At 67.2% G+C, this 54,450-nt stretch carries 63 protein-coding genes and 1 pseudogene; 14 read left to right on the top strand and 50 right to left on the bottom strand.

The genetic code is table 11. The annotated features are described in order from the left end of the window. Window positions 1-100 precede the first annotated feature (100 nt). The 4 genes from ACIPSE_RS01400 to ACIPSE_RS01385 form a co-directional block, all read right to left on the bottom strand. Window positions 101-949, bottom strand: a complete 849-nt coding sequence (locus ACIPSE_RS01400) for a helix-turn-helix domain-containing protein (protein WP_401656151.1) — start codon at window positions 947-949, stop codon at window positions 101-103. A gap of 7 nt (window positions 950-956) precedes the next feature. Continuing rightward, complete coding sequence (locus ACIPSE_RS01395) at window positions 957-1,481, bottom strand: DUF6879 family protein (protein ID WP_401656149.1); 525 nt, start codon at window positions 1,479-1,481, stop codon at window positions 957-959. Beyond that, complete coding sequence (locus tag ACIPSE_RS01390) at window positions 1,453-1,695, bottom strand: hypothetical protein (RefSeq protein WP_401656147.1); 243 nt, start codon at window positions 1,693-1,695, stop codon at window positions 1,453-1,455. Before ACIPSE_RS01390 ends, ACIPSE_RS01395 begins: the two co-directional genes overlap by 29 nt. 234 nt (window positions 1,696-1,929) lie before the next feature. Continuing rightward, window positions 1,930-2,430 carry a hypothetical protein gene (locus tag ACIPSE_RS01385; RefSeq protein ID WP_401656145.1) on the bottom strand — a complete coding sequence of 167 codons (501 nt, stop codon included), beginning with the start codon at window positions 2,428-2,430 and terminating at the stop codon, window positions 1,930-1,932. An 89-nt stretch (window positions 2,431-2,519) separates the two neighbouring features. Between ACIPSE_RS01385 and ACIPSE_RS01380 the strand changes: the two genes are divergently transcribed. Then, window positions 2,520-2,777: a hypothetical protein gene (locus ACIPSE_RS01380; RefSeq protein ID WP_401656143.1), complete on the top strand. Its 258-nt coding sequence runs from the start codon at window positions 2,520-2,522 to the stop codon at window positions 2,775-2,777. An 82-nt stretch (window positions 2,778-2,859) separates the two neighbouring features. On the opposite strand, the gene ACIPSE_RS01375 is transcribed toward ACIPSE_RS01380, so the two are convergent. The 26 genes from ACIPSE_RS01375 to ACIPSE_RS01250 all read right to left on the bottom strand — a co-directional run bounded on the left by ACIPSE_RS01375 (window position 2,860) and on the right by ACIPSE_RS01250 (window position 25,952). After that, window positions 2,860-3,738, bottom strand: coding sequence for a peptidoglycan-binding protein (locus ACIPSE_RS01375; protein ID WP_401656141.1), 879 nt, complete (start codon window positions 3,736-3,738; stop codon window positions 2,860-2,862). An 88-nt stretch (window positions 3,739-3,826) separates the two neighbouring features. Further along, the gene (locus tag ACIPSE_RS01370) at window positions 3,827-4,141 is read right to left on the bottom strand and encodes a hypothetical protein (RefSeq protein ID WP_401656139.1); all 315 of its coding nucleotides are present in this window, start codon (window positions 4,139-4,141) and stop codon (window positions 3,827-3,829) included. Between the two features lie 11 nt (window positions 4,142-4,152). Further along, window positions 4,153-4,374, bottom strand: coding sequence for a hypothetical protein (locus tag ACIPSE_RS01365; RefSeq protein ID WP_401656137.1), 222 nt, complete (start codon window positions 4,372-4,374; stop codon window positions 4,153-4,155). Between the two features lies 1 nt (window position 4,375). Then, window positions 4,376-4,714, bottom strand: a complete 339-nt coding sequence (locus ACIPSE_RS01360; protein ID WP_401656135.1) for a hypothetical protein — start codon at window positions 4,712-4,714, stop codon at window positions 4,376-4,378. A 101-nt stretch (window positions 4,715-4,815) separates the two neighbouring features. Further along, a complete protein-coding gene (locus tag ACIPSE_RS01355; protein WP_401656133.1) occupies window positions 4,816-5,736 on the bottom strand; it encodes a hypothetical protein in 921 nt (306 codons plus the stop codon). Between the two features lie 77 nt (window positions 5,737-5,813). Continuing rightward, window positions 5,814-6,590, bottom strand: coding sequence for a hypothetical protein (locus tag ACIPSE_RS01350; protein WP_401656131.1), 777 nt, complete (start codon window positions 6,588-6,590; stop codon window positions 5,814-5,816). A 103-nt stretch (window positions 6,591-6,693) separates the two neighbouring features. Then, window positions 6,694-7,926: a hypothetical protein gene (locus ACIPSE_RS01345; protein ID WP_401656129.1), complete on the bottom strand. Its 1,233-nt coding sequence runs from the start codon at window positions 7,924-7,926 to the stop codon at window positions 6,694-6,696. A 29-nt stretch (window positions 7,927-7,955) separates the two neighbouring features. Next, entirely contained in the window at window positions 7,956-8,987 is a 1,032-nt protein-coding gene (locus ACIPSE_RS01340; RefSeq protein ID WP_401656126.1) for a hypothetical protein, read from the bottom strand. 15 nt (window positions 8,988-9,002) lie between these two features. After that, window positions 9,003-10,181 carry a siphovirus ReqiPepy6 Gp37-like family protein gene (locus tag ACIPSE_RS01335; protein WP_401656124.1) on the bottom strand — a complete coding sequence of 393 codons (1,179 nt, stop codon included), beginning with the start codon at window positions 10,179-10,181 and terminating at the stop codon, window positions 9,003-9,005. A gap of 6 nt (window positions 10,182-10,187) precedes the next feature. Continuing rightward, the gene (locus ACIPSE_RS01330) at window positions 10,188-11,123 is read right to left on the bottom strand and encodes a phage distal tail protein (protein ID WP_401656122.1); all 936 of its coding nucleotides are present in this window, start codon (window positions 11,121-11,123) and stop codon (window positions 10,188-10,190) included. Window positions 11,124-11,144: 21 nt separating this feature from the next. After that, window positions 11,145-15,215 carry a peptidoglycan DD-metalloendopeptidase family protein gene (locus ACIPSE_RS01325; protein WP_401656120.1) on the bottom strand — a complete coding sequence of 1,357 codons (4,071 nt, stop codon included), beginning with the start codon at window positions 15,213-15,215 and terminating at the stop codon, window positions 11,145-11,147. An 8-nt stretch (window positions 15,216-15,223) separates the two neighbouring features. Then, window positions 15,224-15,631 (bottom strand): hypothetical protein, encoded by a 408-nt coding sequence (locus tag ACIPSE_RS01320; RefSeq protein ID WP_401656118.1) that lies wholly within the window; start codon window positions 15,629-15,631, stop codon window positions 15,224-15,226. A 98-nt stretch (window positions 15,632-15,729) separates the two neighbouring features. After that, window positions 15,730-16,059, bottom strand: coding sequence for a hypothetical protein (locus ACIPSE_RS01315; protein ID WP_401656116.1), 330 nt, complete (start codon window positions 16,057-16,059; stop codon window positions 15,730-15,732). Window positions 16,060-16,194: 135 nt separating this feature from the next. Next, the gene (locus ACIPSE_RS01310) at window positions 16,195-16,767 is read right to left on the bottom strand and encodes a hypothetical protein (RefSeq protein ID WP_401656114.1); all 573 of its coding nucleotides are present in this window, start codon (window positions 16,765-16,767) and stop codon (window positions 16,195-16,197) included. 100 nt (window positions 16,768-16,867) lie between these two features. Next, the gene (locus ACIPSE_RS01305; RefSeq protein ID WP_401656112.1) at window positions 16,868-17,293 is read right to left on the bottom strand and encodes a hypothetical protein; all 426 of its coding nucleotides are present in this window, start codon (window positions 17,291-17,293) and stop codon (window positions 16,868-16,870) included. A gap of 9 nt (window positions 17,294-17,302) precedes the next feature. Continuing rightward, complete coding sequence (locus ACIPSE_RS01300) at window positions 17,303-17,536, bottom strand: hypothetical protein (RefSeq protein ID WP_401656110.1); 234 nt, start codon at window positions 17,534-17,536, stop codon at window positions 17,303-17,305. Between the two features lie 2 nt (window positions 17,537-17,538). Next, a complete protein-coding gene (locus ACIPSE_RS01295) occupies window positions 17,539-17,829 on the bottom strand; it encodes an HK97 gp10 family phage protein (RefSeq protein WP_401656108.1) in 291 nt (96 codons plus the stop codon). Further along, window positions 17,829-18,170, bottom strand: a complete 342-nt coding sequence (locus ACIPSE_RS01290) for a hypothetical protein (RefSeq protein WP_401656106.1) — start codon at window positions 18,168-18,170, stop codon at window positions 17,829-17,831. The genes ACIPSE_RS01295 and ACIPSE_RS01290 overlap by 1 nt, the downstream gene beginning before the upstream one ends. Before the next feature lie 3 nt (window positions 18,171-18,173). Next, window positions 18,174-18,563 carry a hypothetical protein gene (locus ACIPSE_RS01285; RefSeq protein WP_401656104.1) on the bottom strand — a complete coding sequence of 130 codons (390 nt, stop codon included), beginning with the start codon at window positions 18,561-18,563 and terminating at the stop codon, window positions 18,174-18,176. A 15-nt stretch (window positions 18,564-18,578) separates the two neighbouring features. Continuing rightward, on the bottom strand, window positions 18,579-18,914 hold the full coding sequence (locus tag ACIPSE_RS01280) for a hypothetical protein (protein ID WP_401656102.1): 336 nt from the start codon (window positions 18,912-18,914) through the stop codon (window positions 18,579-18,581). 32 nt (window positions 18,915-18,946) lie between these two features. Beyond that, window positions 18,947-20,269 (bottom strand): major capsid protein, encoded by a 1,323-nt coding sequence (locus tag ACIPSE_RS01275; RefSeq protein ID WP_401656100.1) that lies wholly within the window; start codon window positions 20,267-20,269, stop codon window positions 18,947-18,949. Window positions 20,270-20,284: 15 nt separating this feature from the next. Beyond that, the gene (locus ACIPSE_RS01270; RefSeq protein ID WP_401656098.1) at window positions 20,285-20,905 is read right to left on the bottom strand and encodes a hypothetical protein; all 621 of its coding nucleotides are present in this window, start codon (window positions 20,903-20,905) and stop codon (window positions 20,285-20,287) included. Between the two features lie 458 nt (window positions 20,906-21,363). Further along, a complete protein-coding gene (locus ACIPSE_RS01265) occupies window positions 21,364-22,893 on the bottom strand; it encodes a phage portal protein (protein ID WP_401656096.1) in 1,530 nt (509 codons plus the stop codon). An 11-nt stretch (window positions 22,894-22,904) separates the two neighbouring features. Continuing rightward, window positions 22,905-24,194: a PBSX family phage terminase large subunit gene (locus ACIPSE_RS01260; protein WP_401656094.1), complete on the bottom strand. Its 1,290-nt coding sequence runs from the start codon at window positions 24,192-24,194 to the stop codon at window positions 22,905-22,907. Beyond that, complete coding sequence (locus ACIPSE_RS01255) at window positions 24,155-25,363, bottom strand: HNH endonuclease (RefSeq protein ID WP_401656092.1); 1,209 nt, start codon at window positions 25,361-25,363, stop codon at window positions 24,155-24,157. Before ACIPSE_RS01255 ends, ACIPSE_RS01260 begins: the two co-directional genes overlap by 40 nt. Before the next feature lie 76 nt (window positions 25,364-25,439). Continuing rightward, on the bottom strand, window positions 25,440-25,952 hold the full coding sequence (locus tag ACIPSE_RS01250) for a hypothetical protein (protein WP_401656090.1): 513 nt from the start codon (window positions 25,950-25,952) through the stop codon (window positions 25,440-25,442). Between the two features lie 131 nt (window positions 25,953-26,083). Between ACIPSE_RS01250 and ACIPSE_RS01245 the strand changes: the two genes are divergently transcribed. Further along, window positions 26,084-26,758 (top strand): hypothetical protein, encoded by a 675-nt coding sequence (locus ACIPSE_RS01245; protein WP_401656088.1) that lies wholly within the window; start codon window positions 26,084-26,086, stop codon window positions 26,756-26,758. 2 nt (window positions 26,759-26,760) lie between these two features. Here the strand turns inward: ACIPSE_RS01245 and ACIPSE_RS01240 are convergent, their stop codons facing one another. The 16 genes from ACIPSE_RS01240 to ACIPSE_RS01165 form a co-directional block, all read right to left on the bottom strand. Beyond that, window positions 26,761-26,970 (bottom strand): helix-turn-helix domain-containing protein, encoded by a 210-nt coding sequence (locus ACIPSE_RS01240; RefSeq protein ID WP_401656086.1) that lies wholly within the window; start codon window positions 26,968-26,970, stop codon window positions 26,761-26,763. Between the two features lie 145 nt (window positions 26,971-27,115). Further along, entirely contained in the window at window positions 27,116-27,628 is a 513-nt protein-coding gene (locus ACIPSE_RS01235; RefSeq protein ID WP_401656084.1) for a hypothetical protein, read from the bottom strand. A 71-nt stretch (window positions 27,629-27,699) separates the two neighbouring features. Then, window positions 27,700-28,317, bottom strand: a complete 618-nt coding sequence (locus ACIPSE_RS01230) for a hypothetical protein (protein WP_401656082.1) — start codon at window positions 28,315-28,317, stop codon at window positions 27,700-27,702. Between the two features lie 52 nt (window positions 28,318-28,369). Beyond that, the gene (locus tag ACIPSE_RS01225) at window positions 28,370-28,588 is read right to left on the bottom strand and encodes a hypothetical protein (RefSeq protein WP_401656080.1); all 219 of its coding nucleotides are present in this window, start codon (window positions 28,586-28,588) and stop codon (window positions 28,370-28,372) included. Window positions 28,589-28,673: 85 nt separating this feature from the next. Next, entirely contained in the window at window positions 28,674-28,835 is a 162-nt protein-coding gene (locus tag ACIPSE_RS01220) for a hypothetical protein (RefSeq protein WP_401656078.1), read from the bottom strand. Between the two features lie 12 nt (window positions 28,836-28,847). Then, window positions 28,848-29,531 carry a hypothetical protein gene (locus ACIPSE_RS01215; RefSeq protein ID WP_401656076.1) on the bottom strand — a complete coding sequence of 228 codons (684 nt, stop codon included), beginning with the start codon at window positions 29,529-29,531 and terminating at the stop codon, window positions 28,848-28,850. Continuing rightward, window positions 29,528-30,079, bottom strand: coding sequence for a hypothetical protein (locus ACIPSE_RS01210; protein ID WP_401656074.1), 552 nt, complete (start codon window positions 30,077-30,079; stop codon window positions 29,528-29,530). The genes ACIPSE_RS01215 and ACIPSE_RS01210 overlap by 4 nt, the downstream gene beginning before the upstream one ends. After that, complete coding sequence (locus ACIPSE_RS01205; RefSeq protein ID WP_401656072.1) at window positions 30,076-30,465, bottom strand: hypothetical protein; 390 nt, start codon at window positions 30,463-30,465, stop codon at window positions 30,076-30,078. Before ACIPSE_RS01205 ends, ACIPSE_RS01210 begins: the two co-directional genes overlap by 4 nt. A gap of 80 nt (window positions 30,466-30,545) precedes the next feature. Further along, the gene (locus ACIPSE_RS01200) at window positions 30,546-31,349 is read right to left on the bottom strand and encodes a DUF2637 domain-containing protein (RefSeq protein ID WP_401656070.1); all 804 of its coding nucleotides are present in this window, start codon (window positions 31,347-31,349) and stop codon (window positions 30,546-30,548) included. A 170-nt stretch (window positions 31,350-31,519) separates the two neighbouring features. Further along, window positions 31,520-32,182, bottom strand: coding sequence for a hypothetical protein (locus tag ACIPSE_RS01195; protein ID WP_401656068.1), 663 nt, complete (start codon window positions 32,180-32,182; stop codon window positions 31,520-31,522). After that, window positions 32,179-32,370, bottom strand: coding sequence for a hypothetical protein (locus ACIPSE_RS01190; protein WP_401656066.1), 192 nt, complete (start codon window positions 32,368-32,370; stop codon window positions 32,179-32,181). The genes ACIPSE_RS01195 and ACIPSE_RS01190 overlap by 4 nt, the downstream gene beginning before the upstream one ends. Then, window positions 32,358-33,782: a DNA cytosine methyltransferase gene (locus ACIPSE_RS01185; protein ID WP_401656064.1), complete on the bottom strand. Its 1,425-nt coding sequence runs from the start codon at window positions 33,780-33,782 to the stop codon at window positions 32,358-32,360. Before ACIPSE_RS01185 ends, ACIPSE_RS01190 begins: the two co-directional genes overlap by 13 nt. A 106-nt stretch (window positions 33,783-33,888) precedes the next feature. Further along, window positions 33,889-34,266, bottom strand: a complete 378-nt coding sequence (locus ACIPSE_RS01180) for a hypothetical protein (RefSeq protein WP_401656062.1) — start codon at window positions 34,264-34,266, stop codon at window positions 33,889-33,891. Beyond that, window positions 34,263-34,493 carry a hypothetical protein gene (locus ACIPSE_RS01175; protein WP_401656060.1) on the bottom strand — a complete coding sequence of 77 codons (231 nt, stop codon included), beginning with the start codon at window positions 34,491-34,493 and terminating at the stop codon, window positions 34,263-34,265. The genes ACIPSE_RS01180 and ACIPSE_RS01175 overlap by 4 nt, the downstream gene beginning before the upstream one ends. Window positions 34,494-34,498: 5 nt before the next feature. After that, on the bottom strand, window positions 34,499-34,750 hold the full coding sequence (locus ACIPSE_RS01170) for a hypothetical protein (protein WP_401656057.1): 252 nt from the start codon (window positions 34,748-34,750) through the stop codon (window positions 34,499-34,501). Beyond that, on the bottom strand, window positions 34,750-35,649 hold the full coding sequence (locus ACIPSE_RS01165) for a phage antirepressor KilAC domain-containing protein (RefSeq protein ID WP_401656055.1): 900 nt from the start codon (window positions 35,647-35,649) through the stop codon (window positions 34,750-34,752). The genes ACIPSE_RS01170 and ACIPSE_RS01165 overlap by 1 nt, the downstream gene beginning before the upstream one ends. 347 nt (window positions 35,650-35,996) lie before the next feature. Here ACIPSE_RS01165 and ACIPSE_RS01160 point away from each other — a divergent pair, with 347 nt between their 5' ends. The 6 genes from ACIPSE_RS01160 to ACIPSE_RS01135 all read left to right on the top strand — a co-directional run bounded on the left by ACIPSE_RS01160 (window position 35,997) and on the right by ACIPSE_RS01135 (window position 41,096). Then, on the top strand, window positions 35,997-37,337 hold the full coding sequence (locus tag ACIPSE_RS01160; RefSeq protein ID WP_401656053.1) for a hypothetical protein: 1,341 nt from the start codon (window positions 35,997-35,999) through the stop codon (window positions 37,335-37,337). A gap of 46 nt (window positions 37,338-37,383) precedes the next feature. Continuing rightward, window positions 37,384-38,259 carry a type II toxin-antitoxin system Phd/YefM family antitoxin gene (locus ACIPSE_RS01155; RefSeq protein WP_401656051.1) on the top strand — a complete coding sequence of 292 codons (876 nt, stop codon included), beginning with the start codon at window positions 37,384-37,386 and terminating at the stop codon, window positions 38,257-38,259. 408 nt (window positions 38,260-38,667) lie between these two features. Continuing rightward, window positions 38,668-38,907 (top strand): hypothetical protein, encoded by a 240-nt coding sequence (locus ACIPSE_RS01150; RefSeq protein ID WP_401656049.1) that lies wholly within the window; start codon window positions 38,668-38,670, stop codon window positions 38,905-38,907. Window position 38,908: 1 nt separating this feature from the next. Then, entirely contained in the window at window positions 38,909-39,082 is a 174-nt protein-coding gene (locus ACIPSE_RS01145) for a hypothetical protein (RefSeq protein WP_401656047.1), read from the top strand. Window positions 39,083-39,610: 528 nt separating this feature from the next. After that, complete coding sequence (locus ACIPSE_RS01140) at window positions 39,611-39,925, top strand: trypco2 family protein (protein ID WP_401656045.1); 315 nt, start codon at window positions 39,611-39,613, stop codon at window positions 39,923-39,925. 133 nt (window positions 39,926-40,058) lie between these two features. Then, a complete protein-coding gene (locus ACIPSE_RS01135) occupies window positions 40,059-41,096 on the top strand; it encodes a DUF4238 domain-containing protein (RefSeq protein WP_401656043.1) in 1,038 nt (345 codons plus the stop codon). A 614-nt stretch (window positions 41,097-41,710) separates the two neighbouring features. Here ACIPSE_RS01135 and ACIPSE_RS01130 read toward each other — a convergent pair. Continuing rightward, window positions 41,711-43,213, bottom strand: a complete 1,503-nt coding sequence (locus tag ACIPSE_RS01130; RefSeq protein ID WP_401656041.1) for a recombinase family protein — start codon at window positions 43,211-43,213, stop codon at window positions 41,711-41,713. Window positions 43,214-43,248: 35 nt separating this feature from the next. On the opposite strand from ACIPSE_RS01130, the pseudogene ACIPSE_RS01125 reads away from it, so the two are divergent. From ACIPSE_RS01125 to holA, 4 genes and pseudogenes are all read left to right on the top strand, one after another. After that, window positions 43,249-43,473 (top strand): annotated as a pseudogene (locus ACIPSE_RS01125) (ComEC/Rec2 family competence protein); the annotation flags it as partial. A gap of 135 nt (window positions 43,474-43,608) precedes the next feature. After that, window positions 43,609-44,448 carry an arylamine N-acetyltransferase gene (locus ACIPSE_RS01120; RefSeq protein ID WP_401656039.1) on the top strand — a complete coding sequence of 280 codons (840 nt, stop codon included), beginning with the start codon at window positions 43,609-43,611 and terminating at the stop codon, window positions 44,446-44,448. Window positions 44,449-44,578: 130 nt separating this feature from the next. Then, window positions 44,579-44,824, top strand: a complete 246-nt coding sequence (locus ACIPSE_RS01115) for a hypothetical protein (protein ID WP_401656037.1) — start codon at window positions 44,579-44,581, stop codon at window positions 44,822-44,824. A gap of 36 nt (window positions 44,825-44,860) precedes the next feature. After that, a complete protein-coding gene (gene holA / locus ACIPSE_RS01110) occupies window positions 44,861-45,847 on the top strand; it encodes a DNA polymerase III subunit delta (protein ID WP_401656033.1) in 987 nt (328 codons plus the stop codon). Between the two features lie 355 nt (window positions 45,848-46,202). On the opposite strand, the gene rpsT is transcribed toward holA, so the two are convergent. Continuing rightward, window positions 46,203-46,469, bottom strand: coding sequence for a 30S ribosomal protein S20 (rpsT, locus tag ACIPSE_RS01105; protein WP_401656031.1), 267 nt, complete (start codon window positions 46,467-46,469; stop codon window positions 46,203-46,205). A 222-nt stretch (window positions 46,470-46,691) separates the two neighbouring features. Here rpsT and lepA point away from each other — a divergent pair, with 222 nt between their 5' ends. Both lepA and ACIPSE_RS01095 read left to right on the top strand, forming a co-directional pair. After that, the gene (gene lepA, locus ACIPSE_RS01100; RefSeq protein ID WP_401656029.1) at window positions 46,692-48,560 is read left to right on the top strand and encodes a translation elongation factor 4; all 1,869 of its coding nucleotides are present in this window, start codon (window positions 46,692-46,694) and stop codon (window positions 48,558-48,560) included. A gap of 213 nt (window positions 48,561-48,773) precedes the next feature. After that, window positions 48,774-50,648 (top strand): AMP-dependent synthetase/ligase, encoded by a 1,875-nt coding sequence (locus ACIPSE_RS01095; RefSeq protein WP_401656027.1) that lies wholly within the window; start codon window positions 48,774-48,776, stop codon window positions 50,646-50,648. Window positions 50,649-50,693: 45 nt separating this feature from the next. Here the strand turns inward: ACIPSE_RS01095 and ACIPSE_RS01090 are convergent, their stop codons facing one another. Together ACIPSE_RS01090 and ACIPSE_RS01085 are read right to left on the bottom strand one after the other, a co-directional pair. Beyond that, window positions 50,694-51,266 (bottom strand): two-component system response regulator, encoded by a 573-nt coding sequence (locus ACIPSE_RS01090; RefSeq protein ID WP_401656025.1) that lies wholly within the window; start codon window positions 51,264-51,266, stop codon window positions 50,694-50,696. Between the two features lie 12 nt (window positions 51,267-51,278). After that, on the bottom strand, window positions 51,279-54,450 hold a 3,172-nt coding region (locus ACIPSE_RS01085), incomplete at its 5' end, for a HAMP domain-containing protein (protein WP_401656023.1).

The following is a 54,450-nucleotide window of genomic DNA, read 5'->3' as shown; positions in this document are numbered from 1 at the left end:
GTTCAAGAGGTGCGAGATGACCCGACAGCAAGCGGTGTGCTGCGACGGTAGGGAAGGCGCGAACGATGCCTCCACGCTTTTCTATGGTTTTCTACGAGTCCTACCCCAGATGGGCAATGGCAGCCGTGATCAAGTCCCGTGCCGCGCTGCCGTATACGGCCATGTCCGCCATCTCCTTGGAGGCCCGGACGTACTGCTCGACCTCGCCGGGAGCGGTGATTTTCACGGCCGCTGACAGCAGTTCGACGTGGACCCGGGCATCGTCGAAGACGTTGAAGGTCTCCAGGGTCCAGAGCGGGCGTGAGGCGGAGAAGGGGATCACGCCGAGGCTGACCGAGGGCAGGGACATCAGCGTGAGCAGATAGCCCAGTTGGCCCGCCATGGTCTCGGCATCGCCTACCTGGTACCGGAGGACGGACTCCTCGATCAGCACGGAGAATCGGTTGCCGTTGATGAAGAGCACCCGGGACCGACGCATCCGGGCCTCCACCGCCTCCTCCACGTCGTTCGGCGTCCGGTGGAAACGGGAGATCGAGTTGAGGAGCGCCGTGGCGTACGAGGGCGTCTGGAGGAGTCCGGGGACCACGGTGGAGCAGTAGATCCGGAACAGCCGGGTGCGCTCGTACAGCTCGACCCGGGACTCCTGGAGGTGCCGCAGGCCGGTGCGCTGCACCCGGCGCCACTCCATGTACATCGAATCGGCGGACTGTGCGGAGGCCACCAGGTCGTTCGCCGCGCTCTCAGCTCCGCAGGCCGCGCACCAGACCCGGATGTCGGCTATCGACGGAGGAGTCCGGGCGTGCTCGATGCGGGAGACCTTGGACGGGTACCAGTCCAGCCGCCCTGCAAGCTCTGTGGCCGTCAGACCTGCCTCCTTGCGGATCTCCCGCAGGCGGGCGGCGAGCTGGCGCCGGGCAGCTTGTACGGCGGCTGTCGGTGACTCGGTCATTCCTCGCTCAGGTGCTGTAGCTGTCGTGCGGGAGGGCTCTGTTCCAGATGCTCTCGAACGCCTCGGAGACGCTCTTGATCAGGGTGCGGTCGTCGCTGAGGGTATGGCCCACGAAGGTCCCGTCACCGGAGAAGAGACCGAAGCGGATCAGGTCGGTGTCGAAGAGCCAGAGGTCGTTGCCCGGGATCAGCAGGTCCGAGGCGAACCGACGCGGAAGCCACCGGACCTCCTCCCCGGCCAGGACGTTCTGGAAGGTGGACGCGTGCTCGTACTTCACGTACTCCGAGAGGGGTTCAGAGACGACTCGGGCCCGGCGGACCCTCACGCCCCGCTCCACGGCCTCGGCCACGGAGGTGTGGAAGTCGTTCCACCACTCGTCCCGGTTCTCCGGGGTGTGCCGATGGCCGGCTCGCCAGGCGGCGAAGTCCTCGTCCTCGTTCTCGACCCCGTAAACGTCCCTGGTCTCCAGGTGGACGGCGCTGTGACGGCAGTTCGCCAGGAGGTCAGCGAACGGCGGAACCGGCTGCGACATCACACGCCTCCCTGATCGCCTCCACCATGCGCGCCGGGAGTCGGACGACCGCCTCGGTGTCGGGGATGCCGCCCGTCTCCAGGCACTCCCGCTCCGTCTCCGCATCCGCCTTCCAACCCTGGACGACGAAGTCCCCGCTCTTCTCGTCGACCCAGACGGTCGGGCAGTTGTCCCCGTTGGTCTCCGGGTCTTTCGCGATGAACCGTAGCGTCATGGCTCTCCCCAAGTCCTTTAGCTTCTACAGACTTCTATGACCGTCACCCATGAGGGCCTCACGGTCAAGACCGCCTGAACGCAAAGAAGGCCCCCTCACGGCCGAAGCCGGAGGGGGCGATCTGAGATCGGGCGATCAGCCCTTCGGGACACACGGAGCGTCCCAGGTGGTCTTGTTCGAGGGCGACCGTGGTGGACTTCGTTATCGACTTGGAGGACTGATCAGGACGGCTTCCTACGGAACATTGCCGTCCTCTTCCAGAGCGGCGCGGGCCGCTTCGATGAAGTCTCGCAGCCGCTCTGCCACTTCAAGCCCGTGCATGGCCGGGACGGGTACCTCTTCGGTGCGAATCTTGTGGCTCAGGCGGCTTGCTGCCGCACAGACGTCACGCGCCGTCGCAGCAACACTCTCAGGACCCCAGATCACGATCGGGTGTAGCAGATCATCCAAGGCCCTGGCCTGCGAATGGACGTCTGATGTGCCTTGCATGTGTGCTTGCCCGAGCGCTTTGACGAACCGCTGTCCTCCGGCCATGAAGTCCGTATAGCACTTGGCGCGTGGCTCCCGCCGTTCACGGATGCTCTCAGACCGGCGCTGACGCATTGCCTCGTACTGCTGTGCCGTGAGTTGCTGACGGGTCGTTTTGAGGTTGAACCAACTCGTGCCTATGGCCGTCAGTCCGGCCAACCCACCGCCGATGGCCGCACCCAAGACGGCCGCAACTCCAGCATCCACGACAAGATTCTTACCAGGTTGCCGACGCCAGTCAGCGGGACGGAGGTACGTTGAGCGCTCTGTCGAGCCTGTATGACCCGGAGGTCTGTATGGCTGATCAGCCGCTCAAAGCGCACTTCGTTGCCGATCCGATCGAGCTTCCCGATGGTCGAAGAGTCCGAGTCAGCGCGTACCCGGACGGCAGCATCCGGTTCCGGGTGGACGGCCTGCCGTACGTCCTCACCGAGGCGTACCTCAGCGGGAACCCTGAGAAGGATAAGGCGATCGTGAAGCTTTCGCCTGGCAAGCAGGGCAGCAACGCCGCGTACAACTACGTCGAAGAGCTGGAGAAGAGGAACCAGCGCTAGACGCACGAAAGCGCCCCCGACCTCCACGAGGAGATCGGGGGCGCTTGGCGTATTGCGCCAGAGGTGCGAGGTAGGTACCAGATTAGACGTTCGGGACCTTGAGAGCGGCCCACGAGGTCGGCCCCGGCGGCCACTTGGCGGCCGGGCCGGTGAAGCCCAACTTGCGCTGGAACTTCTCGTACGAGTCGACGTCGGCTTGGCCGAGCTTGGGGCCGGGGCCCTCCTTGTACAGGCCGCAGCCCTCGGCCACGAGGCTCTTGCCCATGGCCGTGAAGATGGGGGTGGACTTGCCCAGGGCGGGCTTCGAGCCGCTCATGAAGAAGGACTGGCCCGGGAAGGGCTCGTACTTCGCGGTGCTGGTGGAGGGCTTGACCGTCAGAAAGTCGGGCCAGAAGCCCGGGTCCGTGTGGTCATTCTCCGGGACCTGGGCGTGGGCGTACCAGCCGCTCCTGATCCGCCAGATCCGCTCGTCACGCTTCGGCGTGAAGCCGTCGGGCTTCCCCATCGGCCAGGAGTCCGCCACGCCCCAGGAGGCCACCCAGGCATGCAGCTCGTCCCACCCCTTGCACGGGGTGTCGGTGAGCTTCTCGTACGTCTTCCCGCCGACCCGGCACCAAGGGAAGAAGAGCGCCTCCACCTGGATGACAACCGAGCCGGCCCGGTTGGTCCGGGTCCCTCCGGCCAGATCCCGCAGCGACAGGGAGCGGGAGTTGGCCGGGAAGAACTGGACGACCTTGCCCGTGAACGGGTCCCACAGGACATGGGGAGCGACTTGGCGCCCGGCCGAGTTGGAGCCGAAGTACGAGCGCAGGTTGGCGTACGGGACGAGGTCCTGGGGCTTGGCCTTCGTGGCGGAGCGGTCCCAGGTCACGTGTGCCACCGCCTTAGCGGGGCCGCCGTCGGTGGGGGCGTGGTCTCCTACATCCAGGCGCTCGGCGCCGGGCATCCAGAGGTCAGGCATGGGGCCTCCTTCGAGGTCTGGCGGGAATGAGGACGGCCCCTCCGGTGCCGTTACGCGTTACCCGGAGGGGCCGTCAGGGGGAAGCGGCTCAGGAGGCCGTGGGAGGGCCTTCGGGGTTCTCCCGGAGGTACCGGAGATACGAGAAGAACCGCACCAGGAGGAGGGCGTCGATCGCGGCCAGGAAGCCGATGCCGATGACCGCGTCCCAGAATGACTCGGGGTGCGCACCGCGGATTCCCAGCAGCACGAGGGAGCGCGCGTACAGCAGGCCGATGATGATGACCCACCAGGACGCGTTGATCTCGACCATCCGGAAGAAGCGCCGGGGCCGGTGCAGGACGAGGAACCCGACCGAGGCGGCCAGGCCGATGCCGAGCAGGACGTAGAGGACGAGGACGTACATGGAGCCTCCTCTCAACCGTCGCTGAGCCGGCCGAGGACAATGCCCTCGATCCAGTCGCTGTAGCGGTTCGCTCTGTTGTGGGCTCTGAGCTGCTCCTCCACCCGGCGGCTCTCGGTGAGCTTGGCCTCGACCTCAGGCTGGTGGGCCTGGGCCCGCTGGAGGGACTTCTCGGCGGCCCTCTTCGCGGTCTCCGCCTCGGGAGACGTGTGTACCTGTCGGGTGAAGGGCCACATCTCAGACGCTCCCGCGCAGTTGGGGCCGGTGTCCCAGCTCTTCGAGGAGGTGGGTGAGGGTTTTGCCCTGCTCCACTGCGACGTCCCCGCGCTCTTCGGCCTTCGCGAGCTGCTCGCGGGTGAGCTGGTGGGCCTCGCGTTCCTTCTCGAACGCCTCGCGCCACTTGTCCCTGTCGGCCGTGAGGTTGGTCATGACGTACTTCGGGACGATCACGCCGAGGATCAGCAGGACGACGACCACGCCGACGATGCCGTACTGGGCGAACTGGCCGATGAGCTTGCCGATGTTGGGGCCCGAGTCCTCGGCTGCGGCCAGGGATCTGAGCGGCTCAGGTATCAACGGGGGACCTCCTCGCGGGGTGTGCGCAGGAGGACCCGGCGCTGTGGGGGCATACGTGAGCCACGGCAGGTAGCCACAGATTCGGGGGATATGTCAGGCCTTTAGTCTTCTGACTCGGTATCCAGGACTTGGAAGCCAGTCACGGTTACGGTCTGCGGTGGAGTTTCCAATGCCCAGGGGTTCTGGACGCCCGCCGCCTTGACTTCAGCCGCGCTTTCCAGTGACAGAAGGCAAAACGGGCAGTGCAGGGCATCCATGTGAAGCCGAGGATCGAGCTTGGTGTCCCTCGACGGTTGGACCTGCAACATGGCGGTGCCTCCGCAACAGGGGCACCCGACGGTGGCAAGGATGTAGTAATGAGACCTGTTCGGTCCTCTGAAATGGCTCATGTCGAATGGGTATGGCGTGGAGGAAGGCTGCGCGAGCGCCCGCTCTCGTGCAGTGTCAGGTAGGCCCGCGAAGCGGTCTTCGAAGCGATGCCAAGATTGCCTGATCCGAATCTCGACATCTCGTTCGACCTCGCTGCGCTGCTCATCGACGGCAATGATCACCGCACTCGACCAGCGCTCCCAGAAGTCGCCGATGTCTATGTCCACCTTCTTGAGTAGAATCCATGAGCTTTCAACAAAGGCTGGAAGTAGGGATTTAGCCCTGTCTCCCGTCGAGGTGTGAGCGGTGCCGTTGCGAAGTTCGATGAGCATGTCGAGCTGAGGGTCGGGCGGCAGTATGCCCAGAGTGCGGAGCCGCTTGATGGCGTCTTTGGCGCCGACCGTGCGGACCTTGTCCTCGCTCAACTCAAGGTGTCCACCTAGATACAGGAGCATGTCTGGATTCCCGTTGCGCATCTCTAGCAGGTAGACAGGATTCATCGAGACCAGAACCGCCTTGGCGAGCTTCTCGATGGCGACACCGCCTTGCAGAGCAAAATTGTCGTATTCGCCTCGTCCATGCTCGTCCATGGCTCGGTGAGCAGCCTTCTTTGCGCCTCCGAAGAAGCTCTCGAAAGAGAGGAAGTCGTCCATGCTAGGACAGTAATCGCACCTGTACTACAGGTGCGATCGATTTGGGTGATCCGGTTCCACTGGCGCCTCGGCAGGACTCAGTGTCGCGGGAACGGCCGCTTCACCTCGCTGAGGGGGTCTGCAAAGGCGTCGAACTCCTTGACCCTCTTCATGGCGAGCGGGGGCCAGGAGAACGTCTCCCGTACGGGCCACAGCGTCTGTACATAGGGAGCGAAGTCACCGTGCCCGATTTCGTACCGCAGCCCCTTGGGGCCGGCTGCCATGAGCTGAAGCACCGCGAAGCCGATCCGCATGGTCACCACGGTGACCCACCGCTCGAACTCCTGCCCGTCCTCTGTGCGGTCTCGGTTCCTGCTCGGCATGGAGCGGTGCTCGATGGGGCTCGGGCCGTTGAGATAGTTGGGTTGCATCCTGTAGGCGCAGAACACCTTCATCTCATCGGCAGGTGCCCGATCCCGGTACAGGTCCGTGAAGAGTTCGGCTGGTACAAGGGGTGGTTTCTGAGCATGCAAGACCTGGCACATCAGGGCGGTCTTGACAGTCCAGGTCGCCAGTACCTCTTGAGCCTCCGGCGGCAGCTCTGTGATCTCGCCCTTGATCATGGGGAGCAGGTATGGCTGGACTCGGCCTTCAAGCGCGCTCATCCAGCCGCTGTTGCACGGCTCGCACACGGCCTTGACCTGGGTGGTGAGGATGCGGCCGGAGTGGAGTCGCAGACCTTTGTGATCGGAGTGGGAGACCATGGTTGCGCGCTCAGTGGGCGGGACCTCAGGGAATCCCTGGGCCAACCAGCGGGGATAGACATGCTCGTTGGTAACGGGCGTACCGCCGCAGAACACACAGGAACGGGCCATGTGGCGACGATATCCGTAGTCGGGATTCCGAGTTCAGAATTGTGGGAGCTGGCCTGGGGCGCACCACCCCCCCCAGGAACCGTCCCGGGCTGGAGCACGGGGCTCAGGCGGCCCGGGTGAGCTGGAGCATCGAGTTCGCGCGCACGATGGTGGCCGTGGCGTCGGTGGCGTTCTGGGCCCACCGGAACTGGACGTTGCCCGCCGTGGACGAGGTGACCACAGTGGCCCAGATCTGGAAGGCGACCTGGGTGGTTCCTCCGGGCGCCGAGTAGACATCGACGTCGGTGTTCAGGCCGGAGGTCCCGGTCTGGTCGGCCCACCGAAGAACCGTGCCGGACGGGACAGTCCAGTCGAACTTGATGTCCCCCGTGGTCCCGCCCGAGAAGACGCAGAGCAGGAACAAGCCGTACGTCGCGTTCGCGACCACCGGCAGGAAGAGGTGGGTGTCGTTGCCGAGCGTCGTGGTCGACGTCTTCGACTGGTCGGCCGTCTTCCGCGCGAACTGCATCTGTCCCACACCGGTGACCGAGAGGCTGCCCGAAACGGCCAGCGAGCCGGAGACGTTGAGAGTGCCCCCGAGGCCGCTCGCTGAGGTGAGGCCGGAGACGGACCCGCCGCTCCCGGTGAAGGCGAGCCCGGAGTTCGACAGCGTGGCGTACGACGGGTCGACGCCGCTCGACGTCGACACGTACACCGAGCCGTCCTTGACCTCGACCGCCTGAGTCGGGGCGGTGGTGTTGATCCCGAGGCGCTTGTTCACCTCGTCGTACGCGGAGTTCGCCCCGAGGAAGATCTTCCCCTTCGTGGCGTGCGAGGTGGAGTTGAGCGTCAGGTTCGCTGCGGAGGCCGTGCCGCCTCTGACCGTAGGACTCGAAGTCGTGCCGGTGATCCCGAGATCACCGCTGACGGTGCCGCCGATGAGCGGGAGGAACCCGTCGGCGTACTGCTTCGTGGCCGCGCCGAGAGCCGTGGCCGGGTCGGCGTCGAGGATCAGCGGGCCAGCCAGGGTGCCGCCGGACTTGTCGAGCTTGTCGATCCGCAGCTCTGCGATGGCGTCGCCGAGGTCCGTGGCCTGCATGAGAACGCGGCTGGGGGAGCCGAAGTCCAGGTACATCGTGGTGACGTTGTCCGGGCCGTAGAACCCGATCACGGAGTTGGCGTCGGACGTCACGGTCGTACTGGGGGTGCCACTCAGGTCGGTCAGGTCGGTGAGCTGGGTACCGCCGCTCAGCGCGTCCCAGGCGGTGCCGACGGACCCCGGACGGAGCTTCATGTCCTCGCCGACCTGCTGAACAGTGACGTCAGAGGGGGAGAGGCCGAAGAGGTGGCGAGCCATGGGGCCCTCCTTGATCAGTAGGGCCCAGATCAGGCGATCTCGATGGTGCCGGTGATCGTCAGGACGTCATCGGTACGGATGTTGAAGGGGTCGTTCGTGAAGATGCTTCGGCTGTTGACGTCGGCAGTCGTGGCGGAGATCCCGTTGGACAGCGGTACGCGGATGCGCGCGATCTTGTTGGCCCCGTCCGTGGTCGGGAAGGTCATGGCCGTCCCGACGAAGGATTCGCCGCCGTTCGCGGATGCCTGGCTGTAGGCCACAGTGAACAGTTCGCGGGTGGAGCCCTGGGTGTTGAACGGCAGCGTGACGCGGACCGGGTCCGCATACCCCGGAGGATTCCCCGTGGGCTGGAGCTGGATCTTGACCCAGTAGATGTTCCCCGCAAGCCGCTTGTAGCGCCCTCGGTTGATGGAGCCCGCACCCCAGTCGATGGTGGTGCCGCCCGCGTCCCACACCGGCGTGTAGGTCTTGGCCGCCATGTCCTCGGCGGAGCCGAAGAAGTTCCACGCGCTGCCGTCACCCATGTAGATGTCCGTGCCGTTCAGGATCCGCACCTGGCCACGCACGGGAGGCCGCGTGTCCGAGGAGTTCCCGAGGATGACGGGCCGGCCCACGAACCACCGGGTGTCAGTGACCCCGGACGGCGGTACGACGGACGCTCCGGCGGCCACCGTGACCTGGGCGAGGGGAAGCTCCCAGGTGCCGTTCAGTGTCTGCGTCAGCGACGGGAAGCTGGTGCCGCCCGTCCGGTACTGGACGGAGACGGTGTCGGCGGAAGGATTCCGACGCAGGACGACGAGGTCCTTCCGAGCAGTCACACCACCGGAGTTCGTCGGCACGGAGACGTTCAGGGTGGCGTCATTCTTGAAATAGGTCCCCTGGATCCACGCTTCTCCGACCCCAACCGCGAGGGTTGAGGCGTTGGAGGCCGTCACGCGGAGGTCAGTGTCGGCCTCGCTGGTCGCATAGACGCCGTCCACCTGCGTCATGCGGAACATCGAGGACCACTGGTCCTCCGTGGCGATGCTGGAGGAGCCGAAGGGGAAGCTGCTCTGGGTCATGGCGGCCTCTCTGCGCTAGGACGGCTTGCGCGTCTCAAGGCGCCTGAGCCGGTTGAAGATGGCCCGGATGTACGCGTACTGCCGGGCGATGGCGTCCTTGTTGTCCGTGGCGTCCGTGGAGCCGACGGTGGCCTTGGCGACGTATCCGCTCTGCGCGTCAAAGCTGATGCTGACCTCGCGGATCACGTCGGTGATGAAGCCGTCCCGGACCTGGCACGAGACCTGATCGCCCACCGAGTAGTCCCGCCCGAACTGGAGGAGCGGCGTATCGGTAGGGGTCATGCTCAAGCTGCCCTGTGCGGCTCCGGCCGTGAGTGCTTCGTCGGCGGCCTGGGCCGCCTGGCTTGCCGCGTCGACTCCCGCAGAGTCGACATCGGTCTTGTCCACGAACTGCTCGATCCACGGGCCGGGGAAGGCCGGGTCCGCCCGGGTTACCACGGTGACCACGCGGGCGCTGGTGTTTCCTCCGGCCACGACGATGGCCTTCGTGCAGGTCGGGGCAGTCACCGAGTACGAGGCGTCCGCGAGATTGCCCAGACCGAACGAGAACTTCGCGGTGCCCGACAGGTCGGCCGGCTCGTAGACCTGGAACTGGAGGTAGCCGCCGACCTGGACGATCCGGAAGCCGAGGCCCGCCGTCTTGGCGATGTCCTGGAGGACCGTGAGGAGGCTGTCGAACTGGGTGAGCTGCTTCGTGATAGACGGCCCGTTCCCGCCGTCGGTCGCCAGCGTCAGGTTCGTGATCTTCCGGGCCGAGTGGGCGCCAGGGCCGATGTTGAGGTTTACCAGGGATCGCATTGCTGTCTCGGCCGCGACCCCGGAGATCTTGTACACGGGGTCCGTCTGGGAAGAGGCGGCGGCAGTGGGGTTGGGCCAGCAGGTAGTCCCGGCCAGAAGAGCCATGTCGTCGACACCGTTGACCGTGAGCTTGCCCGTGCCGCCGTCGCCGGACTCCCAGTTCGGCTCCCGGATCGGACCGGACATCAGCACCGTGGATCCGCGGCGGATCACTAGTCCGTTGCCCGGGATGAGCATCGCCGCCTTGGGGGAGTCCGCGGCGATGCTCAAGACGTACGCGCCGACCGCGTTGAAGCGCGGTGTGAGCGTCAGCGAGGTGAAGTCGTCGACCACCCCGACGATGGACAGTCTGTCGTCCCGGACCTGGACGGTGACGAAGGGCTCCTCCAACGTCATCACCCCCTACGCGGTCAGGAAGCGCGGCTGGTAGTCGAGCTGAACCACCGTGGTGCTATCCGTGCCGACAAGGGTCAGCGAGACGTCGTTCTCGTCGGGCTCCAGGCCCCACAGGACCGAGGCTGTGGCGAGGTTGGGCCACCAGTTCGTCGAGCCGTTCAGGACTGCCGTCTGGACTCGTTCGCGGGTGTCGACGACCAGGACGTCCGAGGAGCTGAGAGAGGCCGTCACAGAGAAGCTCAGGCCCGTGGTGTTGTTCGTGATGACCGCCGAGGTCATGGGCCCATTGATCGTCCAGACCGGGAAGCTCCTGGCGTCGCCGGGGTTCTCGATCGTGGTCTGTCCAAGGACCTGGGAGTCCCTCACGACCAGGGGCAGGACTGGGAAGAAGCTCCCGCTCGCCCCGGCGCCGTACTCCGCGTGCACCGGCTCTCCGAGCCAGTACGGGCTGGGGCACGAGAAGGTCAGTCCCACGAGCTGCCAGCGCAGGCCCGAGTTGCTCTCCCCGAAGTCGCCCTCGGCGCCGGAGGCGCAATACGCCTCGATCGTGCGGACCGAGCCATCTGCCTCGGCCATGGCCAGGGTGCCCAGCCCAAGGCGGGGGTTGAGTGTGCTGAAGAAGGACCGCTTACGGGCCATGAAGCCCGAGCGGCTGGTGTCGAAGAAGGCCACCGGGAGGAAGATCTCCCGGGGCCCTGCCCGAAGCCCCCGCAGAGTGTTGCCGTCGATCTGCGGAGAGGTATCCGTGTAGAAGTCGTAGCCCGGCAAGTCCAGGCCCCGGATACCGGGCTGGAGGAGCCAGCCGTTCTCCCAGTCGGACAGGAACGTCGTGCGTCCCCTGGTGTCCGTCCAGGACAGGCTGGGCACCTCCAGCGGGTCGATCGGCGGCGGGTTGATACCGCCGCCCGGGACGGTTCCGGAGGAGCGTACGAAGATCGGCATGGTTGCCCCTCCGGTTTCTGATCAGGCGATGACGAGAGAGCCGTTGATCGCCTGGTAGTCGCTCAGGGCGTTCATGACCGTCTGCCGGGTCGGCTTGTCCGTCGTGGTGGCGTAGAAGTTCACGTCGCCGCTTCGTCCCTCGCTGGAGCGGGTCATAGAGACCTGAGCACTGACGGCCATCTGCTGGGCGATCCGCATCGACTCCTGGTGCGGATAGACCTGAGCCGGCCGCTTGAAGCGGACCAGCTCCGGACCTTCCTCGCCGACCCAGGCGAACTCGCCCATGCTGGGGAAGCCGCCCTTGGCGTAGCCGCCCGGCCGGTTGTAGGCCCGGGACAGCGAGCCGTACGCCGCCAGGGCGTACCGCATCGACGAGTACACGTTGGCGAGCGGGTCGATCGACGTCCCGTAGAGGAACGGGCCCTTGTTCTTGAAGCGCCCCGCGTACGCCCGGAACGTGGGCCCGATGACCTGCATCAGGCCGACCGAGGGGTGCCCGGCCTGCCAGTTGCTGTCCCACTTGTTGACAGCCCGGGGGTTGCCCCCGCTCTCCTGGTTCATCCGGCGCAGGGTCGTCTGCACCAGTGATGACGGCTGATCGACCAGGCCCAGGGCCTGACGGACCACTCCGGCCCACCGCTCGACACCCGATCCAGGAGTGTTGAGAGCGCTGCCGCCACCGGTGAGGTACGGCATGGGATCCACCGGCTTGCCGTTGACCCGGGCCTCCAGATGGAGATGCGGGCCCGTGGTATTGCCGGTCGATCCCACGCGGCCGATCAGCGAGCCGGCCGAGATGGTCTCCTTGGCCTTCGCCACGATCTCGCTCATGTGGGCGTACAGCGAGGAGAGTCCGCCGCCGTGGTCGACGGTGAGGTGGTTGCCGTACGGTCCGGATCGGCTGACCGAGGAGACCCGGCCCGCAGCCACGGCCTTGATGGCCGTCCCGACGGCCTCCGGGAAGTCCAGGCCCGTGTGATACCCGGAGGACCACATGTGGCCCTTCACGCCGAACTTCGTGCCGTAGGCGGCGTTGACGGGCTTGACCCAGGAGCCGCCGCCCCCGACCTCCGCCTCCTTGCCCCGGATGAAGTCGACGACCTTGTCTGCCAGGACGACAGGGATGTTGCCGACGAGCTTGGACCAGATCTGGTTCTTGGTGTCGACCGTCAGCGACTTGACCCCGAGCAGGGTCTTCAGCGACTTCTCGGCTAGGTCGGCCACGCCGCCACGGGCCCAGTCGACCCCCTTCTCCAGCAGATCGACACCCTTGCCGACGACGTCCGTCACAGCGTTCGTGACGGGGTTGTCGGTCAGCTCGTCCCAGATGCCTCCACCCCAGAACGCGCGGTGGGGGAGACCCTGGTGCAGAAGGGCCTGAACCCCGGCCACACCGCCCGAACGGGCCGCCGCGTTGAGGGCGTTGATGCCGCCTCGGCCGACAGCCGCGGTGACCTCGGGCCTCATGATGGCCTCGCCGCCCGAGAGGTCCAGCATGCCGCCGGTCGGCGAGTAGAAGCGGTGGACGTCCCGGCCCGGCGTGTAGCCCGGCAGGATGCCGCCACGCGCGAAGCCCTTGGGGAGCTTCATCTCGTTGATCTCGCCGATGCCCGGGAGCTTGGCCGCCGTGGCGTTCCAGACCCTGCGCAGACCGTTGTTGAAGACGGTCTCCACCAGAAACTTCACCGGTGCCTTGGCGACATCCTTGAGCTTGCCCCAAGCCGACTTGACGCCATCGACAGCTGACTTGAAGAAGCCGACTACACCGTCCTTGAAGGTCCGGGCCCAGCCCGGAATGGTGTCGGTGAAGAACGTCTTCATCGGTGTGAGCGTGTGGCTCTTGATCGACTTCCAGGCGTCGGAGATGCCGTCGCGGATCTGACCCCAGTGCTTGACCACGAAGAGCGTTGCCAGCCCGATGGGGCCGGTGATGATGGCCAAGATCAGCGGCCAGTGATCCTTGACCCACTTCACGGTGGCTGAGAAGGCGTCCGGGATCGTCTTGGTGAAGAAGGGGATGAACCTGTCCGTGAACCAGCGGACGACCGCGAGGGCCGCCTCCTTCACGGCCTTCATGGCGCCTTTGACGATCTCGCGGAACGTCTCGGAGTGCTTGTACGCGTAGATCAGCCCGGCAGCCAGGCCGACGATGGCCAGGATGACCAACCCGATCGGGTTCGCGCTCATGACCAGGTTGAGAGCGCCTTGCGCTGCCGCCCAGCCCAGGGTCGCCAGTTGGACGATCTTCTGCCAGAGAGCCCATGCCTTCAGCGCCAGGACGATAGCCAGGACGCCCGTGGCGACGGACCCGAAGAGCACCTTGTGCTCGTCAACGAAGCCGAGGAAGTCCGCGATCGGCACAAGGGCGAGGCTGACCAGGTCTGCGGCCATCGGAAGGACAGCGCCCAGGCCGCCCACCAGGTCGTTCAGGAGATAGGAGCCGATGTCGAGGACGAGCGGCGCGAGCGGCTTGAGGGACTCCCAGATCTGGCGGCCCGCATCAGCGACGGGCCCCATCAGCGGCTTGAGCTGACCCAGTGCGCCAGGCAGCGCCTCACCGAGGCCACCGACCAGTTCCTGGACGGGCGCTCCGAGCCCGGAGACTATGACGCCGACGCCCTTGAGGGCGCTGCCGAGCAGTGGCGCTACCGTCGTCGCGATCTCGCCCGTGACCTCGAACAGAGCCTTGAGGCCACCCTGTACCTCGGGGCTCGAAACGACCTTGGCGATCTCCGCCGTGACCGTCTCCAGGACCCCGAGGGTTCCTCCGTCGGTGCCAGCTCCCGCCTCGAAGATCGAGCCGATGATGTCGAAGACGTTCTTGCCGACGTCTCCCAGTTCGCCGAGCAAGGAGACGGCCGTGTCGATGGCTCTCTCCATGGCGCCGGACTTGAACGCCTTGGTGAGCTTGGCGGAGACCTTGTCGGCGACTCCGGCCGCGCCCTCCGTGATGCGTTGGAAGGCGGGCTGAGCCGCCACGGCGACCTGGCCGAAAGCGGTGACGAGCTGGGCGGGGATGCGACTCAGCGGCGATAGGGACTTGGTGGCCCCGTCGAAGACCTGCTTGAGCATCCCGGTGCGGGCAAGGTTGTCGACGGCGGTCAGAGCGTTCTTGGCGACCTGGTTCAGGACGCCGGCCGTGCCCTCAAGGCCGCTTTCCAGGATCGGGAGAACGCGAGAGCCGACGTCTGTAAGCCGACCGCCTATGCCGTTGAGGAGGCGATCTTGGACGTCGAGCCGCAACGACTCCCAAGCGGGCTTCAGGGAGGCCACGTCTTCGACCAGGGCCCTCGCCTGGGGCGAGAGCTTGGCCATCGCCTCGGCGTATGCCTCGGGCGTCGTCGGGTTGAACGCCTGGCTGAATGCGTCTGAGAGCCCAGCGGTGCCGACCTTGACGGCGCCGATGGCCGAGCCGACAGCAGCGACCGCGGGGAGTGCGAGAGCTGCCGCCGGAGCGATGGCGGCGACCGTGTTGGCGACGGCTCCCACAACCGGGGCTGCGGAGCCGAGGAGCAGGACCTTGGAGGCCAAGCCCCCGATGGCACCTCCGGCAGAGGAGGCGACGCCGGTGATCCGCGAGATCAGGGACGAAGCCCGAGCGACCTGCGAGCCGTTTACGTTCGCGTGGATCGTCGTTCGGCGGTCGCGGGTCAGCAGCGAGAGCTGAGCCGCTGCCGCTGTGGTGTCCGCGTTGGCATTGATGACGACCGTGCGCGTCCTCGTGAGGACGTCCAGGTCGGTCATGACGGCCCGATAGGCGGACCGGTCGATGACGGGACGGACTGTGACGTCCAGGTCTCCACGGAGGCCGCGCAGCTCGGAGTCCAGGCCGGCTCTCATCGCCTGCCCGTAACGCCTGCCGATCTGGGCGCCCTTGGAGGCGGCAGACGCCTCAGCGGCGTCCAGGGAACGGCGGAGGGCGTTGTCGATCCCGGAGAAATCGAGCGACTGGGTGAGGGACCGGGACAGGGCGCGTCCCAGGTTCTCGCCCAGTCGCGCGACCGAGGGGGTCAGCGCAGCATCGGCCCGGGAGGCGAAGTCCGAGACGTCGGGGACGATCGAAGCAACGACGGATCCGACGTTGGTGGACATCGCGCCCCCTATCCAGTTGTGGACTCCTCGGCCGCCTGGGCCATGAGCCGGAGGTGCTCTTCGCGGGCCTGAGCAAGGCGTCTCGCGTACTCGGGGTCCGGGGTCGCACCCGGGCGGGTCGCCTCGCGGAAGTGGGCCTGGATGGCCGCCCGACGGGCCTTGCGGGCCTCGTCCTCGGCGAGCTGCTCGGGGGTCCGCAGATCCGGCAGAGTCCAGGGGACGACCTTGGGCGGCTTGCCCTCCAGGTGGGCCGCCCACATGACCTGGATCATGTGCTGCATCAGGCTCAGGGAGCTGGCCTGCATGTACTCCGCCTCGGTCCACCGGCGCCGGGTGTGGTCACCGGCCAGGGCCGAGCGGGTCATTGAGTCGTACGGGAGGGCCTCGACGAACTCCCAAAGCTCCAGCCACGTCATGGAGCCCGAGCCCCACTCGTTGCGGTGGAACTCGTTCAGGGAGCGGCCCGGGAAGTACCGGGCGATGTCGGGCCGCAGCTCGGAGGGGTGCTCCTCGATCAGTCGGAGGAGCTGGTCGATTCCCCCGGCCCCACGCCCGTGTCCTCGTTGAGGGCCTCCATGATGTCCTGGAAGTCACCCAGGGTGAGGCCCAGCTCCAGGAGGCGGTCCACCTGCTCCTGGTTCGAGATCAGCGCGAGGATCGTGGTGGCGTCCTCGTCCTTCAGGGCGCGGATCTTCTTGACGACCGTCATCGGCCACCAGGAGGCCATGGGGAAGACGAACTTCTCGTCGTCCAGATCGACTTCCAGCTCCTTGGCGCCCTTGGCCTCCAGACGCTGGGCACGGAGAGTTCCCAGGTGGATGCGCTTGCGGTTGGGCTTGCTCATGGTCGTGCTCCGGTTCTCGCGGATCTTCGCGGGTCAAAGCACTGGCCGGAGAGCAGACCCGCGAAGGACTCTCCGGCCAGTGGTCAGGGGCGCAGGCGGGGACCGCTCAGTGCGTGGCCAGGCCCGCCTGCGGGCTCAGGACGGCAGGGAGACCAGGCCGAACTGGCGCGTGATCGAGCTGCCGCCGCTCGGGGCGGTGAGGGACGAGAAGGTGAGGTCGAACGCCTGGTTCGTGTCGGACTTGTACGAGCGGTCACCCTTCGCGGTGACCTCGGCACGGGCGACGATGATCCGCGCGGGCTTGTCGCCGTCGATGACGTCCATGCCGATCGCGTAGTACATCGGCTCGTTGGACTGGGGCTCCTCGAACGCGAGGAACTGGGTGGAGCCGCTGCCCGACGAGGTCATGTCCGCCGCGTCCACGCCGTAGTACAGCGCGAGCGTCAGGTAGTTGGTCTGCATGAAGGTGACCTTGAACGTGGTCGCTCGGTCGGTGACCTGAGTCCGGACCGCGCTGTTGTACCCCCACGCCTTGAACTCCTGGCGGTTCTCGTTGAGGGCCTCGGTCAGGCCGTCCTCGGTCACGTAACCGAGATCGACCCACCCGGCGCCCCAGGGGGAGTACGGGTCGGTCGGAGCGGTGGTGCCGACGGGAGCCACGACGAACGTGCCCTCGACGCCGACCCTCACCTGAGTGTCGTCAGCCATTGATCCTCCTGGTGGAGTGGACGCCTGGACGAAGTCGGGCGCGACGGCCCCTCCGTACGGGCTGGGAATGGAGCCTGGAGAGGCCCAGGCGGATCGCGGGTCAGGCAGGTCGAACGCGCAGCCCGGCTGAGTAGCCGAGGCGCGTGACGTTGGAGTTGGGCTCCTCGGGCCGGACAGCCGGCCCGGTCTCCTCCCAGGTGCGCAGCACGAAGCCGCCGCTGAGGGAGGTGCCCTGCATCTGCTCGACAGCGGCCCGGACTTGGGCCATCACGTCGGTGGCCTCCACGCGGGAGGCGCCGTACACGTCGAGCGAGATGCGCGCGTCGTCGTGCAGTCGGCGGCCCTGGAAGGTCGACGTGACCCGGGCCCCGCCGATGCGGGCGACCTGAACGAAGGGGAGTGCCTCGGTGAAGGCGTCGCCCTCGGGCCGCACCGTGGCGGCCTCGTACGTCAGGACCTCCAGGATCTGGTTGACGACCATCTCCTCGACGTCCGGGAAGACCAGGGAAGTCAGGGGAGTGGTCACCGCGGCCTCCTACTCGGCCGGGGTGCCCAGCGCCTCGGGCTTGCGCCCGCGCTTGGGCAGCTCATGAGTGCTCGGGACGGGCTCTATGACCTCGGGAAGTCGACCGAACCGGAGCACCGGCTCGGCGCCCTCCAGATGCCCGATCCCTGCTCGTACGAGGTCCTTGACCGCCTCGTCCGGCACGTCCACGACGTCACCGGGCTGGTGGCCCTGATAGGCGAAGGCGAGCGTGAGCTTGGCCATGATCAGCCCCTTGCTGCATCGAGTGCGTTGGCGATGGTGTGGTGGGCGGGATGGTCTGCATCCCGCGTGCCGAGTTCGATCACCGCCGCGTACTCGACGTCAGAGACGATCAGGACCGAGCCGTCTGGGCCGTCCTCGGCGTGGATGGAATCGCGGTAACGACCGCTCTCGACGGGCGCGTTGCCCTGTGCGACGGCCACCACCCGGTCGGCCCGCTCGTGCAGGTCGGCCTGAACGAAGTCCTCGTGGACCAGTGCCACGATGGCCGAGTTGTCCGGCCTGAAGGCGCCCATCAGCCGGTCACCAGCTTCAGGGTCACGCGCATGTACGCGAGCACCGCCAGGGAGCCGTGACCGGTCTGGACGTCGGGCTTGCCGTCGACCTCGTACGTGACGTCGTCGACTTCCGCCCGGTCGTACTCCGTTACGGCCGCTGACGGGGGCAGGAAGCAGGTCAGGTACGTGATGACCTGATCGCCCTGCCTGACCGTCTCCGAGGAGCTGAGCGGCTCGGTGCGGCCTCTGTACGAGGTCCTGGTGGCCGTGGACCAGTCGACGATCCGGTTGTTCTGGCGGTCCCTCGTAGGGGACGGCCGGCTCAGCACCGTCACGGTGTGCGTCGGGAGCAGCAGCACAGCTCACCCCCAGGTGCGCGGGTACACCGGCAAGAGGCCCTTGGCCTGGAGCAGGTCGAGCAGGTCCGGGGCGACCCGGGGTGTGCCGCTGCCGACGACCGAGATGGCCCGGACGATCTTCTGGTTGCCCAGTTCCATCTGGGAGACGTTGGCCATGGCCCCCGTCTCGTCGCCGAGATCGGCGATGTACTGGGCCTGGATGCAGACGGCCTCCCGGAAGACCTCGATCAGCTCGGGGTCCGTGGGGAGATCGTTGTCGTCCGTCTCGTACACGGCTCCGATCAGGAGCCTGTCGAGCCGCCTGGACGCCTTGGCCAGCAGGCGGGCCGCGTTGGGCGGGACGGGATCCGGATCGAGGTAGTCCGTGAACTCCTCGACGGTGGCGTACGCCATGACGCCTCCTCCGGATCAGAGCGACAGGCAGGCGACCGTCACCGACGTCACGGAACTGAGGTCGACGAACACGGTGTCCGTGCCGCCCGGCTGCTCGTAGTTGTCGCTGAACGGCCCGAAGAACTTGTCCGCCCCGGCGCCCACCGTGGCGGTGGGAGCGGTGACGGCCTGGCCCTCGACGGTCTTGCCGATCTTCAGCGTGACCGTGATCGAGGAGCCCGAGCCGTTCTTGACGTGGAGCACCTGCTTGCCGCTGCTCCGGAGGGAGACCCCGCCGGCGTCAGGCGTCACGTAGCTCGGGGTCAGGCCCGTCGTGGCGAACTTCTGGGCGGTGAGCGCGGTACGCGCCATGGTGATGTTCCTCCTTGGTGCGACCGGTGCCGCTACTGAACCTTGATGTTGCGGAAGACGGCCGCCGCCTTCGTGGCCTTGAGGACCACGGCGATTGGACCCATCTCCACCTCACCCTTCTTCACCGCTCCGGCGGTGGTGAAGTCCGGAAGGTAGGTGGAGACGATCTGACCGCCGACCGTGGTGACACCGTGGAAGCCGTCCAGGCCCATTCGGACCGCGTACAGGTCGGTCAGGCCCGACACCGCGCTGTCTCCGGTCTGGGTGACCGTGACGCCCGGCGAGGTACCGCCGGTGAGCCCCGCACCCGACGCGGTGACGGTCGCCGGGGTGTCCGCCAGGTCGCCGGTGAAGCTCAGTGTCTTCACGGACGTGCCGGAGACCGTCGCGTTGCCCGAGCCGACATTGGACAGCCCGATGACGGCCGACTGCACCGTGGAGGCCGAGGCGTTGTACGCGATGCCCGAAGTCGTCTGGGTGTTCCCGGCGATGGTCACGCTCACGGTGTACGTACCGCCGGTGGGGGAGCCGGTGACCTCCAGGGTCCAGGTCGAGCTGTCGGGGTCCCGGGTCTGGATCGGGATGATCGGAGACGAGGTGCCCGCCTTGTCGCCCGGGTCGACGAACACGATGTCGCCGTACGACTCGCGGACGATCGGACGGCCACCGGGCCCCATCAGCCCTTCCACCGGGTTTCGGGTGTACACGCCGGCTCGACGGGCCAGGGCACGCACGCGGGCCAGAGCCTTGGTGTTGCCCAGGACCATGGTCGGCGTGCCGTCGAGCAGCGACAGCCACTCGTCGAGCATGTCCAGGGCGACCTGAGCTGAGGCCAGATTGGTGTCGAAGTCGGACCAGTCGGTGACCTCGGTGGGCCGGAACTCCGTGCTGGAACCCGAGAGGGCCTTGTTGAGGCCGTCGAAGCCGTTGGCGGCGTCCGCGTCCGTCCCGTCCGCAACATCGCCGTTGATGACGGCGTCCTGGAAGCGGGTCTTGGTCGCCTTGATCTTCTGGGACATGTTCAGCGCCACGGCACCGGACGCGGCCGGACCGATCTTGGCGATGACGCGGTCCACCTCGAAGCTACCGCCGAGGACGGCCAGGTCGACGCTGTACCGCTGGGTCTGGACGTCGCTCGGCGTGTACTCGGTGTTGAGCGCACGGAAGGCCGCGGTGGGCTGAGTGACGAGTCGGCGGTAGCCGTACGTCAGGGTCGCGCCGCCACCGGCGGGGTTCACCACGTCGTCGAAGGTGAGCGCGTCCAGGACGGCGCTCTCCTTGCGGAACTCGTCGATGACCTGGACGTCGATGTCGTCCGTGGCGTTGTTCTTCGCCTCGTTGAGGGTGACGGGCATGGGCTCTTCCTTTGATCAGTTGCCGCGCATCCGTGCTGCCACGGCGTCGGCGAGGTTCGTGGGCTTGCGGGCTCCTTCGCCGCGTCCCGACATCTCCGTCCCGCTGCGAGCGGGAGGGGCGGGAGCGGTCTTGAGCTTCGGATTCGACTCGACGGCCGCCTTGATCGCATCGCCGACCTTCGTGGCGAAGTCATCGGCGTCCAGGTCCAGTTCGTCGACCTGCCTGAGGAAGCCCCGGCTGTCGAGCAGGGCGTCCGGATCGGCGCTGTGCTTGGTGGCCGCCCGGTAGACCGCCAGTTCCACCGCGCTCTGCCTGGCTTTGCCCTGCGTGGCGGTGAGCTGCTGCGCGAGCTTCTCGGGATCGGCCTTGCCGTCGTCGAGCTTGATTCCCGCCTTCTCAGCCAGCTGGGCCAGCAGGGCGGACTGTCGCTGGAGTTCGGTGGTCGTGTTCTTCGAGCGGTCCTCGTGCTTGCGGGCCTGGGCCTTCCACTTCTCGGCCTCGGCCTGCCAGTTCGTCTCGGCGCCCTTGTCGTCCTTGCCGGACTCGGGCGAGGTCGTGCCCTCGGGAGGCGTGATGCCCTCCGGAGGAGTGCCGGGGTTCTCCGCACCCGTGCCGGGCTCTGCGGATGTCGTCATAGTGATGCTCTCCCTTGTCGGGTGGGGGTGCCCATGCGGGCTGTAAGGCGTGGGGGAGTGCGAGGTGAAGAACTCCTCGCCAAGTGATTCGTGGGCGCCTCTTACGCGCCCAATGCGCCCTGTATGGGGTCAGGGTTGGGTCCTACCGTGGAAGGGCCTTACCTCATCAGTGGGCTGGGCTGGGTTACCTGGTTGATCTGCCGTCCTGGGGGTCGCCGGATGGCCCGGTGACCCAGTCCATCAACAATGAGATGAGGTGCATGGTGGAAAAAGAACGCGCCCCCGGAAAACGGGGCTTGTTCCGAGATTTGACCAAGCGACTCGGTATCGCATTGAGTGCTCGCGCCCTGTGGACCTTGGCCGTGCGGCTGATCGACCACCACTAAGTACTTCGGGTTGTGTGGTGTAACCCCCAGGCGCCACAACACCTCAAGTACTGAGAATCGCTCCCATCACCATCAGGTGGTGGGAGCGATTTGCGTTTCCGCTCTACTTGTAGGGGGCTCGCCTCCCGAAGCGGGAGATCGGTTGGCCGTCTGCTCGGTCTTGATGCGTGCGACCTCGTCGAGGACCTGCTCATCCCGCCAGTCGGGGTTGAGGCGACGGACCTTCTCATACGTGGAGATGGCCCCTGCGGCGTTCAGATCGTTGAGCTGACGCGCGGTCTCGCCCGGGTCGGGCGTGACGAGGTCGGGGAACTCCACGTCGGGAATCTGGGGGACAACCGGGGACCCGAAGACGGCTCGGTCGATCTCCAGCAGCACGCCGAAGAGGTGGCTCAGGGCGGGACGCCAGTAACTGGTCTTGTTCACCCGGGTGGTCAGGGACTGGCGCTCACGGGCGGCGATCTCCGTCGCCGTCGGGTTGCCGCTGCCCTCGTTCGTGACGCCGAAGGTCTGGAGGCTGTATCCGGCACCGAGGATGACCCGCTCGGCCAGATCGGCACAGAGCGCACGGTGTTCCTCGGTGCGGATGGCGAACTGGACCTGCTCGATCGCCGAACCCTTCTCCTCGCCGGGCGCGAGAGCCAGTGGGGTGAACAGCTCACGGTCGATATCGAAGGCCGCGCCTTCACCTCTTCCGAGGTTCTCCAGGACCTCCGTGCCGACCAGGAGCCGGGCCTTGCCCATGCGCAGGTCGCGCATCCAGTCGCTGTACGCCTCGTCCAGCGCGTCCATGAGCCCTTCGACCCCGGAGAAGTCCGAGCGGCCGAGGTTCGCGGCTGCGGGCAGGTGGCGCCAGAGCTTGTTCGGCTTGAGGTTCGGGATGTACTGCGCGGTGAGCTTGGGCGTGCCCGTCGGGACGCCGTCCCCGTCGATGACGAGGTCCGCGAGAGCAGCGGTCTCCGGGAAGTCAGTCAGGGCCATCTGGACGCCCAGCTCGTTCGCAGAGCCGATCCACACGGAGTGCCTGATCCAGCCGGGCTCGTGCCGTTCGAGCTGTCGCACCACGGTGTTGGCGTCCTCGCGGATGACGTTCCAGAACGTGACGGCGCTCAGCCGGCCCCACCTCCATTCCGGGACGGCGATGTCCGGGGAGGCCGCGACCAACCAGGGCTTGTCCTGGATGCTCTGATCCCAGACCACCCGGAGGTAGACGCCGCCGAGGGCCGCAGAGACCTCCGCGGCCTCCCGCAGAGCGGCGTACGTGACGTCGTCAGCGAGCTGGTCCAAGCGCTCCTGGGTCGCCTCGTCGTCCACCGTCAGGTTCAGCGGCGACCCGAAGAGGAGGTTGGCGCTGGTGGCCGCGATGGCCCCGGCAAGGGGCACGTGGAGCTTGGCGGGGCGTTCGCCCTCCGGCGTGGGCTGGCCCCAGAACCAACGTCCCAGACGGGCCAGGAAGCCCCTCCGGCGCGTGGCAGGCCTGTCGTTCGGCGCGTTGCGGTACGCGTCCGTCAGCCCTTCGGGGAGCCCGGCGTACCAGGCGCTCCAGACGTCCTGCTGGGCAAAGACGTCGGCGAGTTCCGGGGGAGGCCATGGGGTGCCCATCTCAGACCCCCTTAGGCGGCTCGTTCGTCCTCGCGGTCTGCCTGCGAGAGCGGGATGTCGATCTGGGGGCGCCAGATGTGCTGAGTGGTCTTCACGGCGTAGCGCAGGGCGTCCACGCCGTGGTCGTTCTGCTTGAGCGGGGCGTCCTCGCCGCGCTCGGTGGCCTTGGGATCCCAGACGTAGCCGTCGATCTCCTTCAGCAGCTCCTTGCACGAGCTGTGGACGCGGAGCTTGTCGGCGGCGAACAGCGCCATGAGGATGCGGATGCCGCTCAGGACCTTGTTGTGGGCCGGCCGTGGGGCCAGCCCGTCCCTGCGGAGTTGCGCGTGGAACGAGGCTGCGGACGGGTCGACGGCGACCATGCCGGGCTGTATGCCGCGCTCCCGTGCTCCTGGAGGCCGTACTGAGCCCAACCACTCCCGCAGACGCTCAGAGGTCTCCAGGTCGGTGAGCTGACGCTGGGCCTTGCGCCCGTCGTACCGCCAGTCCGCCGCCGCGTAGAGGCACTCGTCCATTCCGATGCCGAGGAGGACCGCGTGCGTCGGGTTCGAAGTGCCGTAGTCGACGCCGAGGGCCAGCCACCGCGTGATCGGCGGCAGGATGTCCACGACGTGCCGGGAGCGGTCGAACATGTCGAAGACCGCGCCCTCTGCCGCGCACCACTCGCCGAGGATGAACCGCCGGTACCAGATCCCCACGTACTCGGCCCGGATGGCCTCCACGTAGGCCGGGTCCAGCGCCGGATTGTCGTCGAGAGCGAACTCGAAGAGCCGCATGTCGATGCGGTCGTTCTCGATGAAGTTCGCTCTGAGCCAGTGGCTCGGGCTGTCCGGGTTCGTTGTGGCCAGCAGTTTCGCCCCGGTCACACTGAGCCGCGACAAGGCCATGGTCCAGAACGTCTCGGGGATCAGCGTGGCCTCATCGATCATGATCAGGCAGCACGTCATGCCCCGCAGCTTCGCCTCGGCCCGCTCGTCGTTGGCGCCGATCACGTGCACGGTGCGTCCCAAAATCTTCGCCATGGGAGCGCCGGGGGTGTACTGCACCTGCTGGGCCAGAGGCCCGAACAGATCCGGGTTCATCAAGACCGTGAACAGGTTGCGGTGGGCCGTCTGGCCGGTCTTGGCGACCACCACGATCTCGCCGGTGCGAGGCGCCTGGGCGACATCGATGAGGAACCTGAGCAGTGAGCTGATCGTCTTGCCAGAGCGGACCGCCCCTGAGTAGAGGACGATCCGCGACGTGCTTCCGGCTATGGCCTCTATTTGCTTGCGAGAGAGAGGGAGGGCGCTGAAGTCCACGGCGCCCCCGTTCTCAGGGCGAACCAGGTGCCGCAGCGCGCGGCCTTGGAGCGGTTGCACCAGTCACAGGCTCGGGTGAGGTTCCACCAGTGGTCAGTGCCGCCCTTGGCGATGGGGAAGTAGTGGTCCACGTGGGCGCTCGGTTTCCCGCAGTACGCGCATGGGTCCTGGGCTATGGCCCTCCGGTAGTCCGCCGACAGGGCGCGATCCACGGCGTCCATGGCGATCAGAACTCGCTGACGCCGCCGATTGGTCTTCGCGTAGTACTCCTCGCGGTTGTCGCGATAGTGCTGCCGCATCCGCTCATTGCGGACGTCCTTATTGGCGAGGTGATTCGCCTGTTGGTAGTGCCCGTGGCACAGCCCCTTGGCGAAGTGGGCCGTACAGCACCCGGGCAGAGTGCAGGTCTCCGGAGGAGTGGCGCTGCGCTCTCGCACAGTCGCCAGAGGATCACCGTGGCGCTTCGAGCGGGTGTAGTGGGCAGAACACCAACCCTTGCGCTCAGCGGGCTTCGTGCATCCCTCGATGGAGCACGGGCTGTCGGACTGTCGCGGCCGTGCCGAAGTGTCCAACGAGCCGGTTCGGCGCAGTCGCATGTAATGCATCTGGCACAGCCCCTTGGAATCGTGGGGCTTGCGGCACCCATCGGTGGTGCACGTCTCGGGAACGCTCGGCTGTTCCCAGTTGGGGTCACCGTGCTTGGCTGCCCGCTGATAGTGCATCCCGCACAGGCCACGCCGCACGTAGTCGTTACGGCCACAGCCCTGCACAGTGCACTCGGGGTTGAGCCCGTGCTCCACGACCGGAATGTGGGCCTGCACGTCCCCATGGGTACGCAGTCGGTAGTAGTGCGCGGCGCACAGGCCCCGCGTGAGCCGGCCGCCCTTATTGCAGCCCTCGACAGCACAGGAATTCGGTCTTGTCGGTTTCTCAGGAAGCTCCAGGGAACCGTGGAGGCGCCAGCGGCGGTAGTGCATGTGACACCAGCCGTGCCCGCCTTTCGCAGGCTTCCCACAGTTGTCCACCGAGCACTTCAGCTCGGAGGTCTTGAGACGCTCCGGAAGATCCGTACTGCCGTACTTCTTCATGCGCTGCCAGTGCATCGAACACAGATCCCGGCCTACGACTGGCCGTTCGCACTCAGACACGGCGCAGATACGATCGTTCATGTCGGCGCTCCTCTAAGCGTCGTCCACGCCCCGGGAGTGTTCGCGCACTCGCCGGGGTCCTCTCGGCGAAGACGTGTCAGTCGTGCCCTCGGTTTCCGTTGTCGCCCATCTGCTGGGCGACGCGGGTCAGGGCCTCACCGAGGTCTCCGAGCATTGAGCGCGCCTCCTGGACACCGGACTCAGCATCGACCTGGGCGAGCTTCAGGGCGCTCGTGAGGGCACTGGAGGCGGCGAGGGTGAGGTCCTTGGTCTCCTTGGCCGGAGGCTCTCGGAGGATCTCGTGGACGAACTCCCCGTCCTGCTTGACGCTCGTGACGAGGTACTCCCGCTGAGCCCTGCCGATCGCCCGCTCGGCGAGGTCGAGAAGCTGTCCCTGGATCCGCTGCCGTCGGTCCCTCAGATCGACCTGACGGGCGTCAGTGGCAGCCCTGACGGCTTCCCGGTCGAAGGGGAGCCCGAGGCGCTGCGCGTGGTTCGTGATGGTGCCGACGGACCAACCCGTCTGACGGGCGATCTCGTTGCGGCTGACGCCGTCAGCGTGGAGCTGACGGAGACGGTCCTCGTCGTCTGCGGAGAAGGTCCGGGCCACGGCCGGCTCACCCCCTCACGCGTGTGTGGTGACGGGTGACCGGTCACGATTTGGTTGACTTTGCCTTTGCGGATTCGGCCACTGTCACCATGTCGCCCATGTCAACGGACTTGGGATTCATGATCACCCTCATGGTGATCATCACCGGCCTGCTCTCGCTCATCCGGGTACTGCAACCGATCGTCACCAAGCGCATCGAAGCTGATGTGAAGAAAGAGCGGGCGCGCCTCTTGGCGGGATTTCCCGCTAGCGGGGAACCGAAAGGCGATCGGCGAGCCGCCCAAGAGGAGAAGTTCGGCAGCGTCCTGATCGAGTACTACGTCTTTGGGTTGGTCCTAGCGAAGCGCAGCTTCTCTGTCAGCCTCATCTGTTCCGTAGTTGGCGGGCTTGTGTTGATCTGCGGCGTCGCCATGGGAATCTACAAGGCTGAAACGAGCGGTGATCTCTATATCGCAGCCGTGACTGGTAGCTCAGGTGTGATTGTGTCCGTCATCGGTGCACTATTTCACCGAAGGGCGGACCTCTCGTTGCGACATATGCAAGATCAAAGCAAGGGCCTTCGCCTCGACATGAAGGCTGAGCGGGATGCAGGTCAAGCAGTTGGCCTTCTCGACAGCGTTACTGAGGATCACCTGAGATCACATCTCCAAGCAGCGCTCATCCTGAAGTTCTCTGGTGCAGAGTTGCCTGATCTGAGTCGAATCACTATGGGCGGTGACATCTTGCGGCGGTTCGTGAACGCATCGCAGGAAGACGATGTTGTCGACGCTGAGATCGTCGGGCCATCTGGCCCGACGGCGTCGTAGTTTCAGGCGGCGGATAACAGGATCCGCCTCGCCTTGGATCGTGTGGCCAACTCTGCCTTCGCCACGTCCAGGTGGCGGAAGAGCTTCTGGTTGTTCCGGTCGAGCCCGGTGACTGTCAGGTGTCCGCGTCGCACCCAGGAGTAGACCGTCTGAATGCTGACGCCCGTGAAGAGCGCCGCTTCCTTGACCGTCATCCAGACCTCGTCCTCCACTGACGGCCTCCCTGAGAACGCGAAAAGGCCCCGGACCTCCAGAGGAGTCGGGGCCTGCACGAGGACGCAATGGTCCTGCTGATCGCGATTATGCGATGCAGTGCTTCAAGATGCAAGCAGTTCGCTGACGGGCGTCATGACGGGCTCATGGCGCCGGGTACAACGTGTTGTAGATGGTCGTGGACCCGGCGAGACGACGGAACTCTTCGGAGGACTGTGGCAACGGGTCACCGCGCAGGAATGCCGCTAGGACCCACACGCCTTCGTTCGCCGACAATCGGGCCCATCGGATTTGAACCGCCTCGTTGTCTCCAACGGCGCGGTACGAGTTGAGGACGTTGAAGATCTGTCCCATGCGTACTCGGAGCGCCGCGTCCGGCAGTCGAAGCAGCGCTGCTTCCGAGTCTCGACCGAAGTCACGGATCGTCTTGACATAGTCCACAGAGTTGTCCATCTCGGCGCGCTCCAGCTCTCGTACGAGATGGAGCAGTTGCAACAGACCTGCGTCCCCGGCTTGATATGAACGAAGTTCGCGCCGCTCGTTGGAAGCAGTCCTGGCTTGCTGCCACTGCTGTACCCAACCGCCCCCAACTGCCCCCAGCGCTCCGAGTAGAGCGCCACCCAGGCCGATCATGCCCACGGTCACTTCAGTGCTCATGCAGATCATCATGCCGACGGGATCAACCCTCGTGGGGTTGATCCCGTCAACTCCTTGCTGGCCGGCTCGCGCTACAACGCTGGACGAGTACTCCCCTGACGGACGTCATGACGCTCGTCAGGTAGAAGGACCCCCGGCTCTCCCTGACCCTCCTCGGCATCCTGGGCCAGATCTTCCCGCATTAGCCGACTTCGCAGCTCTCGCGCCTGGATGGTGGCGAATCGCGGTATCGGTATCGGGTCACCCCGCAGATGAGAACCCAGAATTTCTAGGCCGTCACGCGCAGCCAACTGAGCGCGAAGCGCCTGCTCGTACTCGTCTATGTCGCCGACTTCCCACCCCAACATCAGCTCGAAGACGTCCTTTAAGTGCTTCCGGACCTGTTCGTTGGGAATGAGTAGAGCCCCCTGTTTCATGCGTGATCGGCAGCGGAAGAGGTCCTCTTTGTGGTCCGCGTACCACCCTGCCGCTCCTCGGCCGGAGAGAAACCTCCACTGGAACAGGTCGTCGATCTCATTGAGTGCAGACATGATCATCTCGGCGGCTTCTTGTGCCTGGACAGCTAACCGCGCTTCTGCGGCTAGCTGTCTTTGGTGATGTTGTTGGAGCCATCCGCCCAACAGGGCGCCACCTGCGCCCACTACAGCGCCACCGAAGCCGATCAGCCCCACCAAGGTCTCTGTCTGCACGGCGAACATCCTGCCGGGCAAAGAGAGATGGTGGGGCTGATCTCGTCAGGTCCTACTCCTCGTTGAAGTTCTCCAGGAAGTCGTCTGAGTACCTCATGAGGTGGCCATGGACCAGCTCGGGGTTCTCGTGCCGCCGGGCCAGCTCCCAGATCCGCGCCCCGTAGTTCGCGAGGAACCCGCAGTACTCGTTGAACTCCAGGTGCTGGGCCTCGGTCAGCTCCCGCTCGATCACCGCCTCCTCGGCGGCGTACCGGTCGTCTTCCATCGTCATCCCTTCTGGTGCGGGCAGCCGGAGACCCACCAGCCGCACACGGAGCAGTACTCGTGCACCCGCGCCATCTCGCGGAGGATCCTCCTCACGCGCACGGGTTCTCCTTGACCTCCGCCACGAGGGCGCTCAGCTCCTCGGGGCTCACGCCACCGGCCTCGGCGGCCTGGGTGGCGGAGACGACGATCGAGTGGGCGTAGTCCGTCGCCCCGTCGGCCATCGCCTGGCGGTACATCGCTGCGTAGTCCACAGGTCCTCAGTTCTAGGCCGTCTTGGCGACGGTCACGTGGGTTCGGTTGGGCTGTCGGGGGTCCGGGGTGAAGGTGGCGCTGGCCCCTCCCCCGAGATCCCGGACATAGGGCGTAGTAGCTGTAGCCGTAGCCGGGTTGACCTGCGGCTCTACGTCTCCCGGAGAGGGGCTCAGGAGGGCGGGGGAGGGGCTCCCGGGGATGTCCTGGCGGTGGACCCCCACGGCCACCCCCAGGCCCGGCACGCGGACGGAGTGGCGTACGGGGATCCCCGCGGCCTCCAGGAGCTTGCGGACGTCCTTGACGCTCCAGGACCTCCCCGGCATCTCCTTCGAGAGCTGCTGGGCGACCTGGGCGAGGTGCACGCCCTTGTGGTCCCCGATCAGCTCCCAGAGCACGTCCGCGAGATCATCGGGGTGGAGGTCGGGCTCCTTGCCCTCGGACTTTTCCTGAGCCGGCCGTGAGGCCCGCCATGCGGCGATGCACCACAGAGCGGCGAAGCCCCACATCGACGCCCTGGAGGCCGTCAGGAGGCTCCAGAGGATCGCGACGGGGATGCAGAGGAACCCGAGGCGGATCACGAAGTCCGAGAGCTTCTCGCCCGCCCTGAGCCACTCCGTGATGCCCCGGCCCGTGTTGAGCACCAGGGCCGAACTCCCCAGGGCGAGCCGCTCGATGAACCTCCGGAAGCCGGTCACATGACCACGCCCGTGATCTTGTCGCCGACGGTGTTCGTGATCGTCACGAGGGCGACAGAGGCCATACCGGAGAAGCCCGCGCTCAGGCCGAGCATGACGCCCGCCGTGACGCCCGCAGCGATCTTCCCCTTCAGGAGCTTGGCGCCGGACTTCCACAGGGCCGTGCAGACCACGAGGTAGATCACCAACAGGGCGCATCCGCCGGGCGTCAGGGCCTTCAAACCGGACCGCGTCACCTCGGGAGTTGTGGTGCCCGTCGCGGCGGCCAAGCTCCAGTTGCCGATCAGGGAGCCGGTGTCGAGCAGGAAGCCCGCAGCGGTGCCGATCAGGCCTCCGGCGGCCGTCACCGAGATCATGCCGAGGGCCATCGAACTGAGCAGCGGGAGCAAGAGCTTCGGGTCTCGCCCGCCTCCGCCTCCGCCTCCCGGACTCGTCGGGCCCCCGCCCTTGCCCCCGGTCTTCCACCACTTCGTGACGTGCCACGCCAGGATCCCCAGGCCGATCGTGACGCCTCCGAGGCTGACCGTCGCGGTCGTCACAGAGTTCATGACGCGCTCCCGGTCAGCAGGTGGACGATGGTCGAGAAGACGGGGAGGGCCTCCACGGCCCCCAGGACGGCGACCCACGCCAGGGCCCGCGTCATGAAGCGCTGACGGGCGTGGTCGAAGAAGATCATCACTCCGATCCCGGCGAAGGCCATGAACCAGGCACCGGCCAGGCCCTGTTCGTCGTGAACGGATCGCAGGGCAGCGGCCCACCAGGGGGCCACCACGATGGAGACGGCGATGGCCTTGGTGTTCTGGCCGATCTGGAGCCAGGTGAAGTCCCAGCGGCTGACAGGCTCGTTCTCGGGGGTGAAGTGGACGTGGATCTCGGGCTCGGTCCAGGTCGGACCGGAGCTGTAGTTCGGGGGATCGGGGATCTTCTCGGTCATGGCGACCTCCGGGCATGGAGGCACGCGTGCTCCAGCCGTCGGCGAGCACAGCGCACCCCCGAAGTGGGTGTGGTCTCGCGTCAGGCGGCGAGGGCGGAGGGCAGCGTCTTCAGGTGGGGCTCGGCGGCCTCCACCCTCTTCCGGCTCTCCCGGGCCGTGCCGTCAGACGACGGCAGTCCGGCCTTCTTCAGGGCGTCAGTCATGAGGGACGTCGTGGGGCGGCGCTGCCCAAGCTCGTCGAACAGAGCCCGGATCACCGCGTCGATCTGCTGCGGCTGAGTCAGGGGCTCCGGCGTCAGCTCCGGCTCCATGACGGGCTCCGGCTCCTCCGTCACCACGTGCTCGTCCACAGGGGTGTGGACGGTCGCGCGCTCCTCCAGCTTCAAGGATTCCTGGACGGCCGGCTCAGGGGTGATGACGGGCATCGGGGGAGCGCTGACGGTCTGCTGACGCGCCTGGAGCGCCTCGTGGACCTGACGCATCAGAGCACCGAAGGCCAGCAGAGCGGCAGTCGGCGGCACGGCGGCCACGACGTACTCCATGAGGCCCGCGCCATTGCCCACACCAGCGACGTTCAGGGCGATGCTGCCGGTCGAGCCGGTACCGGCGAGGGCGACGGCCCACCAGTCCATGCCGCGCTGCATCAGGCTCGCGCGCAGGATGAGCAGTTCGCCGCTGACGATGAAGAGGTCGACGGTCGCGGGCCAGGTCCAGGCGCGGGCGGAGTCGGACAGGCCGTTGTCCGCTGCTACGTCGTGGAGGTGCTCGTACGACAGCCAGAAGGCGGCGCCGGTGAGCAGGATCGTCACCACGGCGGCCCCGAGGGCCAGGCCGTTCTGGGTGTCCGGATTAGGACGGATGCGGACGCCGTCAGAGGGCGTCATGACGGTGGCCCCTGCGGGCGTTGAAGCAGGCAGGGTAGGTTTCCCGGTGGGCATGGGGAGGTCAGATCTCCTCGTGCTTAGGGAGCCGGGCTGATGCTTGGCGGCTGGCCCGGCTCCCGCTGGCGGTCTTTGGTTGTGGAAACACCGTATCGCCAACCACCGTCAGGCCGTCAGGACTTGACGGCGTCAGGTGCGCGCCGCGCCTGCGTCTTCACGAGACGCTCATACTCCTCGTCACGCAGCTTCACAGAGCAGTTGGCGCACTCGGCCGCCCAGGCCGCCGGGAAGTACCTGACGAGCGTCAGCCCCTCGCATGACGGACACGTGACGCCCCGGAGCAGCTCCTTCCGGGGCTGCGTCATCGTGATCCGCTGGACTGCCGTCAGCAGGTCCTCGATCTCCCTGAAGAAGTCGGTCACGAAGGGCTGCTGGCAGATCCACGCGAGGTGCCCCGTCAGCCGAGCCGTCAGGGTCGTCACGTGCCGCCTGACGGGCGGGAGCCGGAGTCCCTCGGTCACGACCTCGGCCCAGGACGCGAGGACTTCCAAGAAGGGCGCCGGGCCCGTCTGGTCCTCGGCGTCAGTGACGCTCTGACGGCTCGCCGGGCCCAAGAGGTTCAGGACGTCGTCACGGCCCGGGAGAGGGGCGTGGAGACGCTTCGAGGAGCGCCCGTCATAGCCCCCTCCCTGGACCCGCTGACGCGACATCGTCAAGAACACGTACTGCTCGGGGAGCTGGGAGAGGGCACCGCGGATTCTGCTCTGGCACCACTCGCAGGTCTTTGACCACTCGCTGGGTCGCTGGCAGACCAGGCATTCGTGCAGGGCGCTCATGGGGTCACTCCCATCTGGATCAAGCGGACAAGAGCGGCGTACTCGCCACGGGTGGCCCCCTCAGGGATCGCGGGGGCCTGCTTGAGGACGGCCGGCTCACCGACCGTCAGCCCGAAGAGCACCCCGAGGGTCATCAGCTCCTCGGGGCGTTCGCTCAGGGCGTCAGCCAGCTCGGTCAGGCCGGGCACAGTTCGAGGTCCTCGCCCGTGATGGCCTCGGCCACCATGGCGACCAGGTCTCGGGCCGCCGGGGGCGTGACGCCGTTGCCGATCAGCTTCACGCGGTTGCGCTTCGACCTCGGCGTGAGGATGTAGCCCTCGGGCAGGGCCATCGCGCGGGCGTACTCCGAGGGCTCCAGCATCCGGAAGCGCAGGTCCTCGAAGTGCTCGATGCCCCCACCGGGGAGCACCGCGTGACGGTCCAGCGTCGTAACGGTGCCGAGCGGCTCAGATGCCGGGCGGGCCCTAGAAGTCGAGTAGTAGGGCAGCGTCATCGCCGGGGCCTGGACAAGGCCATGGTGGTTCCCGCCCGCGCAGACGGCCGCGAGGGGCTCCTTGATCGACCTGTGAGAGCTGTTGCCGCCCCTCAGCTCGACCACGTACGGCTCCCGCAGGGCGAGCCCGGTCTCGTTCCGGGTCGTGCAGGTCCTCAGCGGCAGATGCGCCGGACGGGCCACCTTGCCCTGGCGTCCCTCGACCGGGACGAGCAGATGGTCCGACGTGGCGAACTGCCGGTAGCCCGCTCTGATCCGACGGAGCGTCGACTCCGCCAGAGGACGCTTGCGCTCCCCGAGGGTCTTGGCCGGGAGGGACCAGTCGATGGCCTCGGCGGCCGGGCGGACTTTGGGCTCCAAGACCTGGTCCGCGCACGCGGTGTGCGGGCACCTGAAGGTGTACTGGCTCCTGTACTTCCCCCACTGACGGTCCGGCCGCTTGAAGCGCTGGACGACCCGCACGGAGCCGTGCGTGGGGCAATCCGCCCTGGGCCTCAGCCACTTGTCGAAGTCCGGAGCCCGGTCCCCGCTCCTCCAGAAGATCGCGTAGAAGCGGTCACGAGACTGAGGCGCCCCGGGCCCGAGGGCCTGGGCGTGCATCGAGTTGAGGAAGATCAACTCGTGCTCGTAGCCCCACGATCCCATCGCGGCCAGCCACGCGTTGAAGGTCGCTCCCGGCTTCGTGGGCGGTCCCCAGAGCATGACCTCGACGACGTTCTCGATGATCATGGCTCGGTACCGGTGGGTCTCGGCGAACCGGACCGCGTCCCACATCGTCGATCTTGCCGCGATGGCGGCCTCGTCGACACCGCTCGTGGCCTTCACCCCGCCGTTCCACTCCCCATGACCGAGCTTCTTGCCGGAGGCGAAGGTGTGCGCGGTGCAGGCCGGGCTGGCCCACATCACGTCCGTGCGCGGGTACCGGTTGGGCTCGACCTTCGAGATGTCGGCCAGGTCGTGGGCGGTGTCGGGGTGGTTGGCCTGGTGGGAGTCGATGGCGTCCCGGGCGTGGTTCGCCGCGAAGGCCACCTGGACTCCGGGGACCTGCGCGGCGCCGGTGGAGGAGCCTCCGGCGCCGCAGAACAGATCGGTGAGCGTCAGGGTCAACGGGTGCTCTGCTTCCAGCGGCGGACCACCGCGACGATCAGGCCGAGCGTGATGAGCGCGGCGACGAGGTGCAAGAGCAGGGCGAGGGTGTGGTTCGGCATCGCGATCAGCCCTGCACGCGCTTGAACTCGGTGACGACGTCGCTCCAGTGGAAGAGGTCGTCCAGCAGGAAGCCGCCCACACCGTCGTCCAGAAGCTCGATCTCGACCGGCGGGACCTTCGGGGACCTGACCGGTCCGTCCTCCCGAGGCATCCCGGTGAGCGTGGCGGCCTGGGTCGCGGTCACCAGGGGTTCGCCGCAGAGGCCAGGCCCGTGGTTCGCGCGGCAGACCCACAGCTCCCAGACGGCACCGGTACCGATCTGGAGGACTCGGCCGTCGCCGTGGTTGACGCGCATGACGCGGTGGTCGCGCCAGGCGTCATCGGCGATCTCCTCCAGGCGGGTCGTGATCAGGTCCGCGAGCGTGACGGTCGGCTGGTTCATGAGTCGTTCTCCCCGTTGTTGAAGCGCTCGACGGAGGACCAGAAGTCCTCCAGCGCGGTGTCCCTGGCCTTGCCGTGCAGCTCCACCAGGGAGCCGTCGGGGCACTTTTTAAAAACTCGGATGGGCCGGACCGTGATGGCCTCCATGACGGCGCTGCCGTCCGGCTGGTCGTGGATCTCGATGTCCTCGACCCGCTCTGGGCCGTAGGAGACGAGCAGGTCGTCCACGGCGCTCACCGCTCCGTCTCCCGCACCCAGACCCCGTTGACCCTGCGGGCAAGACCCTTGGCGGCCAGGGCGTTCAGGCACCTGGAGACGGTGGGCTCGCTCAAGGTCAGGACCTCGGCGAGGGTCTTCCGTCGCTGCGGGTCGGAGACCGCCGACAAATAGGACCAGACGACCTTGGCGGTGGGCATCAGGTCCGGGTCCGTCAGGACCTCGTACGCGTCGCTGGGCTCCGCCAGGGCGGCGTTCAGGCGGGCCATCAGGCACCCCGTCGGAAGTCGATGACGGTGGTGTCGTCCAGGACCTGAGCGGAATCCGCAGTGGCCGGCTCCAACGATTCCTGGGCGAGCTTCCGCCGGATCGCCTCGCGGCCCTTGGGCGTGACCTGGAGCGTCACGTGCCAGCAGCCCTCGCGCGTGTTGTGGGGGATCTCCTTCTCCTTCAGGGAGAAGTACTCCCGCCTCGCGGCGTAGGGGATGTACTGAAGGGCTCCGCAGTCCGCCGACCGGACGTAGATCCAGCCCCACTCCCGGAGCTGCTGGCGGAGGTGCGTGACCTTCACGCGCAGCTCGGTGGCGACGATGTTCAGGATGTGGTCGCTGCCGTTGGCGATCAGGCGGTCATGCGCCTCGGCTTTCGGGGCAGCTGCCTCCAGCTCCGCCACGGCCTGTTCGAGCATCCGGGCCTGGGACGCGGCCAGCTCCAACGCCTCGGCGAACGAGGTCGGGACGCGGGGGCCAGATGCCTCCTCGGCCTCCAGGAGGTACGTCCGGACCTGACGCGCCACCTCGGACTTGGTCAGGAGCTGGCCGACGTTCAGGACGGCCTTCCGGCTGAAGACCGCGAGGGACCGGGCGTTGTGGTGGAGCCCCAGATTCGCGACTCCGCCGAACGGAGTCGCGAACTCGCGGAGATCGGGGCCCTGGAGGACCCGACGCCCGTTCTCAGAAAGCTCCTCGAAGTTGGAGGAGACCAGGGAGTCGATGGTCGAGAGCGGCACCTCGAAGTACGAGGCCACCATCTCGGTCGTGACGTGGAAGGAGTCCGGCAGAGTCACCAGGGTCTTGACCTTGTCGAGCACATGAGTGCGCTCGATGGTCTCCGTCCGCATGGTGCGGGACTCGGTGAGGATCAGTTCGTTGGTGGGGTGCCGCTCCATGGCACATTCCCCTTCGACTCAACACACGGAGGAAATCCCCGTGTGGGGAACCTCCGGAGGAGTCGTATCGCCCTGTGGCGATGGAGAAACAATAGCACCTATAAAGCGCATGATGAATGCTTCAGGGGAACTCTGATTAGGGATCTGCATTACCTCAACAATCCTTTGAGTTCAGAATCGTTGGAGTATTCGATGGTTCGCCAATGCGCTATACGCGTGCGTATCCTGACCCCAGACACGACGAAGCCCCCGGCGGTAACCGAGGGCCTCATCAATTTAAAAAGTTGGTCCGGGAGGGCTCCCACCCTCACCGAACCGACTGCCCCAGCGAGATGGGACAGCAAGACATGGCGAATTCTACCGTCGAGCACGGCTCCGGTCGAACCGATCTCCAGGAATCCCGAGGGCGGGGCTCGAAGTCCCCCGAGGGCATCCACAGGCCCGTGAAGGCCGCGCACCTCGTGGACCTCGCCCAGCGCTCCGTGGGTCGTCCGGACGCCCTGTGTGAGATGGCCCTCGCCGAGACCGTCATCACCCGCCCGTACGTCTCCGGCACCCGTGGGTTCGCCAGGTGGTCCGGGATCACCAACGCCTCGGTCCGGGAGATCACCGGTCCCGACGGCAAGACCTCGAAGGCCGGGTTCCTCTGGACGGTCACGAGGGGTGTCTCCTCGGCCATCGCGGAGGAGCGGGACTCCATGGAGCTGGTCTACAGCGATACGCGCACTGAGAAGCGCAGTACCTCTTGTAACCCCTCCACCCCTTCTTCTCCTGAAGGCCAGGAGGGGCCTGCTGTCCTGGACAAGATCTTGAAAGAAGGGGAGGTCTCAAGAGGTAATGCGCTTCTCAGTGCGCGTATCCCGGAGAGGGCCCAGAAGGCCCTGGGTAGGGGCCTGGAGGTGCTGGCCGAGCTGAACGACTCCAACTGGGCCTCCACCGCCTCGGGCAAGACCCTGCGGATGCTGGACCCCGGCTTGGACCTGTGGTCGGAGTACGAGGGGGAGAGGCCCACGTACGTCGCGTACAAGTCCCTGGGCCGCCGGGCCTGGTCGCTCGCGTTCCTGTGCGGGCTCCAGAACGTCACCCTGGCCGTGGAGGACATCGAGGCGATCACGGGCCTGAGCAAGCGCGGGGCCCAGGCGCTCCTGAAGCGTCTGGCCGAGGTGCCGTACCTGGTGACCAAGACCCGTGAGGGTCGGTCCTTCGTCTACGGGATCGCCTGGTTCGACGTGGTGCACATGAGCGGGAACGAGTTCGACCCGGCTCTGGACCGGGACGAGGTGCGCCGCCACCGGGCCTCGAAGGACATGGTGGTCCAGAAGCTCGCGGCCCAGCGCGGGACTCCGGCGGGATACCTGGCCTTCCGGCTCTCCACGGCCTCGGCCAAGCGGGAGCAGTACCTCGCGGACAACCCGCTCCCGGACAACTGCTCCGCCGAGTGGCGGGAGCTGGTGGAGCGCGGGGGCGAGGAGGAGCTGTACGCGTACCTCAAGGCCCGCGAGGAGACCGCCCCGGCGGACCCGGGCGGCCTGGTCGAGCAGATGCAGGCCGAGGCCCCGGAGGACCCGCTGACGGCGTTCGTGCGGCAGCAGGCGGAGGCCCGCAGGGCTGAGCCGGCCACCAAGGATTCCGTGGTCGACCAGAACAAGCTGGCCGCCATGCGCGCCAGGATCACCGCTTGCGCATAGGCGCGTTTACATGCGCATGTACATGCGAGTGGGTTAGCGTATGTACATGCGCATGTACAGCACCCGACAGGTGCAGGCCAAGACCAAGGAGATCCTCGACGCCGCCGCAGCGGGGGAGGAGGTCCGGATCACCCGGGGCAAGCAGGTCTTCAAGGTGGTCCTGGTGGAGGGCGAGCAGACCGACCCTCTCCAGGCGACGTCCACGGACGACCTCCTGGCCGAGCTGGTCCAGCAGAGTGCCCAGCAGACCGACCTGCTCCGTCAGCTCGTGGAGCACAAAGACACCGTCCTGGGTGACTTGATCGAGCGGGCCCAGTCCCATCAGCCCACTGTGGTAGCCAGGCCCGCCAAAGTGACGGCCCGGGTGGATGAGGTGGTGGAGGCTCGGGTCGTGAAGATCCCGATGCCTCCCAAGCCCGCCCCCAACCCTGAGAGCGAAGCTGCGACCAACGTGCGCCTCATGCAGGAGCGCTTGGCCCGCAGGAAGGCCAAGACGGAGGAGCTGCTCGCGTCGGTGCGTTCCCGTCCGGCATCTGACGAGAGCCGACCGGAAGAGCCTCAATGGACCTCTGAGCGACCTGCGGTGGCCATCCCGGATGTTCCCGAGGTGCTCGTCCCGGAGCTTCCGGATGAGCCCTCCCGGGAGGAGCTGGAGGCCGCGTACGCGTACCTGGGGCTCCGAGAGACGGATGACGGCTTGGAGATCACAGAGACGGGCATCCAGAACGCCCTGGGCACCGTGAAGAAGGCCGCCCGGCAGGACCCCAAGTCCGCCGAGGCGACCGTGATGAAGATGGGCCCTTCCGACCCGGACCGCATCGAGTTCCTCCGCTGCGTGCAGCTCGACAAGCTCTCGAGGGCCTTGGCCAAGAGGGCGGCCGGAGACCGTCGGTGGCTCGGGATCGCCACGCCTTCTATTTAAATAGGCGATAGGGTCTCTCCAGCAATCCTTGGAGAATTCCTGCCCTGTCAAGAAAGCCTGTAGAGTGCCCCCGCTAGGCCCGTTCCGCATTCACCTGCGGAGCGGGCCTGGTGTCGTTCCAGGCCGTTCGAGAATTTAAAAAGTCAGGGGTGCCCATGCCGCTGAGTCACGCTGTCCTCAGTGAGTCTCCGTACGTGACCTGTATCCAGTGCGGGAGCGTCTGGGAGACCGCCGTGTACGACGGCTGCAACGACCTCGGCGGCTCGTACTCCGAGACCTTTACGTACCACTGTCCGGGCTCCGAGGGATACCACGTGCCGGAATGCACGTGCGCGTGCTGCACCTATCGCGACTGCGGCCATGACGGCGACAAGACCTGTTTCGACCCGGACCGATAGGGGGCACGCGATGGAATGGAAATGTCTCGCGCAGTTCGAGGGCAACGGAGGGGACCGTGTGACCCTCTTCGCGCTCGATGACGGGCACTGGGCGATCTGCTGGGGGTACGCGTTGCCCCACTCGATGCAGCTCACGAGTTTCGACCCCGAGCAGGGTCAGGCGACCTTCGACATGACCCGGCGGCAGTACGAGGGGCGCGAGGGCCTGGCTTTCGACAGCCGCACCGCGTGGCAGAACGGGAGCCTCTGAGATGGCCGAGCAGATGTACAAGATCCGGGTCTTCAGCAACGAGCCGGAGTTCAAGCCGAGCGGCGGCGCTGTGTACGAGGTCGTGGACGCGACCAAGGAGTACGCCGATGCCCACGTGGAGCGGGCGAAGGCCGAACACCCCGGGTGGACGTTCCATGTGGAGGCCCAGGGATGAGCGCCGTGTGCTCCGAGTGTGGTGAGCCGGCCGTCCGGGCCTCGCCGACTTCCTGGGTCCCCGCGTGGGGCCCGGCTCCCGAGTGGTCCCACAGTGACGGGGAGCAGCTCTGTGGCGTCCCGGGGACTAACCACCTGGGCGAGTCCTCGTACGTCCCGTGCGAGCCGGAGTTCGTCGGATGAAGGGTCTCGTCGTCATCGACCCGAAGGCCCCCGGCGGGTTCCGGAAGGTCTCGTACGGACCGGTCGTGAACGGCCGCCCCCTGCGCTCTCCCGCCATGCGGAAGCTCGTGGGCAACCTCGTTACGCAGCAGCTCCGTTGGGCCGAGAGGGAGGCACAGGAGGCCGCTTGGGTCGAGCGTCAGATGGCCAAGGCTCCGCCGCTCACGGTGAGCCAGATTCGGATGCTCCGCCGTGTGAAGACCGACCTGACCAGGGCCGTGCGATGCGCAGAGGGTGTGTAACTCAGCGGAACTGTTTGCGTGCTCTCCGCGTCTGGGGTCTTGACCGTCGACACCAGGAGGGCTCCGTGAACATCGGGCTGGAAGACGCCATCAGAGCGACGTACACCGAGCTGTACAGGGCACTTAGCAACGTCCAGGGAACAGCGGATCTTGCATTCCGGTACACGGGAATCGAGATGGAGTTCACCGTGGAGGTGGGCAGCCAGCGCGAGGCCGGTGGCGGAGTCAAGGTCTGGGTCGTGGAGGGGGCAGGCAAGAGGGCGTCGGAGGAGCGCACAACTCACACGATCCGGCTGGCCATCGAGCCGCTCGGAGCAGACGGGAAGCCCCCGACAGTCAACGATGGGCGTCTTTTCCCTCAGTCGCACGTTGGACCCTGATCACTTGCAGACGACCTCGGCCCGGGCCGGGATTCAGACGTTCAAGGGTCGGATCGCCTGTGGGCCGGAGTCTCTCTCCGTTGCTGTGGAAAAGGCCATGACGGTGTCAGGGTCTGCCCCGTATCGTCATGGCATGGGCAAGCCCTCCGAGAAGAAGCGCAAGCGCCACCAGCACACGGTTCCTAGGTTCTACCTGCGCAGGTTTGCTGAGGGTGAGCGTCTCTTCCGCGTCCCGATCGACGGCGGCGATCCTCGGCTCGTCGGCGTTGGTGATGCAGCAGTCCACAAGGACTTCTATTCGTTTCGAGGGGCCGACGGCCAGCTCGACGATTTCGTTGAGGACGCCCTCTCAGAGATGGAGGACGACGCCGCCCGTGTCCTGCGCATGGTTGTCGATGAGCGGTGCTGGCCTCTACCCGACGATGCGCGAGAGGTGATGGCGTACTGGGTCGCCGCACAGCACTTGCGGGTCCCCGCGAGACGCCAAGCTGGCAACGAGATCGCAGACCACCTGCTGAAGGTTGTTGCCGCCACGGGCGGTAAGCCCGCATGGCGTCAGCGCATGGAAGAAGCGGCGGGAGGCCCGGTCGCAGACGAAGACGCCGACCATGCTTGGGCGCAGGTCTCGGACTTCTCCAGCTACACAATCGAGGCTTCTACCGCAGAACATCTTCGGGTGATGGGCGAGATGCTGCCCCTAGTGGCCGATCTCCTGATGCAGCGCACATGGGTTCTCGCACGGTTCCAGCACAAGACCCTGATCACATCAGATCATCCAGTTGTACAGATCTGGGATCCGGCCACCCCGAAGTGGCTGGGCCAGGGGCTCGCTACGGTACCTGCTGTGTGTATGGCGCTTGACCGACGAGTTGCTCTCATGATGCTGCTGCCCGGAGGGCCCCGCGACCGGCTCACGCCTCCTACGGGGGCGATGGCACGAGACCTGAATCAGCGAACTGCCAGCAGCGCTCGGGCTGCGGTGTTCCACCACCCGGATGATGGTCTGACAGGCATCGAGCTGCCGCCTCCTCGGGGGCGCGAGATCCAGGTGAACGGATCTCCGGAGAGGTTCCTGATGCCCGATGGGCCCTCGGACGTATTCAAGCGCGTCATGAGTGACATCCCCATGCCGCCGCCCAGCGCCAAGCCTCCTCGGTTCGAATCGAGTTGAGAACCTCACGCACCAGGTGTCGGGGGTGACGTTATGTTCTGGACGGGATCGGTGCCTTGCTCCTGTCCCTGGGCAACGCTCCCGCCTCCTGCCGGATCGGGGGCTGCTGTCGACGGGGAGTCTTGAGCCTGCCGTGTGAGGATTGTGAGCACTTCACGTGCATCTGCGCGCTTTGTCGGATCGGAGGCGAAGAGGGCGCGCAAGGTCGCCGTGGCGATGAGCATCATGAAGATGCCCATGAGCACTCCCACAGCCCAAGCGAGTCCTGGGGCGGCGGAGAGCAGTGCGGCAATAGCGCTTGCGCCGATCAGACTGCCTGCGATGATGGAACTGTGGGGGCTGTCGACGACGGCCCACGACATGCGGATGGCTGCGCAGATCAGGGCCAGCAGGCAGAGAAGCGGCAAGACCACCTGCCACGCGCGGTGTGAAATAGGACCGCCCAGGTGTGTCCAGCAGACGTAGATGGCCAGAACAGCGAGACCCTGCACGGTGGTCCAAGCGACAAGCAGACCGACCTGGCGGCGTGTGAGTGTAGTTAGCATTTCTCCCCCTGTACTACTTGTAGCGGTATCAGTGAGTGATAGCGCCCCACTTGGGCAAAGTGAGATCTCCTAACGCCAGAAGATCTCGACCCGGTCCGGGTTCCAGACGTTGAAGGGCCGGGTCGCGGGGTGGATCAGGATCTCCCGGATTAGGCCCCGGTACACCGACTGCTTCCGGGCGACGGAGTAGTCCTTCCACGCCTCCCGCAGCTCCGCCGCGCTGATCTCGGTGAGGTTGGCCTTGATCCCGTACTCTGCGACCTGCCTGCGGGCTTCGGCCATACGGACGTTGAGCTTGTCGATCGCGTCCCGGACCTCTCGGGCTGGCCGGTCGCCGTCCAGCAACTCGTCCTCCAGCTCCTTCTTCCGCTTCTCCCAGCGGACGAGCTTGGCCTCCAGCTCCGGGCGAGGGTCGTCGGTGTCCTCCTCGGCCGCTGCCTCGACCTCCTCTAGTCGCCTGAAGAGCAGCTTCTCTATCAGCGGCTCAAGGTCGGGGATCTGGATCGTCCGGCCGCCACAGCCGCCCCCGTCCTTTTTGCACGTATAGATGGGCATGTCCTTGTCCCCGCGCTGCCCCGTGCTCATCCGGTGGTGCTTCCTCCCCTCCTCCTTGCAGGAGCAGGGCTCGCCCACGACGTGCGGGACCTTGCACGTGCACTTCACCAGGCCGCTCAGGGGGTACTTCAGCGCCGGAGTGTCCCGCTCCCCGAACTCGGCCTTGAACTCTTCGGAGCGCTCGGCCAGTAGAGCCCGGAGGGAGTCGCTGTCCTCGGGCTCGATGATCTTCGGCCAGACGGCCTGACCGTAGATCTCGCCCTTGTGCTCCTTGCGGCCTGAGATCCGGCCGGACATCAGCAGGAAGCGCATGGCCTGGTACGACCAGGCCCCACCCGTAGAGGTCTGGATGCCCGCCTCGTTGGCCTCGGCCACGAGGGTCCCGAGCCTCTCGCCCTCCAGTACGCGGCGGGCCCACTTCTTGACGTGGGCGGCCTCCTCCTCGTTCAGGATCTCGCCGAGGATCTTCCGGCGCGATCCCTCGCCGTCGAAGAGTCGGGTGTAACCGAAGGGCCGGTGGCCGGAGTTGTGAATCTTCCCGGCCGCCACCAGCTCCTGGATCTTGCGGAGGATGCGCTCCTGCTTGTGCTCCACCTCGTACTTGGCGATGGCGCCGAGCATTCGGGCCACGAGCCGGCCCGTAGGGGTGCTCAGATCGAGATCGCCCGCCTTGACGGTCGCGATCTCGGTCTTGTGCTCCTCCACGATGATGATCAGGTCCTCCAGCTCTGCGGGCTGGCGGTACAGGCGGTCCGGGTGCCAGGACATGATGGCGTCGATGTGAGCGGACTTCACGTCCTCCAGCATCCGGAGGTAGTCCTTGCGCTTCTTCCGGCGGTCGGCGGCGGTCACGTCGTTGTCGACGTACACCTCCACGGCCCTCCAGCCGAGGGAGGCGGCGAGGAGTCGGCAGTCGTCCTCCTGGCGCTTGACCCCAAGTCCCCCGCCCTCGCGGTCATCTGAGATGCGGACGTAGATCCCGACGCGGCGAACTCGATCCCTGGCGGAGGTCTTCATGCCCTCGACGGTAGCGGAGTTGGTGAGGTCGAAGGAAGGTGTGGCATCACGGCTCCGCCCACCAGGACGCCGACCTCATACGGTGGGTCGCCCCGCGGCTGGCGTTGATCTCCTGCGGGAGGGACAACACCTACGGCCACCCCGCCCCCGGCACGGTCGCCGCGCTGCGGGCGCTGGGCGCGGCGGTGCTGCGAACCGACCGGGACGGGGCGTTGGCGGTCACGGGGACGGGGGAGGGGCTCCGGGTGGAAGGGGGGTGACGGGGCGCGGAGCTTCGGGTGAAGGGAGTGGCGGGGGAAAGGGCTCCGGGCGGGGAGGGGGCGACGGGGCGAGGGGGGCTGGGATTCGGGTGGAGGAGGAGGGGTGAGCGGGCGGGGGAGAGGGAGACTGGAGGCATGAATGCCGATGAGGTCGATGCCTATCTCCACCGCCTCGGGGCCGAGCACCCGGCGTGGCCCACCGTCGATGTCCTGCGGGAGCTGCATCTGCGCCATCTGAAGGCCGTGCCCTTCGAGAACCTGTCGATCCACCTCGGCGAGGAGATCGTCCTGGAGGAGAAGCGGCTGGTGGAGAAGCTGGTCGGCGCGGGACGGGGCGGCTTCTGCTACGAGCTCAACGGGGCGTTCGGGGCGCTGCTCACCGCCTTGGGCTTCGACGTGACGCTGATGGCGGCGCGGGTCCACGGCGACGAGGGGCGGCTCGGTATCCCCTTCGACCATCTCGCCCTGCGGGTGCGGACCGTGGACCACGGCGACTGGCTGGCCGACGTCGGGTTCGGGGCGCACAGCCACTACCCGTTGGCCTTCTCGGAGCGGGGCGAGCAGAGCGACCCGGACGGGATCTTCCGGATCGTCGAGGCGGGGCCGGACGCCGCCGGGGCGCGCGGCGGACACGGTTCGGCGGACGCGGCGGACCTGGACGTCGTCCGCGACGGCAGGCGGGAGTACCGGCTGGAGCTGCGGCCCCGGGCGCTCGCCGACTTCGCGGTGGGCGCGTGGTGGCAGAGCACCTCGCCCGCCTCGCGTTTCACCCAGTCCCTCGTGTGCTCGCGGGTCACCGAGGACGGGGGCAGGGTCACGCTCGCCGGCCGGAGTCTGACGGTGACGGCGCCCGACGGGGAGCGTGACGTGCGGGAGTTGAGGGCGGACGCGGAGGTGCTCGCGGCGTACCGGGAGCGGTTCGGGATCGGGCTCGACCGGGTGCCGGAGGTGGTCAAGCCCGGGCTGGAGGGCTGAGGGACGGGCCGGGGAGGACCAGCGGGTCCGGAAGGACCGGCGGGGCGGGCGGCGGTGTTCGGCGTCGGACCTGTGCGTTCGGTCTCCGTGCGGTGCGTTCGGGCTTCGTCCCGTGTCGGAGAATGGGGCGGTGAGCGATGTGAGACATGTGCTGGTGCTGCCCGACCGGGATGCCGCGGAAGAGGCGGTGGAGGCACTGGCGGAGCGGTTCGGCCTCGCCGAGGAGCCGCAGGTGGTGCGGGACGCGCTGGCCGGGGAGGACGACGCGGAGGACGCCCAGTGGCTGATCGTCCTGCGGGACGAGGCGGAGGCGCTCGATCCCGCGGAGCTGGACGCGTTCGCGGGGGAGTGGGAGGGGTGGCGGGAGGAGCCCTAGGGCTTGTTGTCAGTGGGGCGTGCCATGCTTGTCGCGATGGCCAGGAAGACTGCGAATGACGACCCTCTCGCCCCCGTGACGCTTGCCGTGGGCCAGGAGGACCTCCTGCTCGACCGTGCCGTGCAGGAGGTGGTGGCCGCCGCGAAGGTTGCCGACGCCGACACCGACGTACGGGATCTGAGCCCGGACCAGTTGCAGCCCGGCACGCTCGCCGAGTTGACCAGTCCCTCGCTCTTCGCCGAGCGCAAGGTCGTCGTCGTACGCAATGCGCAGGATCTGTCCGCGGACACCGTGAAGGACGTCAAGGCGTATCTGTCCTCGCCCGCCGAGGAGATCACGCTCGTGCTGCTGCACGCGGGCGGTGCCAAGGGCAAGGCGCTGCTGGACGCCGCGCGGAAGGCGGGGGCGCGGGAGGTCGCCTGCCCGAAGATGACCAAGCCGGCGGACCGGCTGGCCTTCGTCCGGCAGGAGTTCCGGGCGACGGGCAGGTCGGCGACGGCCGAGGCGTGCCAGGCGCTCGTGGACGCGATCGGGAGTGATCTGCGGGAGCTGGCGTCCGCGGTGTCGCAGCTGGTCGCCGACGTGGAGGGGACGATCGACGACGCGGTCGTCGGGCGGTACTACACGGGGCGGGCCGAGGCGTCGAGCTTCGAGGTGGCCGACCGCGCCGTGGAGGGGCGGGCGGCCGAGGCGCTGGAGGCGTTGCGGTGGGCGTTGTCCACGGGGGTGGCACCGGTGCTGATCACCAGCGCGTTGGCGCAGGGGGTGCGGGCGATCGGGAAGCTGTCCTCCGCGCGTGGGGGGCGGCCCGGGGATCTCGCCCGTGAGCTGGGGATGCCGCCGTGGAAGATCGATCGGGTGCGGCAGCAGATGCGGGGGTGGACGCCGGATGCCGTGTCGGTGGCGTTGCGGGCCGTCGCGGATGCGGATGCCGGGGTGAAGGGCGGGGGGGACGATCCCGAGTACGCCCTGGAGAAGGCTGTCGTCACGATTGCCCGGGCCGCGCGGTCCCGGGGGAGGTAGGGGTTTCCTCGCCCCGCCGCCCCTTCCCGTTCCCGACCCTGGGGGCGCTGCCCCCAGACCCCCGCTGTCGGCCCTGCGGGCCTCGTCCTCGAGCGCCGGACGGGCTGAAAGAGAAACTCCGGAGGGCTGGGCGAAGCCACCCCCCCCGGGACACGGGCTGAAAGAACCCCCGAATACGCCGAAGGCCCCGGCTTCCTGCCCTGGGGAAGGGTGGGAAACCGGGGTCTCGGGGTGTTCTGGTCGGGTCACGCCCGCGTGGCGAACGCAGGCCGCGCGTGACCCTGAGGGTGCCGGACGGGAGCGGATGAGAGAGGGCCCGCTCGATTCCCTCCGGCGGTCAGATCAAAGAAGAGGTTCAGCCCTTGAGGGTCGCGACCTTGGAAGCGAGCGCCGACTTCTTGTTGGCGGCCTGGTTCTTGTGGATGACACCCTTGGAGACGGCCTTGTCGAGCTGACGGGCGGCAACGCGCTCGTACTCGGTGGCCTTCTCGAGGTCACCCGCGGCAGCGGCCTCGCGGGCCTTGCGGATCGCGGTCTTCAGAGAGGACTTGACCGACTTGTTGCGCAGGCGGGCCTTCTCGTTGGTCTTGATCCGCTTGATCTGGGACTTGATGTTCGCCACTGATTGAGCCTTTTCAGGTTCAGGCACGGGACCGTGAAGGACCCGGGCCAGGTGATTTCTGGAGTCGTGCCTCGCGCTGAGAGGGCATGAGACACAGCCACCCAGGCTACCAGTGGGTCCGGCGGTGGCCCAAACCGGCTCCAGGTCGCCGCCCATGGGACCATGGAGCCTACGTATCGTTCCGACCCGAGGCACAAGGCGCCTCAAGAGACAGGACCCTGCGTGCCCGCGACCCCTAAGAATGTGCCCGAGCCGAGCCGTACCGACCCGGCTCTGATCCGCAATTTCTGCATCATCGCGCACATCGACCATGGCAAGTCCACCCTCGCCGACCGGATGCTCCAGCTGACCGGGGTGGTCGAGCAGCGCCAGATGCGCGCTCAGTACCTCGACCGCATGGACATCGAGCGTGAGCGTGGCATCACGATCAAGTCCCAGGCCGTGCGTCTGCCGTGGGCTCCCACCCATGACAAGAGCCACACGCACATCCTCAACATGATCGACACCCCGGGGCACGTCGACTTCACGTACGAGGTCTCGCGGTCGCTGGCGGCCTGCGAGGGGACCGTCCTCCTCGTCGACGCCGCCCAGGGCATCGAGGCCCAGACCCTCGCCAACCTGTATCTGGCGATGGAGAACGACCTCACGATCATCCCGGTGCTGAACAAGATCGACCTGCCGGCCGCGCAGCCCGAGAAGTTCTCCGAGGAGCTGGCCAACCTGGTCGGCTGCGACCCGAGCGACGTGCTGAAGGTCTCCGCCAAGACCGGGCTCGGCGTCGAGGCCCTCCTCGACAAGGTCGTCGCCGAGATCCCGGCCCCGGTCGGGGTGAAGGACGCTCCGGCGCGGGCCATGATCTTCGACTCCGTCTACGACTCCTACCGCGGTGTCGTGACGTACGTCCGTGTCATCGACGGTCAGCTCAACAAGCGTGAGCGCATCCGGATGATGTCGACGGGCGCGACGCACGAGCTGCTGGAGATCGGGACGAACTCCCCCGAGATGCTCGCGGCCGACGGCCTGGGCGTGGGCGAGGTCGGCTATCTGATCACCGGGGTGAAGGACGTCCGGCAGTCCAAGGTCGGTGACACCGTCACCAGCCAGCACAAGGGGGCGACGGAAGCGCTCGGGGGCTACAAGGACCCGAAGCCGATGGTGTTCTCGGGGCTGTACCCGCTCGACGGGTCCGACTACCCCGAGCTGCGGGACGCGCTCGACAAGCTCCAGCTCAACGACGCCGCGCTCGTCTACGAGCCGGAGACCTCCGCGGCGCTCGGCTTCGGCTTCCGCGTCGGCTTCCTCGGTCTGCTCCACCTCGACGTGATCCGCGAGCGGCTGGAGCGCGAGTTCGGGCTCGACCTCATCGCCACCGCGCCGAACGTGGTCTACCGGGTCGTGATGGAGGACCGCACCGAGCACACGGTCACCAACCCGAGCGAGTTCCCCGAGGGCAAGATCGACGAGGTGTACGAGCCCGTCGTGCGGGCCACCATCCTCGCGCCCTCCGAGTTCATCGGGTCGATCATGGAGCTGTGCCAGACCCGGCGCGGCACCCTGCTCGGCATGGACTACCTGTCCGAGGACCGGGTCGAGATCCGGTACACGCTGCCGCTCGCCGAGATCGTCTTCGACTTCTTCGACCAGCTGAAGTCCAAGACCCGCGGCTACGCCTCCCTGGACTACGAGCCCACCGGCGAGCAGACCTCCAGCCTGGTCAAGGTCGACATCCTGCTGCACGGCGACAAGGTGGACGCCTTCTCGGCGATCACGCACAAGGACGCGGCGTACGCGTACGGGGTGCGGCTCGTCGCCAAGCTGCGCGAGCTGATCCCGCGGCAGGCCTTCGAGGTGCCCATCCAGGCGGCCATCGGCTCCCGGGTCATCGCCCGCGAGACCATCCGCGCCATCCGCAAGGACGTCCTCGCCAAGTGCTACGGCGGTGACATCTCCCGTAAGCGGAAGCTGCTGGAGAAGCAGAAGGAGGGCAAGAAGCGGATGAAGATGGTGGGCTCTGTGGAGGTTCCGCAGGAAGCCTTCATCGCGGTGCTGAGCAGCGACGACAACGCGGGCTCGGGCAAGGGCAAGAAATAGCCCCTCCGGTGTTGATTTCATGGGCCCGTCACGCCTCTGCGTGACGGGCCCGGCGCGTTTGCGCTACGGGAAGCTGTACGAAGTGACACCCCGCCGCCCCTTACGCGCTGGCCGGACGGGCTCTACCCTGATCTCCTGCTCGATAGTTACTCGCGAGTTAAACAACAGCCGCCACCTGAGCAAGCCGCATTGTCGCGGGCCCCGGAGGATGTCGTGAGCGACACACAGACCCTGATCGAGAACCGTCCGCCGAGCGTGGCGACTCTCTTCCTGGAGCGAGTTTCGGCCACCCCGGCGGCCGAGGCGTACCGCTACCCGGTGCCGTCGGCCTCCGGCGAGGGCCCGGACGACTGGAAGTCGCTGAGCTGGAGCGAGGCGGCCGAGCGGGTCTACTCGATCGCCGCCGGACTGATCGAGCTGGGGGTGCGGCCGGAGCAGCGCGTCGCGCTCGCCTCCTCGACCCGGATCGAGTGGATCCTCGCCGACCTCGGCATCATGTGCGCCGGTGCCGCCACGACCACGGTGTACCCGCAGACCAACGCGGACGAGTCGGCGTTCATCCTCTCCGACTCCGAGAGCCGGGTACTGATCGCCGAGGACGCCGCCCAGGTCGCCAAGGCCGTCGAGAAGCGGGGCGAGCTGCCCTCGCTCACCCACATCGTGGTCATCGACTCCACCGGCGTCGAGACCGGCGAGACCGTCCTCGGCCTCGCCGAGCTGGAGCAGCGCGGCGCCGCGTACCTGGAGAAGAACCCCGAGCTGATCCGTGAGCGGGTCGGGGCCATCACCAAGGACCAGCTCGCCACGCTCATCTACACCTCCGGCACCACCGGCCGTCCCAAGGGCGTGCGCCTGCCGCACGACAACTGGGCGTACATGGCCAAGGCCATCGCCTCGACCGGGCTGATCGGCGCCGAGGACGTGCAGTACCTGTGGCTGCCGCTCGCGCACGTCTTCGGCAAGGTGCTGACCTCCGGGCAGATCGAGGTCGGACACGTCACCGCCGTCGACGGCCGGGTCGACAAGATCATCGAGAATCTGCCGGTCGTGCAGCCGACGTACATGGCGGCCGTCCCGCGCATCTTCGAGAAGGTCTACAACGGGGTCGCCGCCAAGGCCCGCGCGGGCGGCGGCGCCAAGTACAAGATCTTCCAGTGGGCGGCCGAGGTGGCCCGCGAGTACGCCAAGGCCAGCCAGGACAATTTCCGCCGCACCGGCACCGCCGGCGCCCCCTTCGCGCTCACCGCGAAGCACAAGGTCGCCGACGCGCTCGTCTACTCCAAGCTCCGCGAGGCCTTCGGCGGCAGGCTGCGCGCCGCCGTGTCCGGCAGCGCCGCGCTCGCCCCGGAGATCGGCTACTTCTTCTCCGGCGCCGGCATCCACATCCTGGAGGGCTACGGCCTCACCGAGTCCTCCGCGGCCTCCTTCGTGAACCCCGGCGAGGCCTACCGCACCGGCACGGTCGGCAAGCCGCTGCCCGGCACCGAGGTGCGGATCGCCGACGACGGGGAGATCCTGCTGCGCGGCCCCGGCATCATGGAGGGCTACGAGGGCCTGCCGGAGAAGACCGCCGAGGTGCTGGAGTCCGACGGCTGGTTCCACACCGGTGACATCGGTGAGCTGTCCCCCGACGGCTATCTGCGCATCACCGACCGCAAGAAGGACCTCATCAAGACGTCCGGCGGCAAGTACATCGCGCCCGCCGAGGTCGAGGGCCAGTTCAAGGCCGTCTGCCCGTACGTCTCCAACATCCTCGTGCACGGCGCCGACCGGAACTTCTGCACCGCCCTCATCGCCCTCGACGAGCTCTCGCTCGTCGCCTGGGCCGAGGAGAACGGCCTCGGCGGGAAGCCGTACGCCGACGTGGTGGCCGCGCCGCAGACCGTCGCTATGGTCGAGGACTACGTGAAGCAGCTCAACGCGGGTCTCCAGAAGTGGCAGACCATCAAGAAGTTCCGGCTGCTGCCGCGTGACCTCGACGTCGAGCACGGGGAGATCACCCCGAGCCTGAAGCTGAAGCGGCCCGTCGTGGAGCGGGAGTACAAGCACCTCATCGACGAGATGTACGCCGGGACGCGCGAGGCGTAGCAGGAGGCGGGGCGGGCGGGGGCGGTCCTCCCGTCCGCCCCGCCCCTACACGCGCCCTCGGCCCAGCAGGCGCCGCAGCCCGCGGACCTGCTCGCGCAGGGCGGGCAGGTCCGCGGGACCGTCGCCGGACAGCTCCTCCTCCAGGGCGGCCAGCCGGCCGCTCACCTCCGCGTACTCGGCCCGCTGCCGCGCCAGCAGGCGCTCCAGCTGCTGGTTCTTGCGGTACAGCTCCAGGAACACGGTGACCTTCGCCCGCAGGACCCAGGGGTCGAACGGTTTGGTGAGGTAGTCGGCGGCGCCGGTGGCGTAACCGCGGAAGGCGTAGCCGGAGTCGTCCTCCGCGCCGGTCAGGAAGATGATCGGGACGTCCTTGGTCTGGTCGAGCCGCTTGATGTTCGCGGCGGTCTCGAAGCCGTCCATGCCCGGCATGCGGACGTCGAGCAGGACGAGCGCGAACTGCCGCCGCAGCAGCGCCTTCATCGCCTCCTCGCCGGAACGCGCCCGGACCAGCGGCTCGTTGAGGGACCCCAGGACGGCCTCCAGGGCGATCAGGTTGTCCTCCATGTCGTCGACCAGGAGGATGCTGGCGCGCTCGTCGGTCGTTGCCTCAGCGCTCATGGTGACCGTGCCTCATTCAGTCGTCGGCGGGACCGGGACTTCCCCTGTCGCGTCCGGTCCCGGTCCATCCTGGCCCTCCGCGCGCCCCGCGTCGCCCGTGGCGGCCTCCCCTTGCCCGTCGGGGTCCAGGAGCGCGCACACGACCGTCAGCAGCTGGTCCACGTCGACCGGCTTGGGCACGTAGTCGTTGGCGCCGCGCGCGATCGACTTCTCCCGGTCCCCGGGCATGGCCTTCGCGGTCAGCGCGACGATGGGCAGGCCCGTCCAGCGCGGGGTGCGGCGGATGGCGGCGATGGTCTCGTAGCCGTCCATCTCCGGCATCATGATGTCCATCAGGACGAGTTCGACGTCCGGGTTGCGCTCCAGCGTCTCGATGCCCTCGCGGCCGTTCTCCGCGTACAGCACGGGCATCCCGACCCGGCCCAGGACATGGGTGAGCGCGAAGACGTTGCGGATGTCGTCGTCGACGATCAGCACCCGCCGCCCGGGCAGCACCTGGCCCGCGCGGCCCGACTTCCACGCCTCCAGCTTGGTCGGCGCGGGCCAGGAGTCGTCCACGTCGTGCGCGGTGGGGAAGGCGTCCAGGGACACCTGCTCCGGCACCGACGGCAGCGCGCGGTCCTCGGCGACCGGGCCGGTCGCGGTGTGACCGGGGCTGACGACCGGGACGTACAGGGTGAAGGTGGAGCCCTTGCCGGGCTCGCTCTCCGCGACGATCCGGCCGCCCAGCAGACCCGCGATCTCCCGGCTGATGGACAGACCGAGGCCGGTGCCGCCGTACTTGCGGTTGGTGGTGCCGTCGGCCTGCTGGAACGCCTCGAAGATCACCGGGAGTTTCTCGGCCGCGATGCCGATGCCGGTGTCGCAGACGGAGAACGCGATGACCTCGTCGCTGTCGCGGACGTAGCGGTGCTCGGGGTCCCTGACCCGGTTGACGCTGAGCTCGACCCGGCCGCCCGCGGTGAACTTGATGGCGTTGGACAGCAGGTTGCGCAGGATCTGCTGGAGACGCTGCTCGTCGGAGTACATCTCCCGCGGCACGTCCTCGCCGACCGACACCTCGAAGGCGAGCCCTCGGTCCAGGGTGAGCGGGCGGAACGTGGCGTGGACGTAGTCGAGGAGCTTGATCAGCGGCAGCTTCTTGGGGCGGACGTCCATCCGGCCCGCCTCGATCTTCGACAGGTCCAGGATGTCGTTGATGAGCTGGAGCAGGTCCGAGCCGGAGCGGTGGATGGTCGTCGCGAACTGCACCTCCTGGTCGGAGAGATGGCCGTCCGGGTTGTCGGACAGCAGCCGGGCCAGGATCAGCAGCGAGTTCAGCGGGGTGCGCAGCTCGTGCGACATGTTCGCCAGGAACTCCGACTTGTACTGCGACGACGTCGCCAGCAGGGCGGCCTTCTCCTCCAGTTCGGAGTTCGAGCGCTGCAACTCCGCCTGCTGCTTCTGGAGTTCGTCGGACCGTTCCTGGAGCTGGGTCGCCAGCCGCTGGGACTCGCCGAGCAGCGACTCGGTGCGGGAGTTGGCGATGATCGTGTTGATGGCGACGGCGATGGTGTTCACGAACTGGTCGAAGAACGCCAGGTGGACGTCGGAGAAGCGGGAGAAGGACGCCAGCTCGATCACGCCGAGGAGCTTGTCCTCGAAGAGGATCGGGATGATGACGACACTGCTCGGGGCGGCTTCCCCCAGCCCGCTGTTGATCTTGATGTAGTCCGGCGGGGCCTCCTCGACGAGGATGCGCTTCTTCTCACGGGCCGCCTGCCGGACCAGACCGTGCACCGGCAGGCCGCCCGTCTCGACCGTCGCGCCCTGCGCCGAGCCGTACCCCGCGATGAACGCGAGGCCCTTCGCCGGGACCGTGGTGCGCAGCGTCGAGCCGTCCTCGTCCGGGTCGGCCAGGAAGAACGCGCCGTACTGCGCGTTGACCAGCGGGGTCAGCTCGCGCAGCAGCAGGTCGGCGACCTCCATCAGGTCCCGGTGGCCCTGCATCAGGGCGGCCAGCCGGGCCAGGTTGGATTCCAGCCAGTCCTTCGCGCGGGTCGTCTCGCGGAGGTTGGACACCATCAGGTTGATGTTGTCCTTCAGCTCGGCGACCTCGCCCTGCGTCTCCACCGTGATCGACCGGGACATGTCGCCCTGGGCCACCGCGGAGGCCACCTCGGCGATCGCGCGGACCTGCGTCGTCAGGTTCGACGCCAGTTCGTTCACGTTCGTCGTCAGACGCTTCCAGGTGCCGAACACGCCCTCGACCCGGGCCTGTCCGCCGAGTCTCCCCTCCGAACCCACCTCGCGGGCCACCCGGGTGACCTCGGAGGAGAACGACGACAGGGTGTCGACCATGGTGTTGATGGCCGTCTTCAGTTCGAGGATCTCGCCGCGCGCGTCCACGTCGATCTTCTTCGACAGGTCGCCGTTGGCGACGGCGGTGGTCACCTGGGCGATGTTGCGGACCTGCGAGGTCAGGTTGTCCGCCATGTAGTTGACGTTGTCGGTCAGATCCCGCCACACCCCGCTCACGCCCAGCACCTGCGCCCGGCCGCCGAGCCGCCCGTCGGTGCCGACCTCGCGGGCCACCCGGGTCACCTCGTCGGCGAAGGCCCGCAACTGCTCCACCATCGTGTTGACGGTGTCCTTCAGCTCCAGGATCTCGCCGCGCGCGTCGACCGTGATCTTCTTCGACAGGTTGCCGTTGGCGACGGCGGTGGTCACCTGGGCGATGTTGCGGACCTGCGAGGTCAGGTTGAGCGCCATGAAGTTGACGTTGTCGGTGAGGTCCTTCCACACCCCGGACACGCCCCGCACCTGCGCCTGACCGCCGAGGTTGCCTTCCGTGCCGACCTCGCGGGCGACGCGGGTGACCTCGTCGGCGAAGGCGGAGAGCTGGTCGACCATGGTGTTGATGGTCGACTTCAGCTCCAGGATCTCGCCCTTCGCCTCCACCGTGATCTTCTTGCCCAGGTCGCCCTGGGCCACCGCCGTGGACACCAGCGCGATGTTGCGGACCTGCGAGGTCAGGTTGTCCGCCATGAAGTTGACGTTGTCGGTGAGGTCCTTCCACACCCCGGACACGCCCCGCACCTGCGCCCGGCCGCCGAGGTTGCCTTCCGTGCCGACCTCGCGGGCGACGCGGGTGACCTCGTCGGCGAAGGCGGAGAGCTGGTCGACCATGGTGTTGATGGTCGAC

The sequence above is a fragment of the Streptomyces sp. NPDC090106 genome (assembly GCF_044747265.1).
Lineage (GTDB): Bacteria > Actinomycetota > Actinomycetes > Streptomycetales > Streptomycetaceae > Streptomyces.
This window is presented reverse-complemented; position numbering and strand designations above follow the sequence as displayed.

Coding starts and splice junctions, on each gene's coding strand:
- ACIPSE_RS01400 (WP_401656151.1), bottom strand. CDS start 949: ATGACCGAGTCACCGACAGCCGCCGTACAAGCTGCCCGGCGCCAGCTC.
- ACIPSE_RS01395 (WP_401656149.1), bottom strand. CDS start 1,481: ATGTCGCAGCCGGTTCCGCCGTTCGCTGACCTCCTGGCGAACTGCCGT.
- ACIPSE_RS01390 (WP_401656147.1), bottom strand. CDS start 1,695: ATGACGCTACGGTTCATCGCGAAAGACCCGGAGACCAACGGGGACAAC.
- ACIPSE_RS01380 (WP_401656143.1), top strand. CDS start 2,520: ATGGCTGATCAGCCGCTCAAAGCGCACTTCGTTGCCGATCCGATCGAG.
- ACIPSE_RS01375 (WP_401656141.1), bottom strand. CDS start 3,738: ATGCCTGACCTCTGGATGCCCGGCGCCGAGCGCCTGGATGTAGGAGAC.
- ACIPSE_RS01370 (WP_401656139.1), bottom strand. CDS start 4,141: ATGTACGTCCTCGTCCTCTACGTCCTGCTCGGCATCGGCCTGGCCGCC.
- ACIPSE_RS01365 (WP_401656137.1), bottom strand. CDS start 4,374: ATGTGGCCCTTCACCCGACAGGTACACACGTCTCCCGAGGCGGAGACC.
- ACIPSE_RS01355 (WP_401656133.1), bottom strand. CDS start 5,736: ATGGACGACTTCCTCTCTTTCGAGAGCTTCTTCGGAGGCGCAAAGAAG.
- ACIPSE_RS01350 (WP_401656131.1), bottom strand. CDS start 6,590: ATGGCCCGTTCCTGTGTGTTCTGCGGCGGTACGCCCGTTACCAACGAG.
- ACIPSE_RS01345 (WP_401656129.1), bottom strand. CDS start 7,926: ATGGCTCGCCACCTCTTCGGCCTCTCCCCCTCTGACGTCACTGTTCAG.
- ACIPSE_RS01340 (WP_401656126.1), bottom strand. CDS start 8,987: ATGACCCAGAGCAGCTTCCCCTTCGGCTCCTCCAGCATCGCCACGGAG.
- ACIPSE_RS01335 (WP_401656124.1), bottom strand. CDS start 10,181: ATGACGTTGGAGGAGCCCTTCGTCACCGTCCAGGTCCGGGACGACAGA.
- ACIPSE_RS01330 (WP_401656122.1), bottom strand. CDS start 11,123: ATGCCGATCTTCGTACGCTCCTCCGGAACCGTCCCGGGCGGCGGTATC.
- ACIPSE_RS01325 (WP_401656120.1), bottom strand. CDS start 15,215: ATGTCCACCAACGTCGGATCCGTCGTTGCTTCGATCGTCCCCGACGTC.
- ACIPSE_RS01320 (WP_401656118.1), bottom strand. CDS start 15,631: ATGACGTGGCTGGAGCTTTGGGAGTTCGTCGAGGCCCTCCCGTACGAC.
- ACIPSE_RS01315 (WP_401656116.1), bottom strand. CDS start 16,059: ATGAGCAAGCCCAACCGCAAGCGCATCCACCTGGGAACTCTCCGTGCC.
- ACIPSE_RS01310 (WP_401656114.1), bottom strand. CDS start 16,767: ATGGCTGACGACACTCAGGTGAGGGTCGGCGTCGAGGGCACGTTCGTC.
- ACIPSE_RS01300 (WP_401656110.1), bottom strand. CDS start 17,536: ATGGCCAAGCTCACGCTCGCCTTCGCCTATCAGGGCCACCAGCCCGGT.
- ACIPSE_RS01295 (WP_401656108.1), bottom strand. CDS start 17,829: ATGGGCGCCTTCAGGCCGGACAACTCGGCCATCGTGGCACTGGTCCAC.
- ACIPSE_RS01285 (WP_401656104.1), bottom strand. CDS start 18,563: ATGGCGTACGCCACCGTCGAGGAGTTCACGGACTACCTCGATCCGGAT.
- ACIPSE_RS01280 (WP_401656102.1), bottom strand. CDS start 18,914: ATGGCGCGTACCGCGCTCACCGCCCAGAAGTTCGCCACGACGGGCCTG.
- ACIPSE_RS01275 (WP_401656100.1), bottom strand. CDS start 20,269: ATGCCCGTCACCCTCAACGAGGCGAAGAACAACGCCACGGACGACATC.
- ACIPSE_RS01270 (WP_401656098.1), bottom strand. CDS start 20,905: ATGACGACATCCGCAGAGCCCGGCACGGGTGCGGAGAACCCCGGCACT.
- ACIPSE_RS01265 (WP_401656096.1), bottom strand. CDS start 22,893: ATGGGCACCCCATGGCCTCCCCCGGAACTCGCCGACGTCTTTGCCCAG.
- ACIPSE_RS01255 (WP_401656092.1), bottom strand. CDS start 25,363: ATGAACGATCGTATCTGCGCCGTGTCTGAGTGCGAACGGCCAGTCGTA.
- ACIPSE_RS01245 (WP_401656088.1), top strand. CDS start 26,084: ATGGTGATCATCACCGGCCTGCTCTCGCTCATCCGGGTACTGCAACCG.
- ACIPSE_RS01235 (WP_401656084.1), bottom strand. CDS start 27,628: ATGAGCACTGAAGTGACCGTGGGCATGATCGGCCTGGGTGGCGCTCTA.
- ACIPSE_RS01225 (WP_401656080.1), bottom strand. CDS start 28,588: ATGACGATGGAAGACGACCGGTACGCCGCCGAGGAGGCGGTGATCGAG.
- ACIPSE_RS01210 (WP_401656074.1), bottom strand. CDS start 30,079: ATGAACTCTGTGACGACCGCGACGGTCAGCCTCGGAGGCGTCACGATC.
- ACIPSE_RS01205 (WP_401656072.1), bottom strand. CDS start 30,465: ATGACCGAGAAGATCCCCGATCCCCCGAACTACAGCTCCGGTCCGACC.
- ACIPSE_RS01200 (WP_401656070.1), bottom strand. CDS start 31,349: ATGACGCCCTCTGACGGCGTCCGCATCCGTCCTAATCCGGACACCCAG.
- ACIPSE_RS01195 (WP_401656068.1), bottom strand. CDS start 32,182: ATGAGCGCCCTGCACGAATGCCTGGTCTGCCAGCGACCCAGCGAGTGG.
- ACIPSE_RS01180 (WP_401656062.1), bottom strand. CDS start 34,266: ATGAACCAGCCGACCGTCACGCTCGCGGACCTGATCACGACCCGCCTG.
- ACIPSE_RS01170 (WP_401656057.1), bottom strand. CDS start 34,750: ATGGCCCGCCTGAACGCCGCCCTGGCGGAGCCCAGCGACGCGTACGAG.
- ACIPSE_RS01165 (WP_401656055.1), bottom strand. CDS start 35,649: ATGGAGCGGCACCCCACCAACGAACTGATCCTCACCGAGTCCCGCACC.
- ACIPSE_RS01160 (WP_401656053.1), top strand. CDS start 35,997: ATGGCGAATTCTACCGTCGAGCACGGCTCCGGTCGAACCGATCTCCAG.
- ACIPSE_RS01155 (WP_401656051.1), top strand. CDS start 37,384: ATGCGCATGTACAGCACCCGACAGGTGCAGGCCAAGACCAAGGAGATC.
- ACIPSE_RS01150 (WP_401656049.1), top strand. CDS start 38,668: ATGGAATGGAAATGTCTCGCGCAGTTCGAGGGCAACGGAGGGGACCGT.
- ACIPSE_RS01145 (WP_401656047.1), top strand. CDS start 38,909: ATGGCCGAGCAGATGTACAAGATCCGGGTCTTCAGCAACGAGCCGGAG.
- ACIPSE_RS01135 (WP_401656043.1), top strand. CDS start 40,059: ATGGGCAAGCCCTCCGAGAAGAAGCGCAAGCGCCACCAGCACACGGTT.
- ACIPSE_RS01130 (WP_401656041.1), bottom strand. CDS start 43,213: ATGAAGACCTCCGCCAGGGATCGAGTTCGCCGCGTCGGGATCTACGTC.
- ACIPSE_RS01120 (WP_401656039.1), top strand. CDS start 43,609: ATGAATGCCGATGAGGTCGATGCCTATCTCCACCGCCTCGGGGCCGAG.
- holA (WP_401656033.1), top strand. CDS start 44,861: ATGGCCAGGAAGACTGCGAATGACGACCCTCTCGCCCCCGTGACGCTT.
- ACIPSE_RS01090 (WP_401656025.1), bottom strand. CDS start 51,266: ATGAGCGCTGAGGCAACGACCGACGAGCGCGCCAGCATCCTCCTGGTC.